This is a genomic window from Arthrobacter sp. PL16 (genome assembly GCF_035985055.1).
GTDB lineage: Bacteria > Actinomycetota > Actinomycetes > Actinomycetales > Micrococcaceae > Arthrobacter_D > Arthrobacter_D cheniae.
On the sequence record NZ_JAXCIC010000004.1, the window covers coordinates 57672 to 115342 of the forward strand.

Sequence of the window (57671 nt, forward strand, 5' to 3'; positions counted from 1 at the left end):
CCTGATGACAGTGATCCCGGCAGTCGTGACCCTGATGCCGGTACCATCCCTCCCTGACCGGGTGTGCAGGTCCGCGGAACCGTCGCGGCACCTAGGATGGAGCGGGTGACCCCGTTGAACCTCGACCTGCTGCGCCGTCGTCCCGATATCGAGGCACCGGAACTGGTCGCCGTCGACGCAGCCGACCGGCTCCTCCTCGGTCTCGCCGCCGACAGACTCCGATCGCCGGGCATCGTCGCGACGATCAATGACTCCTACGGCGCCCTCACCCTCGGAGCTGCGGATGTGACGGGCGGCAGCGGTATCCGCGCGTTCCAGGACGGTATCGTGCACGAACGGGCTCTCGCACTCAACGCCGAGGACCAGGGCCTGCGGGATGCGTACCGATCCCTCCCCCTGACTCCGGCCCTGCTCGACGACGTCTCGACCGTGCTGCTGCGACTGCCGCGCTCGCTCGATGAACTCGATGAGCTCGCATGGACCATCGCCGCCCACGCCCGACCGGACGTCCAGGTGCTGGCCGCGGGGCGGATCAAGCACATGTCCGTCTCCATGAATGCGATCCTCGGACGGTACTTCGGCTCGGTCACCGCGAGCCTCGCCCGGCAGAAGTCGCGTGTCCTCATCGCGGCCGGGCCCCGCCCGGTCCCTCCCACCACGTTTCCACGGCGGGCCACCTACGACGTCGGCCTCGACCGGCCACTGGAGCTGCGCGCCTTCGGTGCCACCTTCGGTGGTGCGTCGCTCGACCCCGGGACGCGCCTCCTGCTCCCCCACCTGCGCGGAATCGGCCGAGCACTCCCCCCGGCGGCAGCCGCTTCCACGACGCGCGATCGGCCCGGAGCGATCATCGACCTCGGCAGCGGGAACGGTGCCATCTCGTCCTACCTCGCGCTGTGCACTCCCGGTCTCAGCATCCTTGCGACGGACCAGTCTGCGTCGGCTGCCGCATCGACGACGGCGACCGCCCTAGCGAACGGCGTCGCCGGCCGCATCGAGGTCACCCGGGATGACGCCCTGTCGGCCGTCCCGGACGCATCCGCCCGCGTGATCGTCCTCAATCCACCCTTCCATATCGGCAGTACGGTGCACGCGGGTATCGCCCACCGGCTCTTCGACGCGTGCGCCCGCGTCCTCTCGCCGGGTGGTGAGCTGTGGACCGTCTGGAACAGCCACCTCCGCTACCGGCCCGTGCTCGAACGCGTCATCGGTCCTACGCGCCAGCTGGAACGCTCTCCGCGGTTCACCGTGACGGTCTCGACCAGGCGGTAGGAGACAGGCCTACGCACACAGATGAAGAAGGCCCCCGTCCAGTGGACGGGGGCCTTCTTCGGTTCAGCTATGAGGTAGCTTACGCTCCGGTCAGCTTCTCACGGAGAGCCGCGAGCGCCTCGTCCGAGGCGAGCGTGCCCGATCCGGTGTCGGCGACGACGGGCTCCGAGGAGTAGCTCGTCGAGTTCGACTCCACAGGCTCGTTCGCTGCAGCGGCGTCATCGGACGCGTGCTGCACAACCTGCTTCTTGTGCGATTCCCAGCGTGACTGGGCCTCGGCGTACTGAGCTTCCCAGGCAGCGCGCTGGGTCTCGTAGCCTTCGAGCCATTCGTTGGACTCGGGGTCGAAGCCCTCCGGGTACTTGTAGTTGCCCTCTTCGTCGTACTCGGCAGCCATACCGTACAGCGCCGGGTCGAACTCGGTGCTGTCGGCGTCGACACCCTCGTTGGCCTGCTTGAGGCTGAGGGAGATCCGGCGGCGTTCGAGGTCGATGTCGATGACCTTGACGAAGAGCTCGTCGCCCACGGAGACGACCTGCTCGGCCAGTTCGACGTGGCGGACCGCGAGCTCGGAGATGTGCACGAGGCCTTCGATGCCGTCTTCGACGCGAACGAACGCGCCGAACGGAACGAGCTTCGTGACCTTACCCGGGACAACCTGGCCCAGGGCGTGCGTGCGTGCGAAGGTCTGCCATGGATCTTCCTGGGTGGCCTTCAGCGACAGCGAGACGCGCTCGCGATCGAGATCGACCTCGAGGACCTCCACGGTGACTTCCTGACCGACCTCGACGACCTCGGACGGGTGGTCGATGTGCTTCCAGGACAGCTCGGAGACGTGGACGAGGCCGTCGACGCCGCCGAGGTCCACGAATGCACCGAAGTTGACGATCGAGGAGACGACGCCCGGACGGACCTGGCCCTTCTCGAGCTTGTTGAGGAACGTCGAGCGGACCTCGGACTGGGTCTGCTCGAGCCACGCACGACGCGACAGCACGACGTTGTTGCGGTTCTTGTCGAGCTCGATGATCTTCGCTTCGATCTGCTGGCCGATGTACGGAGCCAGGTCGCGAACACGACGCATCTCGACGAGGGACGCGGGCAGGAAGCCGCGCAGGCCGATGTCCAGGATGAGGCCACCCTTGACGACCTCGATGACGGTACCGGTGACGACGCCGTCTTCTTCCTTGACCTTCTCGATGTCGCCCCAGGCGCGCTCGTACTGAGCACGCTTCTTGGACAGGATCAGTCGGCCTTCTTTGTCTTCCTTGGTGAGAACCAGAGCCTCGACCTGATCGCCCACGGAGACGACGTCTCCGGGATCGACGTCGTGCTTGATGGACAGCTCACGGGAAGGAATGACACCCTCGGTCTTGTAACCGATGTCGAGCAGGACCTCGTCGCGGTCGACCTTGACGACCGTACCCTCGACGAGATCTCCGTCGTTGAAGTACTTGATGGTTGCGTCGATCGCTGCGAGAAAGTCCTCAGCGGTGCCGATGTCGTTGATGGCGACGACGGGGGCACCTTGCTTCTCGGTGGTGGTGATGGTCATGTAGTTGGGACTCCGTTGTGGATGATGACGTGCTCCGGTCATGGGAGACACCGCGGTTCCAGCCGGGCTGGAGCGGGTTCCGATGTCCGGATGTGGACGAAATGGAATGAACCTCGGAAGATTCAGGAGTGGTGGTGCTCCCGGGAGGACGTCGGCTGTTGCCGGAACCCGCCAGGGCGCACCACGCGCCTGTCTAGTCTATCCGCGGCCCCCAACACCGTCAAAGCAGATGTCCCTGCCGGCGGCGCAGCCGGGAGCGTCGTCGTCGGAACTAGAAGTGGGTGATGCAGTAGGGCTCCTGCGCGAGTCCGAACAGTGCATCCAGCAGCGCCACCGCGTCGTCGGTGTGGGCGGTGAGACCGCCGGCAGCCGCGAGGGTGGAGGCCTGCACGCCGCCGAGGTACAGCGAGCCGAGGGCATTGACGGTGAGTGTGACATCGGCAGTCTGCGCGCCCTCGAGCTGCTCGACCACCGCGACCCCGTCCGCGACAACCAGGGAGAAGGACCCGTTCGCCAGCCCGAGATCGTCCAGGACCTCGAGGACGATCTTCCCACTGCCCCGGTACGACCGCTGCCCCAGCGCGGCAGGCACGTCGAGCATGCGGACCCAGAGGACGTCGTCCGTGCCCTTGACACCGTAACAGCGCCGGTCCCGCAGGGCCCATGGAAGGGCATCGTCCCGACGGGCCTCGTCCCAGGTGACCACCTGCACCAGGTCGAGGGAACCGAGATAGCGCCACAGCTCGAGGTAGGCCGAGGGGGTACTCGCTACTAGGTCCACGACCTTCACGGTATAGGGCGTGGTCTCCCAGCCCGCGAATCGGTAGGTCACGTATCCCGCAGGCGTGCCGGCTGCGTCGTAGTGCACGGCCAGGCGGACGGCCCTGTCCTCGACCGGGCGCTCCCGGCCCCACTCGCCCGAGGCCCGGCGCGCATAGGCGTACTGCCGCCCCACGGATCCGAAGGTCGAGGCGTCGAAAGCGCTGAAGACCTGCTCCGCAAGGCGCACCGCATGCTCCCGCGCCACGAGCGTCGTCGTGCCGGTCGCGCGGGCGGTCACCTCGAAGCGTTCCCGGACATCCACCTCGATCGAGTGCGTGAGCGTGGCGCAGCCGAACCCGAATCGGCCGTAGATCGTGGCCTCCGATGCCGTCAGGATGGCGACGGAAAGCCCCCGTTCCCGGGCCTCGCGCAGGTCCCTCGTCATCATCGACCGCAGGATTCCCTGGCGCCGGTGGCTGGCTCGGACGGTCACCGCGGTGATCTGGTGCGCGTCGATGAGCGCCGCGCCGACGTTCAGGGTGTGCACCATCGTGCCGTAGGTGGCAACCGGGAAATCTGCATCGAGGGCTTCGGCCGGCTGGGCGGTGTCGTGGACGCCCCACAGCACGCGCTCGTCCGCCCGGTAGGCCTGCAGGTAGAGCGGGATGTCCTCCGGGTCGAAGGTACCTTCGTGGAAACCGATCCCCTCGGCGTTCAGCCACTTGGCAAAGCGCCCGTCGGCCGATGGGTCCTCGTCCGGGCCGAGCGTGAAGATGCGGGTTTGCAGGTCTGGTGTCGTCGTCTCACTCACCCGCACCACCCTAGCCGGGCTTCCCTCCGGAAGCCCTAGTGCGCGGCCTCGTGCCAGCTGGCCCCCGTGCCCACGGAGACGTCGAGTGGAACGGAGAGGTCCGCCGCGCTGCCCATCTGCTCGCGGACGAGCGCCTCGACCTCCTCGGACTCACCCTCGGCTATCTCGAGGACGAGTTCGTCATGGACCTGCAGCAGCATCCGCGAGGAGAGCCCCCGGCGGGTCAACGCCTCGTCGACTCCGAGCATGGCCTTCTTGATGATGTCCGCCGCCGAGCCCTGGATGGGAGCATTCAACGCCGCACGCTCCGCCATCTCGCGGAGCTGCCGATTGTCGCTCGAGAGATCCGGCAGGTAACGTCGTCGCCCCTCGATGGTGGAGGTGAAGCCGTCCTTGCGGGCCTGCTCCACGATGCCGCGCAGGTAGTCCCGCACCGCTCCGAAGCGCTCGAAGTAATCACGCATCAGGGTGCGTGCCTCATCCACGGAGATGTTGAGCTGCTTCGAGAGCCCGAACGAGCTGAGCCCGTAGACGAGTCCGTAGGACATGGCCTTCACCTTGGACCGCATCGCGTTGGTGACCTCCTCGGGAGCCACCCCGAAGATGTGCGATCCCACGAACCGGTGGAGGTCCTCACCCTCCTGGAAGGCGGAGATGAGCCCTTCGTCACCGGACAGGTGCGCCATGATGCGCATCTCGATCTGGGAGTAGTCGGCCGTCATCAGGCTCTCGTACTTCTCGCCGTTCCGGCCCTGCCCGACGACGAACACCTCCCGGATACGGCGTCCCTCGTCCGAGCGCACCGGGATGTTCTGCAGGTTCGGATTCGTCGAGGAGAGGCGGCCCGTCGCGGCGACCGTCTGCAGGTAGGTCGTGTGGACACGGCCGTCGTCGCCCACCGCCTTCCGCAGGCCCTCCACCGTCTGACGGAGCTTGGTGGCGTCGCGGTAGGCGAGGAGCTGCTCGAGGAAGGGGTGACCGGTCTTCGTGATCAGATCGGTCAGGGCGTCGGCATCCGTGGAGTAGCCGGTCTTGATCTTCTTGGTCTTCGGTAGTTCGAGTTCGTCGAAGAGGACGATCTGCAGTTGCTTGGGCGAACCGAGGTTGATCTCCTTGCCGATGATCCGGTAGGCCTCGGACCCGGCCGCGCTGATGGTCTTCGAGAAATCATCGAGGAGTCGATCCAGCCCGTCGACCGAGACAGCCACCCCGGTGAGTTCCATGCGGGCGAGCACTTCGGCCAACGGCAGTTCGAGCCCGCCGAGCAGCTGGTTCGCGCCCCGCTCCACGAGCTGACCGGCAAAGTGCTCACTCAGGCGCAGAGCCGCATAGGCCGCCACGACGGCGGGAGAGGCGACGTCGTTGCCGCCGAGGTCGAGAGCCTGCTGCCCGGACGAATCGTTCGCGGACGCGGTGATGGACAGGCGAAGGTGGTACTGGGCGAGGTCCGCCAGGTCGTAGCTGCGGCGGTCGGGCTGGATGAGGTACCCGGATATCGCGGTGTCGTCCACCTCTCCCGCGAGCACGAACCCCCGGGCGGCCAACAGCTTGAACACGGTCTTGAAGTCGTGGACGATCTTCGGCGCATCCGTCGCGGACAGCCAGTCACCGAGGACCTTCTCCGCAGCTGCATCGAGCGGTTCGAGCGGGATGAATGCCGCATGCAGGCCGGTCACGACGGCGATCCCGACGACGTCGATGGCTCCCGCGGTCGTCTCGGTCGCCAGTGCCACCGAGGCCTGCGCCTGGTTCGTGGTCCTGAACCATCGGGTGAGCCCGTCGGCGTCCTCGAGGAGCACGTGGGCAGGTGCGCTCTGCTCGTCCCCCTCCTCCTCGGACTCCTCCTCGCCGAAGAGGTCGAACAGGCGCTTGCGCAGGGTATTGAATTGCAGGGAATCGAAGAGGTCTTCGACGGCCGAGCGATCCGGGTGCTGCGACACCATCGCGTCGAGGTCGACGGGGAGCTCGAGGTCGGTGAGGAGCCGGTTCAGGCGGCGGTTCCGCTTCACGTCCTCGATGTTCGCGCGAAGGGAGTCGCCGACCTTGCCGCCGATCTTGTCGAGGTTCTCGAGGATGCCCTCGAGTCCGCCGTACAGCCTGATCCACTTTGCCGCCGTCTTCGGACCGACGCCCGGCACGCCGGGCAGGTTGTCGGCGCTCTCCCCCACCAACGCGGCCAGGTCGGAGTACTGGTGCGGGGGAACGAAGTACTTCTCCTCGATGGCCTGAGCGTCCATCTGCGGGATGTTGGTCACGCCCTGCTTGGGATACAGCACGGTGACGCGATCATTGACGAGCTGAAAGGCGTCGCGATCACCACTGACGACTTGCACGTCCCAGTCCGCGGCGGCGGCCTGGGTCGCCAGCGTGGCCAGGATGTCATCGGCCTCGTACCCGTCCATCGAGATGGTCGGGATGCGCATGGCCTCCATGACCTTGATGATGAGGTCCACCTGCCCGTGGAACTCCTCGGGCGTCTTCGAGCGCCCGCCCTTGTACTCGGTGTACTCCTCCGAGCGGAAGGTGGGGGTGTCGAGGTCGAAGGCCACCACCACGTGGCTCGGCGTCTGGTCCTTGATGAGGTTGATGAGCATGGCCGTGAAGCCGTACACCGCGTTGGTGTGCTGTCCGGTGTCCGTCGAGAAGTTCTCGGGCGGAAGCGCGTAGAAGGCACGGAAGGCCATGGAGTGGCCGTCGATGACGAGGAGCCTGTTGCGCGAGCCGTCAGCGCGCCTCACCGGCGCGGCCGGTGACGTCCCCGCCGCCGCGGCCGCCTCGGCCGACACGGCCGGTGACCCGTCCGGCTCACCGTCGACAGGAGGGGCCATGGTCAGGGTGGCAGCAGGTTTGGTTGTTTCACTCACAGGTGCCAGCCTAGTTGCCATGACAGACAAGCGCACCCGATCCGACGCCGCCCAGGGACCCTCGGAGGAGCGGTTGGCCGAGCTGGTCGCCGCGGGCGTACCGGTGGAGATGCATGGCTGGCTGGGCCGGTACGGCGTGGGCGCCCTGACCGCGAAGATGGGGATCGTCTTCCAGGAGATGAGTGCGGAGCGCATGGTGGCGACGATGCCGGTCGAGGGCAATCAGCAGGTCGCAGGGATCCTGCATGGCGGCGCGCACGTGGTCCTGGCGGAGACCCTCGGCTCGTTCGCAGCCGGTCTTCATGCTGGTCCGGGCAGGCAGGCCGTCGGTATCGAGGTGGGAGCCACACACCACCGCAGCGTCGATACCGGGATCGTGACGGGCACGGCGACGGCGATCCACCTCGGGCGGACCCTCACCACACACGAGGTCGTGATGACGGATGAGCAGGGGCGACGGCTCTCGACGGCGCGCATCACGAACATGATCCGCGACGCCCGCAGCTGATGCGGCGCCACGGTGTCCTGTCCGGCTAAGGACCTACGGCCGGATATTGCAAGCTGGACCCGGCACAGTCTTGCCGTTGCCGCCGCTTCGTCCACCTCCCTACCGTTGAGTTGGGAGGGCGCAGTGCCGTCCCATCACCCCGCATGCAGGACGGAGCCCACCATGGCCGACAAGAAACTCAAGTCCATCGCAGCCCTCCTTGCAGCCAGCACGATCTTCCTCGGCGGCTGCGACCTCGGCAACAAGGACAGCGACAATACCGGCACCGACACCGGGAACTACGACGACAACAACGGCATCGACACCGACCTCGGGGACGATGCGCGCGGGAAGGACAACTAGTGGCGGCACGCCTCAGGGCTATCGGGCGCGCTGCGCTGTACGGCGTTGCAGCAGGCCTCGTCGGAACGGCGGCCATGACGGCGGGTGAACTCGTCGAGCAGCGCATGACGGGCCGCCAGGACTCGCACATCCCCGCGCGTACGCTGCGGATCCTGGCCGGCAGGCCTACCAGCGATTCCGACGACTACCCGGTGTGGAACCACGCGATGCACTGGCTCACCGGCGCCGCCCTCGGCGCCCTCCGGGGTGTCTGGTCCGTGACGGGCATCCGCGGACCCTCGGCAACAACCGCCCACGCAGTCGTGCGCCTGGCGTTCGACCAGACGCTGGAGAACGCGACGGGAGCGGGCGCAGCACCATCCCTGTGGCCGGCGGGCGAGAAAGCCATCGACTATCTTCACAAGGGTGTCTTCGCCGTCGTCACCGGGCTGGCGTCGGATGCGATGAACAGGCCGGTCCTCGTGAGCCAGGCGGGCGCCCGCTCCCACTAGGGCCCGTCCGCCGTCGCCATACCTTCCTGTATGTGGCGGCGTAACTCGGCGGGCCGGAAAGGCTTGCGGAGGTAACGATCCGCGCCCGCTTCGAAGCCCCGCCTCTCGTCCGACGGATCGGTTCGTGCCGTGAGCATGACGATGAAGGTCTTCGAGAACCGTCGGATGCGCTGGGCCACCTCGAAACCGTCGATATCCGGGAGGCCGACGTCGAGCGTGACGACGTCCGGCATGAGGCGACGGACCATTTCCACCCCGGCCAGTCCGGCCGGCGCGGTGTGAACGCGGAAACCCGAGCCGGTCAGCACGGTGTGCAGCAGATCTCTGACGTCGTCGTCGTCCTCGATGACTACCGCGGTGCGGGCGCGCTCGGAACTCGGCATGCGGCAAGTTTACTCGGCGGGTCGCCGTGACGGGGGCGTCGGTCACGACTCCGGCCGTACCGTCGCCTCCACCGGTTCGCCGCCACCTGCAGGTTGCACCAGGACCGTCGTGACGGTGTCGGGAAGCTCGGGGAACGTACCGATCATGAGGAGCTCGCTCGTATCTCCGGGCACGGCTCCCCCGCTGTACTTCTCCACCAGCCCGACGACGTCCGGATTGGACTCCCCGCCGTTCGCCGCCGCCCCCCACTCCTCGATCACGGCCGTGGCAGGACGGAATTCCAGGTCCTGGCCCCCCGGGGTGGAAACGGTCACGGCCTCCAGGTCGAGGGGCAGGCCGCCCTCCGGGTTCTGCACCGTCACCAGTGCATAGGTCACGGCGTCCTCCCCCAGTTCCGAGCGAAGGCCCTCGACGTCCTCCGGCGCCTCGGCCGGCAGCACGACCTCGCCTTTTGCCTGGTCGATCAGGAAGGCGAATGTGCCGCTGCCGGCGTCCACGAGCCCCTCGACGGAAGGGGCGTCCGACGGCGCCGCAGCCTGCTCCGTCGCAGTCTGTGCCGGGTTCGGGGTCGGCCCTGCCGGCTCCGGTCCAGTGGCGGGATTACCACCGCACCCGGTGACGAGCAGCAGCAGGAGGGTCGATGACAACACGGTCTTCTTCATGGTTCTCCCAGGGGCCGGGTGCGGACCGGCACGACGTCAGGCCCGGCTCAGCCGGGGCACGGAAGAGTACCTTCCTGTTGTACCAGCGCCGCGAGCCGGTGCGGGCGGCGACGCCGGACGGGCCGAACCGTTGACAGCGCGGATCAGTCGCGGGTACGTGCGCGGCTCGGCTGCACCCGCATGGGCTCGCCGGGCATCTTCGGGAAATCCGGAGGGAACGGCAGCTCGCCGAGCCCACGCTCGACGTCGCGGTCCCACCAGGCGAGCAGGACATCGATCCGTCCTGGCTCCGCGTGCATGTGTTCCCAGGGATCGCCGACCGTCTGCAGGCGCTCGGGCACGGTCGCGACGGTGAACGACGCCGGATCCACATCGGTCAGTTCCGTCCAGGTGACCGGGCAGGACACGGGAGCGTGCGGCAGGGCCCTCGGACTGTAGGCGCCCGCCATCGTGCGGTCGCGGTTCGCCTGGTTGTAGTCCACGAAGATGCGCTCGCCGCGCTCCTCCTTCCACCACGCCGTCGTCACGCGATCCGGCATACGGCGCTCGAGTTCCCTCGAGGCAGCGATGACGGCACGACGCACGTCGAGGAACTCGTGCATCGGTTCGATGGGTGCGAAGACGTGGAGCCCCCGGTTGCCGGAGGTCTTCACGAAGCAGGTGAGGCCCGCTTCGCCGAGGACGGTCCGCAGTTCGAGAGCAGCAGCGACGACGTCGTCGAAGCTCGTGCCGGGTTGCGGATCGAGGTCGATCCGGAATTCGTCCGGGAGGTCCGATGCCTCGGCGCGGGATGCCCAGGGATGGAAGACGACGGTGTTCATCTGCGCCGCCCAGATGACGGACGCGGGTTCGTCGAGCACCAGTTGTGGGTGCGCCCGTCCGCTCGGGTAGGTGACCGTCACACTGCGCACGTAGTCGGGGGCACCCTTCGGCGGGTTCTTGCTGAAGAAGAAATCGCCGTCCACGTCGCCGCCGAATCGCTGCAGGGAAACGGGGCGGCTGCCGTTCGCTCGAAGGAATGCCGGTGCGACGTCGATGAGGTACCGGGCGAGATCGAGCTTGGTCAGACCTGCCTGAGGCCAGAGCACCCGGGACGGACTCGACAGGCGGACGTGCCGAACGCCTTCCGGTCCGTCGACATCGAGGATCATCGCTTCGCTGGCCATGGCCCCAATGTACCTGCGGGAACACCTGCCCGGGAGTGCTCGTCCGGCCCGACGAGGCTCAACTGCCAGTCTGGTGCCCGAAGTATCTGATGTGTCGTGTCCTCAGGTCGAGACCGCCTTGCGCACTTGCCTATCCGGGTTTGATTCTCCGGTACGAGTGCTGCGATAGAACCTGCCTGAGTTCTGGTTCACCAATCACGACGCCTACATCGCCGACGGCCTCAACGGCCAAGTCATTTGGGTGTTCTTGCTACTCTGTTGTTTTTGCATGCGGGTTAAGACATCAGCCCGGATCGAGCACGTCGAACGGCCTTACCATGACTTCCACCACAGAACCCGCTGTATCCCTGTCCGGCGTTGTCTCGAGCATCGAATACTTTGTCGACTGCCCCACCGGCACCGTCGAACACTACTTCGCCGACGGCGTCGTCCACTGGTCCGATGAGCTGTACCGGATTCACGGCTACGAACGCGGCGACGTCGTCCCCACCCTCGAGCTCGGCATGTCCCACATCGAACCCGCCGACCGGGACGCCGTCCAGGCCTTCTGGACCAGCGTGACAACAAGGGGTGGGCCCTCATCGATCTACGCATCCATCCGCGACCTCAACGGACGTGTGCACAAAGTCCTCCTGAGCGCCGATCTCATCGTTCAGGACACCGAGCCCACCGGGGTATGGGGGTTGGTCGTTGACCTCACCCAGTCCATCCACGCGGACCGCCACCAGCTAGCCAACGAAGCCGTCGCCGCATCCGCACTCAGCCGGGCCGTCATCGAACAAGCCAAGGGCATCCTCATGGGGCGCGCAGGCCTCAGCGCCACCGAAGCCTTCGACCGGATCAGCTCCTACAGCCAGCGAACCAACCGCAAAGTCGTCGTCATCTCGCAGGAAATCATCGACCGCGCCCTGACGCTCACCCATCAGGACCAACACCAACCCCGCACCGAAGCACTCCTGGACCTCTTCAGAGCGCTCTGACCCCACCTTCCCTGAAAGCAACCAGCGCCAGGGCATAGCCGACGTCCAAGACACCGGTGTGCGGTGCTGGGACGTCCACCACCGCACGACCACCGTGTGCAGAAGGTAAAGTTGGTCACACTAAGTGTCTTCCTGGGGCTATTCCGGTTCTCCAGTGGTGTTTCCAAGAGCACGGACATGAATCGTTTCCCGGTCACAGGCCTAAGCAGGCATCACCATGACCCAGCACACGCAACAACACAGCACCTGGCTAGCAGCGCGCGCAGCAGACCTTTCTGTCAACGACCTCTGGGCCCACTACTACAGTGTCGGAGGCACCCTCGAGACCTTCGAGCTCGACGCCTACCTCCACGGTATGTACCCACTTCCGCTCGGTGACCGGAACATGATCGCCCTAGCCCTCAACGAACTCATCGACGACCTACCCCGGCGCCCCAAAGCCGAATTCGTCGACACCCCACTCGTCTAATAGCGGCGCCCCGAGCAGCCCAAACCACCGCACGACCAGCCTCGCGGGCGGGGCCGGTCGGTCATCAGGACCGGGTGGACTCCGGGGCAGCGGTGCGCGTTCTCATCACCCGATGGCGGGTGAGTCCCGAGTCCTCTCAACAGCCTGAAGGACTTCAGCCGACCGTCCCCGTTCTAGCGTTATGACAACGGAGGCGCTGTCTCACTTAGTCATCTCATGGATGGCATTCTGTTCCCCATCTGGGGTGCCCAATGAGCTCACAGGCACTCACAGGTGTGACCTAAACCAGAATCAGTGGCAGGCTCTTGAACCTTCTAATGACTACTCCGCCTTGTTCCTACCAGAAGGGATTCCTGGCTGCCCGCCATCCTGCCCTGCGTCGGTAAAGCAGGGCAGACGGTAGCGGGTGATTGTGCCCGTGCAGGAATAGGGATAGAACGGAGGGCATGACTATTTCGACATTGACCCTCGCGGATGCCCGCACCATCATCGATGCAGCCGAGGCCAAGGCCTCGGAGGTCGGGCAGCCCATGAACATCGCCGTCGTCGACGTCGGCGGCAACGTGATCTCCCACGCCCGGATGGACGGCGCCTGGCTCGGCGGTATCGACATCTCCATCAACAAAGCCTTCACCGCCCGAGCCTTCGACATCGAAACCAAGGAGTTGGGCGAGAACTCCCAGCCCGGCCAGCAGTACTACGGCATCGTCGCCAGCAACCGCAACCGGATCATGATCTTCGCCGGCGGTATCCCCATCACCCGTGGCGGCGAAGTGGTCGGCGCCCTCGGTGTCAGCGGCGGCACCGGAGAACAGGACCAGTCCGTCGCCGAGGCAGGCGTCAACGCTCTCTGACATCACCTACCCTCCCGCTTGGTTGACACAGCCAGCGGTGAGTTGAGTAGTGTTTGCGCGATTGTGGCGGTATTGGTTCCGCTTACGACCGCGCTGACTCAATGAACTAGCAAATTGAAGTATGACCAATGGAGGTCGAAATGCCTGTAACACCACGTGTTGCTCCGCCCTTTGATGTGGAACTCGGAACAGCCCTCACAGTTCTGAAGGATGTGATGCCATCGACCATCACAGCGAACCGGATTCCCACTATGCGTATAGGTCTTCCAGTGCCGACGATCACGTCGCTTCTGAACGGACGCGCGATCAAGCACGAGCAGAAATCGATTCCCGTCCAGGATGGGGAGATGGTCGTGTCGATCTTCACCAGGTACGGGCACGTGGCGGAAGGACCGGGTATCTTTCATGTGCACGGCGGCGGCATGATTTTTGGTGATCGATTCACCGGCGCGGACGAATACCTGGACTGGGTAGAGCGTTTCGACGCGGTCGTTGTCTCGATCGAGTATCGCCTTGCCCCCGAATTTCCTGATCCCACTCCCGTCAACGACTGTTATGCGGGTTTGGTCTGGATGTCCGAACATGCTGAGGAGCTTGGGTTCGACCGCGATCGGTTGGTGGTTGCTGGTGCAAACGCTGGTGGTGGACTCGCCGCAGGCATCAGTTTGAAAGCGCGGGACGAAAGCGGCCCGGTCATAGCAGGTTCATTGCTCATCAATCCGATGATCGATGATCGCAATGAAACGTCATCAAGCCACCAGATATCCGGGATGGGAGTTTGGGACAGGGGAAGCAACGACACAGGATGGGATGCTCTGCTCGGTGATCGGCGCACGACTGATGGCGTTTCGATCTATGCGGCTCCCTCGCGAGCGACCGACCTTTCCGGCCTGCCGCCAACCTTCATCGACTGTGGGTCAGCGGAAGTTTTTCGGGACGAGGACGTCGCCTACGCAACGAGGATCTGGGAGCACGGCGGGATCGCGGAACTGCATGTATGGCCAGGCGGGTTTCATGGATTCGCCACGTTGGCGCCCAAAGCGCAACTGTCCGCACAAGCGCGAGAGGCTCGCGTGAAGTGGCTGCGTCGAATCCTCGGTGGCTGAAAGCCATGACGTTCCGTCACCTCAAGGGTAAGGATGCATAAGGCGTTTTAAGGCACTGATGCGGCTGAGATGCAGCAACTGCTGGGTCGGCCCGCCACACTCGATCATGTGGCGGGCCGACCTTGGACGTCATCACCTATTTCGACGTGCTCATTGATGAGCACGCGTCGAGGGACCGAGGGTTTCCAGGTCGGTCATAGGCTCACTCCCTCACGTTCGCGCCGACAGGTGGTCAACCGGAGGACCCGGGAGCAGTGCCGCCGCGGGCGTCGGCACTGCTCCCGGCCGGTCATCCATGTGTGCGCGGACGGGAGCCTGCCAGAGCTGGATGGCGTGCCCCTCCGGATCCTGAAGGTCCGCGAACACCCCGTTCGGATAACTCACCGGGTCACGCCTGACAGGTATGCCTGCATCCTCGAGCTGAGTGACCATCGCGGCGAGGTCCCGCACCCGAAACGTCACAGCCCACGCCGTTCCGGCCGGAAAATGCTCTGATCCAACAGGCAGTGCAGCGAACACCGTAGCCCCAGCCTCCTGTCTCCACGACGAAACGCCGTAGGACCCGGGCGGAGCATCAACGCCCAGATGATCGCTGTACCACCGAGTCAGAGCATCCGGATCCCTGGCTTGGAAGAACATGCCACCGGCACCCGTCACGCGCTCCATCCCCTGACGATAGCCGTGACCGTAACGACGTCAAGAGCGTCCCACCCCTTCCGCTTCCGAACCAGCAGGATGAGACATCTCAATTCGAAGTTTTTTCAATGTCGCCCGGGCGCGATGACTCCTTGGCAGCGCGTCGGGCGCGTTGGCGACTGAGCAACATGCGGGAGAGATAGAGCGGGGTCGGCGGTGTCCAGCCGAGTTGCTCAGCCATGGCGAGGTCGTCGCGGTTGGCCCAGTGCTCGGCTATCTTGCCCTCACGCATGCGGAACCAGTGCGTCTGGGTGACCGCGAATCGTTTGCCTCGTGCTGGGAACACGACTTTGATGTTTGCGTCATTGTCGTAAGTCACGAACGGCCCTGTCTGGTGGCCAGACATCGTGGTGCGCAGAACAACCGGGTCGCTATCTCGGACAACATTGTGTATGTCCCAGGCGAGCTCGGAGAACGCGCTACGCATCCAGCATGCGGTGGCGTAGAAGGCTTTGGGACCGGTACCTCTTGCCTCGGGCGGCTCGTCAACCGCGGCGCGGTTGGTGGCGTCGACTGTACAGCGCGCCTTCGGTCAGGGTGCCCGAACCCATTGCGTGCATCGACGCGATGGCAGTGTCGGTATCACTCATGGGGCCTTGAAAGCTCGGGCTGGCGCCCTCGGTAGCATGGGCTACCTCTCCTCATAGAGGCCGCTGGGGCCCTCATTGTCGCGCGCCGTCAAGCAGAGAGACGCCTGCTATAGCAAGGGTCGCTCAGCGCGATTCTCTAGCGGCCATTCCTTTACGCCGTGACGTGACGTGAGGTCCACCATTCGGTCTTCAGCCGTACCCGGCCCCTGGCTTGGTTGGAAGTTTACAAGGGCCCCGATCCGACCTCAGTGACCGTACGGTTCCATAGTGATCGACAGTGCGACCGCGGCGAGCATGACGTAGAAACGGCCAAGCACCGCCACCGGGGATAACGCGTCTCGCAGGTACCTGATCCCACCGACAAGGCCGACAACCGCCACCGCAATCAGGGCCGACCAGCGACAGGACGGTACCTCGGCGCAAGAGCACGCCCAACGGGTCCTACGACGGCGGAGCAAAGAACTCGAGGGCATTCCCGTCGGGGTCCTTGAAAGACAGTCCGGATCCATACCCCGCGTCGACGATGCCGCCATGAGCAATGCCCAGTTCGTCGAGTCGGGACTGCCAAGCCTGCAGTTCTTCACGATTGGCACACCCGAAACCGACGTGGTCCAACCCCACTCGTGTCGCGTCGAAACGGTCATCGGAGTCAGTCTCCGGATGCGCGTGTAGACCGAGGAGTGCCCCTCCTGCCAGAGGATAAACCGTATGCCAGAAGCCTCCCGCATCTTCGTCGAGCACCGGGGAAACGCCCAGCAGGAGCTCATACCACGCCGCACTGGAAGCAAGATCACTCACCGTCAGAGCAACGTGCGCAATTGAAGGAAAAGCCACAGTAATAGTCCTCAAGATAGACGCGGGACTCTCGTCGGCCCCTCAACGCAGCCAGCCTGCCCTCACAAGTCCGCTCTGTCAACAACGAAGGGTTGCGGCGGGCCGCAACGTATTAGTCGAAGGGGAACCTACCGGGAAAAAGCTCCACCCGCTGGTGAGCTCGCCTCCGACGGAGTGCTGCAGCGGTGTTACGAGCGGTACCGAGCGCATCGACACTCACCGGATCACATGACACGTTGCCACAGTGGAGTCAGGTCGTCGGTGCGCCAGCCGGTGAATTAGTGACCCCTCACGGATCGTGGAGAACTTCGCGCGCTCCATCGAGGACGTCATGTCTTCGGCAGGACCGAGCAGACGCGTGCGGCTTCGGACTCAAAGGTCCGTTACGACCTCATGGGCGTTAGGGCTGGGAGCAGGCGTCCGAGCTTGAGCCGGGGATTCAGTTCTTCCGGCGGCGCTATTGCCGTGGCTGGGCGATGAGAATCCGATATTCGGGATTGTCGGCGAGGAACGAGAAGGCCATCGGACACTGCGGGACCAGGTTCAGGCGCCGCTTGTGAATGTTGAGCACCGCGTGGCGCATGAGGATTGCGTCGACGCCCTGGTCCCGGAATCCTGGTTGCTCCGCACCGTCGAGGAGGACGACCTGACCGCCGTCCATCGTGTACTTCAGAAACGCGGCGAGGCTGCCGTCGATGAATAATTCGAACCGGCAGTACAGGGCGTTGTTGCGGAATGCCTCCCGGGGCCGGTTTCGGGTCTGCGTCGCTGTGCCGCGTTCGGTGGCCTGGCGTGCCCGGTACTCAAGTTCTTCTACGAGCATCTCGTAGCGGTCCGCGGCACCGTAGGGCGGGTAGCTGGTATCCATGAGCCTGTAAGCCTGGTTCGCCATGACCCGCAACTGCCTGGTCGACAGTGCTTCGAGGTCATCTGCGGAAAGTGCCTCATCGAGCGCCGCGCTGTCCGGCTCCTGCGTTTGGGCTGCGTCGCCAGCGGCCAGGGAAAGAGCGTCCTGAGGCAGGGTGTCCTGAGGCAGGGCGTCAGAAACGTCGGGCACCAAGGCGGGAAGTGGGGCAGTCTGGGTTGGGTGCAAAGGGTTCATCATTGTCACTCCTGTGCTTGTCCGAACCATGGCCTTTGGCTGGACCCCGGTGTCTGCTGAATAGTACCGAGGGAGCGTTGGAATACAAACTCAGCGTGCTTACGGTTCAGACCCAGATCTCCATCTGTACCTGCGCGGCGAGCCGCCGGAGGACCTGCAGGTCGTCTTCGGTGAAGGCACGGGGCTGGTCGTCCATGAGGCAGATCGTACCGATACGCCACCCGCCGGCCGTGCACACAGGATGCCCGGCATAGAAGCGGATCTGAGGACCTCCGGTCACGAGCGGATGGTGACGCCATTTCGGATGCGTGCTGGCGTCATTGATGACGAGGGTGCGGTCGAACTCGATTGTGACCGCGCAGAGGGAAAGATCCCGGGGCATGTCCTCGCCCAGGGGTCCGGTGACGGACTTGATGACCTGAGCGTCATCGGTGATCAGGGCGATGGAGGACGAGCTGACCCCGAAGTGGTCCCGTGCAAGCCGGGTGAGCCTGTCGAAGCGCTCCTCCGCCCCGGTCTCGAGCAACCCCGACTCGTGCAACGCCTGGAGGCGTCGGAACTCGGCCTCTTCCAGATCAGGGCTTTCGGCTACTGCAGCAGCTTCGAGCAAGGCAGGGGCACCAGTGCCGATTGAGGCGCTTGCGGTGTCGTCACCGACGGACGGGGCCGTGAAATCGAATTCGTCGGGAGAAATAACCAGAGTGCGCAGATAGTCGCCGTACCCGGAGGAGGATGTCGCGTCGCGGTCGCTGTAGTGAGCCCCATCAACCATCGAACCGGTGCCGTCCAGCAATTCGTTGATGGCGTGCGCGAGCAGGTCGCGGTCCGGCACGGAAAGTATCACGACACCAGCGAGGTATCCCTTCACCTCGAGCTCGTCGGCGTCGCCTCCCAGTGCGAAGTACGACTGGAGGACGTCGTCAGGCCGCAGGTCCGCTGCCCGCACGGTCTGGATCGCGCTCCATTGCTGCACATACTCGCTCAGCACTCCTGTACCTCCGAAGATTCTTCCGGACACTTCGCTCACGACCGCGCCTCAGGCCATCGTTCTCGTACCATATTCAGTTTTCAGACCCTCTGCGTCGTCCGCGATAATGCGTGAGCATGGGCTAGACACCCGGCCTCGAATAGCTGTACTACTCGTCGCCGGCAGACTCCTCGACTCGTTGGAGGGCATAGCAGGAGAACCAACCAGCAGTACGCGAAGTCGTCAGGATCAGTGAGACCATGGCGGTCGCGGCGTCCGTAACGCTGGTTCGGGTCTTCTCAATGCAGGCCAGGCTGTCCCCTCGCTCGAAGAAGGCCAGGACGAGATCTCGCGCTGGGTCCCTCGAAGCCGGCTCAAATGATGCGTGGCACCCGTTAGGCCCCGCGACAGAGCTGGCGGGGGTCGATCCGACCATGGCCAGAGCCATTCGCTCCAACGGGTTCGACAGCATCCAGGGCCCATTCAACAACGCGGACCTGATTCATTCCGTGCCAATCTGTCTAGCCGGGCCTGGTGATCCCAGGGACTCAGCGCGTAGTGCTGACGATGAAGAGAATAAGCAGTGCGGTCATGCCGAGGGTGACGCCGGAGCTGCGGTGGGCACCACTCTCCAATCCGGAGCGGTGGGCACCATCCGGCTGTGCTTGGTCTAGTCACGTAGTGCCGGACGCGATTAGTATGTGTGTCCTCCGGCCGCCTGAACCGGATGAGGGACGAGGAGGTGGAGTCATGAAGGTCAGTGTCGTTGCGCTGTGCGCTGCCACCCCTAGGAACCCCGTCTCCCCTTCTTCCGCACCTTAATGCGCCGGGGGAGGCCTCCCCCGGAGGAACCACGTTGAACACTCTTGAGCAGTACGGTTTCACCGACCGCATCGGCGGTCTCTTCTCCTTCCACTTCCCCGCTCCGACCGTCGCGGAACCAGCCCGAATCATCCGCGCGGACCGAGGCCGCGTACTCGCCGCGTCCCGGCGGGGCATCGTCCACATCGACGGCGGTATCTCTCTCGTCACCGGTGACTGGGCTGCGATCAAACCCGCCGGCTCAGTGCTCGGATGCCTGCCTCGATCGTCCCTGCTTCAGCGCAAGCGGGCGTACGACCCGCTGTCCGAGGCACAGATCCTCGGTGCCAACATCGACCTGCTGGGCGTCGTCGTTCCCCTCGACCGGCCGCTGTCGGCCAACCGGCTCGAACGGACCCTCGTCGCGGCATGGGACTCGGGAGCCATTCCACTCGTCATCCTGACGAAGGCCGATCTCAGTACCCGGTTCGACGACGTGGTCGCCGAGACCGTGCACCGTGCCCGTGGCGTCGAGGTGTACACGACGTCGGCCGAGGACCTCGATGGCCTCGAGAACCTACGCGGGAGGATCGGCGCCGCGCAGACCCTGGCCCTGCTCGGCCCCTCCGGTGCCGGCAAGTCGAGCCTCATCAACGCCCTCGTGGGCGATAGCCGACAGCACACCGGCAAGGTTCGGGCCGGGGACGGAAAGGGAAGACATACGACGACGGCCCGCGAGCTCGTGCCGCTCGGCGACGGTTCCGTGGTGATGGATACCCCGGGGCTGCGCGGCTTCGCCCTCTGGGACGCCGAGACTGGCCTGTCCGAGGTCTTCGGAGACATCGAGGAGCTGTTCGACGAGTGCCGCTTCCGCGACTGCGCGCATGACCCTGAGCCGGGGTGCGCGGTACAGGCCGCTGTCGAGTCCGGCAGGTTGGAGGAGCGGCGCTGGCTGAGCTACCGGAAGATGGAGCGGGAGCTTGTGAGCCTGCACCGGCGGCGGGAGGTTGCCGATCAACGGCACCACACACGATCGTTCCAGCGGGTGGCGCGGGATGCGGTGATGGCGAAGGATCACAGGAACCGCTTCGGAAAAGGACGTTGAGACCATCGAGCCCGCATGGAGCTACCGGCCTCTGGCATCTCGGCAGGATCGGATGCCGCCGAGACCCCATGAGGCCGATCGTCCAACGGTGTCGTGCCAGGACGTCGCGCAGTAAAAGAGCCCGGTCCCGCATCACGGTGTTCCAGTTCACGCCCGCGAGGGGAAGGGTGATTTCGCTGAAGACGACGTCGATCGTCGCATCGATGCGTAGATACATACTCGGATCTACTGACAAACCACTGGTAATCGTGAGGTCCATCGTCCTGAAATGTTGAAGTCCGTGTGTGCATACTTGAAGGACCCTAACGATGTCCCGGCTTCGTGTCGCGGACTCGGCCGGATACACCGACGAGCCTCGTGCACGGGAGTGGGAGTTTCTCCGGGAGTCAAGCAGCCGGCCACCGGAGAAAGACCACCCGCCACGTCAACCTGACTCAACTAGTGGGACTGTCTCCGTAACGGTGTGTATTTGATCCTGCGACGACGGTACTGACCGAGGTCGGTCCGGTCGAGATCAAGGTTCCAACAGACTGGATGGTTCCTTCGAGCCGGTGATCATTCCGAAGCGGATGTGGCGCCTGGACGGAATCGATCAGATCGTGCTCCCGCTCTCTGCCCGCAATTGCCTACGGGTGACATCGCTACGCATTCCACCGAGGTGAGGTCCGGGACGGGCACGTGCGGAACTCCCGCTACCACTTGTTGGTCATGGACTGCCGTATTTCGATGGAGGAGTAACCGCGTGAAGTATCCGGTGCAGACTCATGGCGATCGACGAGGCGGCGCCGAACGGTCGCTCTCGGGTAGCTGCCTCGAAGGCACTCAACTCCAATACCCGTAACGCTTGTCGTGCTCCCACGAGCGTCTGGTCGTCATTCTCCTCGACGGTCCATAACTCCAGGACGTCCCCTACCGCGGAGAAAGCGTCCTGCAGCGGTCTTTTGAGTCCGGGTGGAATAGGTTCCTCATCCGTCGTCCCTTCCACCGCATCCTCAAGCATGTTGGTGATGTTCAGCGTGTGAAATGCAACAGTCTCCAGCGCCCCAACGTGCTCGTAGTCCTTCGCGAGATCCCTGGGGTGGAACCGACGACGGACGTTCCCTTTCCGACTCTCCTCGGCATACTGGACGGCTTCCCGAGCCCCCTGCATGGTGTGGAAAAGTTCCTCTCTACGCTCGACCCACCGTGGATCGCCTGCAACCCAGTTCTCCTCCAATGCCTGACCGATGTCCTGCAATTGCTGTGCTGCGGTCCGACGCAGTGCACTCATTTGCCCCAGCGCATTGTCAGTGTTCAAGGGCGGAGCGATAAGGGTACTGACTCCAAGACCGACGAGAACTCCGACGATCATCTGAACGAAGTATCCGAAGGAAAAACTCAGATCATTGTTCCCAAGGATCAAGACGAACAACCCCGCCGAGGCAATCCCCGAACCGCCGCCAGCCGTTCGGGGTAGCAAACCTGCTAACAGCACGCCCATCCCGACGACGAAAGATATGGTGAATGAACCCGGGTTCCCCACCCACATAGCCGCGTAGGCCAGCACAATACCGATTGCCAGACCGGTCATTGTCTGCAGGCCCAGCTTCACGGTCCCCACGACGGTCGGGTACATCGCTAAAAGGGCACCCAACGGTGCGTAGTACGGATACTCCGCAGCAACACCGGGTATCAGGAGCGCTAACGCCCACGCAATACCGGCGGCCAGCGCGGCCTTCGCGGCAAGTATCACTTGCGCATCGAGCAGCGCCCGCACGACCACCGTCCGACTAGCCGTGTACCAAGGTCGCCTGGCCGATTCGGGGCGGGGGGAACCGGAGATCTGGACCATACAAGATTGTCCCACTCCCCAGTGCTCGAACGCGGGCCCGGGATCACGTCGCCCCTGTCGGCACGCCCTGTCGCTCCTACCCCTGGTGGCATGCAGCCCGGCAGCATCGGGCTCAAGCGCCCTCTGCGCTCGAACCTGAGCCGGTCTTTCCTTGCCCACGTTCTCTGTCCGGTAGTCGACAGAACAACCAGTCGCTCGTCCGGACGGAGTACAGGGTTCCCTCGACGTTCGGACGGCTATCGCGATACGGCGTCAGGCCGTCGCGTTGCCTCGGCCGGTTCTGCTTTCGGCTCCACCAGAGTCGGCTCCGAGTGCCCGTATGTTCGAACTGTAGGGCCATTCCATGGAATGACTTGAAGATGCACCAGCGGATGGACTGGCAACCCTAGGAAAAGCCGTCATCGTCCGTAACAAACGGCAACCCATCGGGTACACCTAGTTCGTCGAAGATCGCCAGGACGCTGGACATCCGGAGGACTTCACCGTCGGGCAGTGCAACGTCACTCGACTTCACAGGCCGCGTACGCAGCCCAGCTCGAATCGGAAGACTCCCGCCCGATCCAATGGGTGCCCGAAGTGGGACTCGAACCCACACACCTCTCGATACTGCATTTTGAGTGCAGCGCGTCTGCCAATTCCGCCATTCGGGCCCTACCCGCTCCGGCCGGGTGAGGGGATGACTCACTTCACCGCCGGTGCGCGAATCCACTCTACATGCCGCTAGGCTGTTTCCGGGAACGGGAGCATACCCTTCGCGAACCCATCGGAACGCCGTCATCATCAAGGAGCAACAGTGTCTGAATCCACCGAATCAACGCCCGCCGGACCCGCTCGCCGGGTCATCGTGGCCGAGGACGAGACGCTCATCCGGCTCGACATCATCGAGATCCTGCGTGGTGAGGGCTACGACGTCGTGGCGGAGGCGGACAACGGTGAGAAGGCTGTCGCACTTGCCATGGAGCACAAGCCGGACCTGGTCCTCATGGACGTCAAGATGCCCGTCATGGACGGCATCACCGCCGCGGAGCAGATCGTGAAGGCGCGTATCGCCCCGGTCGTCCTGCTCACCGCGTTCAGCCAGAAGGAGCTCATCGAGCGCGCACGTGACGCCGGTGCCATGGCGTATGTCGTCAAGCCCTTCACCCCCGCAGACCTCATACCGGCCATCGAGATCGCCATGTCCCGCCATGAGGAGATCAAGGCACTCGAGGCCGAGGTGTCCGACCTCCAGGAGCAATTCGCTACCCGCAAGCTCGTGGAGCGCGCGAAGAGCCTGCTGACCACCAAGATGGGCCTTACCGAACCGGAGGCCTTCCGGTGGATCCAGAAGACGTCCATGGACCGCCGCCTCAGCATGCGCGAGGTTGCCGAGACGATCATCAACCAAGTCAACTGACCTCAGCCGTCCTCAGCGGCGCGCGTTCACCAAACACACGAAGACCCCCACCCGATCAGGGTGGGGGTCTTCGTGTCTGTCCAAGCGGTCAGGCTACTTCTTCTTGAGCGGCCAGGGACCGACGTCCTCCTTGACGTAGGACGTGTGGTCGTCCGGCAACTGCCCCGCGTCCGTGATGTCGCCGACGCGGTGCACTTTGATGGAGTTGGTGGAACCTGCCTGTCCTGGAGGGGAACCGGCGGCGATGACCACGAGGTCGCCGACCTCGACGAGGCCCTGCTCGAAGAGCACGCGGTCCACCTGGGCGGTCATCTGGTCCGTGTGCTCCACGAACTCGACGAGCTTCGGCTGGATGCCCCAGATGAGCGACATGGCGTTGAGCGTCGACTGCACGGGGGTGAAGGCGAAGACCGGCTTCTTCGGGCGGAGGCGTGACAGGCGGCGGGCGGAGTCGCCGGACTGGGTGAAGGTACAGATGTACTTGGCGTCGAGCTGGTCGGAGATCTCGACGGCGGCACGCGTGATGGCACCGCCGCGGGTCCTCGGCTTGCTGCCCAGCGGCGGGACGCGCTCGAGGCCGTGGCGCTCGGTGGACTCGATGATGTCGGCCATCGTGCGCACCGTCTCGATCGGATACTTGCCCACGCTCGTCTCGCCGGAGAGCATGACGGCATCCGCGCCGTCGAGCACGGCGTTGGCGCAGTCCGAAGCTTCGGCGCGCGTAGGCCGGGGGTTGTCGATCATGGACTCGAGGACCTGCGTGGCGACGATGACGGGCTTGGCCCACCGACGTGCCAGTTCGACGGCGCGCTTCTGCACGATGGGGACGTCCTGCAGAGGCATCTCGACGCCGAGGTCCCCGCGAGCCACCATGATGGCGTCGAACGCGTCGATGATCTCCTCGAGGGCGTCGACGGCCTGCGGCTTCTCAATCTTGGCGATGACGGGGACCCTACGGCCCTCCTCGTCCATGATCTCGTGGACGCGCTTGACGTCGCCGGCGTCGCGGACGAAGGACAGCGCGACCATGTCGACCCCGATCTGGATGGCCCAGCGGAGGTCGTCCTCGTCCTTCTCGCTGAGGGCGGGGACGTTGACGGCGACGCCGGGCAGGTTGATGCCCTTGTTGTTGGAGACCATGCCGCCGACGACGACCTCCGTGGTGACCTTCACATCGTCGACCGCGGTGGCACGCAGTCCGACCTTGCCGTCGTCGATGAGGAGCATGTCGCCGACACGGACGTCCTGCGGCAGGCCCTTGAACGTGGTCGATGCGATGTCCTGCGTACCCTCGATGTCCTCGATCGTGATGGTGAAGACATCACCCGGTGCCAGGGCGTGCGGACCGTCGGCGAATCTGCCGAGCCGGATCTTGGGGCCCTGCAGGTCGGCGAAGATGCCGACGGGCTTGCCGAGCTCCTTGGACGCACGGCGGACGTTCTCGTATGTGGTGCTGTGCACGGTGTAGTCGCCGTGGCTCATGTTCATCCGGGCTACGTCGACGCCTGCCTCGAGCACTGCGAGGGTGTTCTCATAGCTGGCGATTGCGGGGCCGAATGTTGCAACAATTTTTGCGCGTCTCATAGATTTAGCCTAGTCGTGTTGGGGCGTGGAGATGGTGTGAGGGCCGGTCAGAGGACGGCGATGGAACGGTCTGTCGGAGCCACCGGCGCGGGGAGCTTGGTCGAACCCATGAGCCATTTGTCGACCGCCGCCGCGCATGCGCGACCCTCTGCAATCGCCCAGACGATGAGCGACTGACCGCGACCCGCATCACCCGCCGAGAAGACTCCCGGAGTCTTGGTCATGTAGTAGCCGTCGCGGGCGACGTTGCCCCTGTCGTCGAAAGCGGCCTCGACCTGCTCGGTGATGCCGGCCGGCTCCGCTCCGGTGAAACCGAGCGAGAGGAAGACGAGATCCGCGGGGATCTCGCGCTCGGTGCCGGGCTTCGGGACACGGCGGCCGTTGACGAACTCCGTCTCCGCGACCTTGATGCCCCGGAGCACGCCGTTATCACCGACGAACTCGACGGTGGACGCCAGGTAGCGGCGCTCCCCGCCCTCCTCGTGCGCGCTGGCGATGTCGAACAGGGTGGGGAAGGTCGGCCACGGCTGGTCCGGCCGGCGCTCCATGGAGGGCTGCTGGCCGATGGCGAGCGTGGTGACGGACGCGGCCTTCTGGCGGTGTGCGGTGCCGAGGCAGTCTGCACCGGTGTCCCCACCACCGAGAATGACGACATGCTTGCCCTCGGCGTGGATCTGGTTCTCGATGGCTTCACCGGCCACCACGCGGTTTGCCTGCACGAGGTAGTCCATGGCGAAGTGCACGCCGGCAAGCTCGCGGCCGGGGATGGGGAGATCCCGGGGAACGGTGGCCCCGGTAGCGACGACGACGGCGTCGTAGCGACGCTTCAGCTGTCCCCAGCTGATGTCCTTGCCGACGTCGACGCCTGTGCGGAAGCGCGTGCCCTCCGCCGTCATCTGCTCGATGCGGCGCTCGACGTGGATCTTCTCCATCTTGAAGTCGGGGATGCCGTACCGCAGCAGGCCGCCGATGCGGTCGTCGCGCTCGTAGACGGCGACCGTGTGGCCGGCGCGGGTGAGTTGCTGGGCCACCGCGAGACCTGCCGGTCCGGAACCGACGACGGCTATGGTGCGATCGGTCAGGCGCTCGGGCGGGTGCGGCTCCACCCAGCCCTCGCCGAAGGCCTGGTCCGCGATGGACACCTCGACCTGCTTGATGGTCACGGGTGGCTGGTTGATCCCGAGCACGCAGGACGATTCGCACGGCGCCGGGCACAGCCGCCCCGTGAACTCCGGGAAGTTGTTCGTCGCGTGGAGCCGGTCGATCGCCTCGCGGCCCTTGTCCCGGAACATGAGGTCGTTCCACTCCGGAATGAGGTTGCCGAGGGGACACCCCTGGTGGCAGAACGGGATGCCGCAGTCCATGCAGCGGCCCGCCTGCGCCTTCAGAACGCCCTTTTCCTGCGCCTCGTACACTTCCTTCCAGTCCATGATGCGCACGGGAACCGGGCGTCTGGGCTGCGTCTGGCGCTCGCGCACCTTCATGAATCCGCGTGGGTCAGCCACCGGTTACCTCCAGGATCTTGGTCCACGCCTCTTCACCGTCGGGATCGAGTCCCTGTTCGACGGCGGTGGCGCGGGCGTCCAGGACCGCGGCGTAATCCCGCGGCAGGACCTTCGTGAAACGCTCGACGGTGTCCTCGAAGGACTCGAGCAGGCTTTCTGCGAGGTTGGACTCGGTCTCCTCGACGTGCTGGATCAGCAGCCGCCGCACGATCTCGATGTCCTCGGCATCGAGCCCGACGAGCAGGAGCTCGCCGTTCTCGAGGCTCTGCTTGTTGACGCGGGCGCGGTCGAGATCCAGCACGAAGGCCGTGCCACCAGACATGCCGGCGCCGAAGTTCCGGCCCGTGCGGCCGAGGATCAGGGCCTGGCCGCCCGTCATGTACTCACAGCCGTGATCGCCGATCCCCTCCGCTACCGCCGTAGCGCCGGAATTCCGGACGAGGAACCGCTCCCCCACCTGGCCGCGCAGGAACATCTCGCCACTGGTGGCCCCGTAGCCGATGACGTTGCCCGCGATGACATTGTGATCGGCGCGGAAGAGGTTGGCACGGTCCGGCCGCACCGTGATGCGTCCACCGGAGAGTCCCTTGCCCACGTAGTCGTTCGAGTCGCCGAGCAGGCGCAGGGTGATCCCCGCCGGAAGGAAGGCGCCGAGCGACTGTCCGGCCTGGCCGGTGAGGGTCACGTCGATGGTGTTCGTGGCCAGCGTGTCGAGCCCGAAGGTCCGTGTGACCTCATGTCCGAGCATGGTGCCGACCGAGCGGTCGGTGTTCACGATGTCGACCGAGATCCGGACCGGCGAGCGGTACTGCAGCGCGTCGGCGCTCATCTCGATGAGCTTGTTGTCGAAGTGCTGGTCCAGCTCGTGGTTCTGCTTCAGCATGTTGCGCATCGGCTCACCCGAGTCGAACTCGTTGCCGCGCAGGATCGGATCCAGGTCGAGGCCGTCGGCCTTCCAGTGCTCGATCGCTTTGCGGGCGTCGAGCAGTTCGCTGTGGCCGATGGCCTCCTCGAGCGTCCGGAACCCTAGCTCCGCCAGGATCTCGCGAACCTCCTCGGCGATGAACTCGAAGAAGTTGATGACGAACTCCGGCTTGCCCGTGAAGCGGCTGCGCAACTCGGGGTTCTGCGTCGCAACGCCCACGGGGCAGGTGTCGAGGTGGCAGACCCGCATCATGATGCAACCTGACACCACCAGCGGCGCCGTAGCGAAGCCGAATTCCTCGCCGCCGAGCAGCGCGGCGATGACGACGTCGCGCCCGGTCTTGAGCTGGCCGTCCACCTGGACAACCACGCGGTCGCGCAGGCCGTTGAGCATGAGCGTCTGCTGTGTCTCGGCGAGGCCGAGCTCCCACGGGATCCCGGCGTGCTTGAGCGAGTTCAGTGGGCTGGCACCGGTTCCGCCGTCGTGACCGGACACCAGCACGACATCGGCCTTCGCCTTCGTGACGCCGGCGGCCACTGTGCCGATGCCTACCTCGGACACCAGCTTCACGTGGACACGTGCACTCGGGTTCGACCGTTTGAGGTCGTAGATGAGCTGCGCGAGGTCCTCGATGGAGTAGATGTCGTGATGCGGAGGCGGCGAGATCAGGGCGACGCCGGGTGTGGAGTGGCGGGTGCGGGCGATCCACGGATAGACCTTCTGGCTCATGAGCTGGCCGCCCTCGCCGGGCTTGGCCCCCTGGGCCATCTTGATCTGGATGTCGTCCGCGTTGGTGAGGTACAGGCTCGTGACGCCGAAACGCCCGGAGGCCACCTGCTTGATGGCGGAGCGGCGCTCGGGATCCAGCAGGCGCTCGACGTCCTCACCGCCCTCGCCCGTGTTCGACTTCGCGCCGAGCCGGTTCATCGCGATGGCGAGCGTCTCGTGCGCTTCCTTCGAGATGGACCCGTAGCTCATGGCGCCGGTGGAGAAGCGCTTGACGATGGACGAGACGGGTTCCACCTCGTCGATGCTGATGGGCTCGCGGGCGTCGTCGCGGAGCCGGAGCAGCCCGCGAAGGGTCATGAGCTCACGCGACTGGTCGTCCACGCCCTTCGTGTACGCCTTGAAGATGTCGTAGCGGCGCTCGCGGGTGGCGTGCTGCAGCCGGAACACGGTCTCCGGGTTGAAGAGGTGCGGAGGGCCTTCGCGGCGCCACTGGTACTCGCCGCCGTTATCGAGCCCACGGTGCGGATCCTCGATGCCGTCCTGCGGGTACGCGGTGTCGTGGCGGGCTGCCGTCTCTGCCGCGACGACGTCGAGACCGACGCCGCCGAGCTGGGTCTGGGTACCGTGGAAGTATTCGTCCACGAGCTCCTGGGACAGTCCGAGTGCTTCGAAGGTCTGCGCTCCGCAGTAGGAGCTGACCGTCGAGATGCCCATCTTGGACATGATCTTCAGGACGCCCTTGCCGAGGCCCTTGATGAGGTTGGTGACGGCGGCTTCGGAGGTCACACCGGTAATATCGCCGTTTCGCACCAGTTCCTCGCAGCTCTCCATGGCGAGGTACGGGTTGACGGCGGACGCGCCGTAGCCGATGAGCACGGCCACGTGGTGCACCTCGCGCACGTCGCCGGCCTCGACGACGAGGGACGTCTTGGTGCGGTTGGCGCTCTTGAGGAGGTGGTGGTGCACGGCGCTCGTCAGCAGGAGCGACGGGATGGGAGCCCACTGCGCGTTCGAGTCGCGATCGGACAGGACCACGTACTCGACACCCCGGTTGAGGGCGCTGGAGACCTGCTCGCAGATTTCCGCGAGGCGCGCCCTGAGGGCCGCCTCGCCGCCGTCGTGCCGATACAGTCCGCGGACGCGCACCGTCAGGCGGTCGCCGTCCTCGGTCTCGAGGTTGGCGATCTTCGCCAGCTCGTCGTTGGTGATGACCGGGAACTTCAGGGCGATCTGCTTGGAGCGCACCTGTCCCATGGACAGCAGGTTGCCGTCGGGACCGATGGTGACGCCCATCGACGTGACGAGCTCCTCGCGGATGGAATCCAGCGGGGGGTTGGTCACCTGCGCGAAGGACTGCACGAAGTAGTCGAAGAGCAGCCGCGGGCGCTTGGACAGAACGGCGATCGGGGTATCCGAGCCCATGGCGCCGAGCGGCTCGGCACCGTTCTTGGCCATCGGGCCGAGCAGGATGCGCAGCTCCTCCTGCGTGTAGCCGAAGGTGCGCTGGCGGCGGTTGATGGAGGCCTTGGTGTGGATCACGTGCTCGCGCTCCGGCAGGTCCTCGAGCTGGATCAGGTTCTCCTTGACCCACTCCCCCCACGGATTGGCGGCGGCGATCTCCGCCTTGATCTCCTGGTCCTCGATGAGCCGGCCTTCCTCGGTGTCGACGAGGAACATCTTGCCGGGCGAGACGCGACCCTTGCGGACCACGCGGGAGGGCTCGACGTCGACCACGCCCACCTCGGAGGCGAGGATGACGAGGCCGTCCTCCGTGACCCAGTAGCGCGCGGGACGCAGGCCGTTGCGGTCGAGGACGGCGCCGACGAGTCGGCCGTCCGTGAAGGACACTGCGGCGGGACCGTCCCAGGGCTCCATGAGCATGGAGTGGTACTGGTAGAAGGCCCGGCGGGCGGGATCCATGGTGGCGTGGTTCTCCCACGCCTCCGGGATCATCATCATGATCGAATGCGTGATGGGGCGACCGGACAGCGTCAGCAGTTCTGCCACCTCGTCGAAGGACGCCGAGTCCGAGGCGCCCGGGGTGCAGATCGGGTACAGCTCCTCGGGTGCGTCCCCCAGCAACGGGTTGGACAGCTGCGACTGGCGTGCACGCATCCAATTGCGGTTGCCCTTGACCGTGTTGATCTCCCCGTTGTGGGCGATGGTGCGGAACGGCTGGGCCAGGGGCCAGGACGGGAAGGTGTTCGTGGAGAAGCGCGAGTGGACGATGCCGAGGCGTGTCTTGAAGCGCGCGTCCGAGAGGTCCGGGTAGAACGGCTCGAGCTGCGCCGTGGTCAGCATGCCCTTGTAGACGATGGTCTTCGAGGACAGCGACGGGAAATACACCCCGTACTTGTTCTGAGCCCGCTTCCGGACCCGGAAGGCCTTCGCGTCGAGGTCGGACGATTTGCCGTCCGTCGGCGCCAGGAAGAGCTGGACGAAGTGGGGCATGCAGGCCCGCGCCATGGCGCCGACGAGGTCGGCGACGACCGGAACCACGCGCCAGCCGAGCACGTCCAGGCCCTCGGATTCGGCGATGGACTCGAGGCCGGCACGCGCCGTCTCCTCCTCCTTCGCCTCGGCAGGGAGGAATGCCGTACCGACGACGTATGAACCGGCTGCGGGCAACGGGAAGTCGACGACGGCCCGGAAGAATTCGTCAGGGACCTGCGTCAGCAGGCCGGCGCCGTCGCCGGTGCCCTCGTCCGCTCCGACGGCACCGCGGTGCTCGAGGTTTCGGAGGGCGGTCAGTGCCGCGTCGACGATGTCGTGACCCGGCTCACCGCGAAGGGTCGCGATGACGGCGAGGCCGCAGGCATCCTTCTCGTTCTCCGGGTTGTACAGTCCGGTCGCTTCCGGGACGGAGGCGAAGCGTTTGAAGGGCGACACGACGGCGTTCTCCGCGGTCGTCGTCCCCGGTTCTGTCTGTAGCGGCTTTCCTGGCGTCAAAGCAGTCATAGAAAGATTCCTTCCCCCATGATGGAGCGTCGGGAGGGGACAGCCTTGGCCCCGGGGGCACCGCTCTCTGGGAACGGGCACCGTTTGTCGGTCTCATGCACACTGCCTGCGCCGGCGCTGCCCGGCGCTCTTGGCGGGCAATCACTCTGGTCGTCCTGCGCGCCGGTCGGAGCGGTGTCGGTGCGGGCAGGAAGGTGATCCGGCCGTTGCACCTGGAGTCCACAACTGTGTGGTGTTGCGTCCTTTAGGGGCGGTGGCCCGGGGACTGCTGTCGGGGACCGAATCCCGCGGCTCCGCTCTCGCGGGGTCCATCGAACAAAGATCGTTCCTCAGGAGCCGTTTGTTTCGGAAAGATTACCACGATCGTTCCGCCCGCCCGGCTCCGTGTCCGCCACATGGCTACCCGTGGCCGAAGCGTTATGGGAACGCTGTCGCGACCCGGCCTCGGTGAGCTCGTCGGCCGCGGTTGCACCCCGCGTCGTGGTTCCTGTCCCGTCCGAGCCCGTGTCCGAGGCGGCGCTACCCGGCGCATTCTCCGAAGCCTTCGTCGTGCTGGGTGCGCTCGTATCAGCTGCACCGGAGCCGGCCCTGCCGTCCCCATCGATCCCCGTATCGCCGTCGTGCCCGGCGACAGCCGCCGGGTCCGAGCCCTCGACGGCATCCTTCGGCTCCCGACCCGGGAGGTACACGGACGGTGCGTCCACGGGACGGCGCTTCACGGCGAGGAAGACGAGAACAGCCAGCGACACCAGGAAGACCGCGATACTGGTCCAGACATTCAGTCTCTGCGTGATCCCGAAGAGCGTCACCATTTCGGCGTCGTCGATGCGGAGCGTCTCGATCCAGACGCGTCCGAGCGTGTAATACGCCGCGTAGAGCCAGAACATCCGCCCGCCGCGCAGGCGGAACTTCCGAGCGAGCAGCAGCAGGATCACGACCCCGGCGAGGTTCCACAGGAGTTCGTAGAGGAAGGTCGGGTGGAACAGGGTGCCGGGTGCCTCGTTCGCCGGGAAGTTCACGTTGTCGGCGTCGATCTCGAGGCCCCACGGCAGCATGGTCGGCGCACCGAAGAGCTCCTGGTTGAACCAGTTGCCGAGACGGCCGACGGCCTGCGCGAGCAGCACGCCGGGAGCAGCGGCGTCGGCGAAAGCGGAGAGCTTCACGCCCGCCCGCCGCGCACCGATCCAGGCCCCGACGGCACCGAGGGCGATGGCCCCCCAGATGCCGAGGCCACCCTGCCAGATCTGGGGGATGCGGGCGAGGTCGCCCTGCGGGCCGAAGTAGGCGTCCGGGGAGGAGATGACGTGGTAGAGCCGCCCGCCGATGATGCCGAAGGGAACGGCCCAGATCGCGATGTCCCACACCGCGTCCGCGTGGCCCCCGAAGGAGACGAACCGCTTCTGTGTGAGGAGCAGCGCCAGGATGATGCCGGCCAGGATGCAGAGGGCATAGGCGTGGATGGTGACCGGGCCGAGGCTGAAGCTCGCCCACTCGGCGGGTGGGCTCGGGATCGAGGCCGCGAGGCTGCCGCCGATCACGCCGCCCCTCCTGCGGATACCTTGGCCGTGCCGGTGCTGAGTTCACGGGTGAGTTCGGCGACCGCTTCGACTCCGCCGTCGCGCAGGGCGGCGACCAGGGCGGTCCCGACGATCACGCCGTCGGCGTACGCTCCGATCTCGCGCACCTGGGCGGACGAGGATACGCCGAGGCCGACACAGACGCGCTCGGCGCCGGCGCGGTGGGCGGCGTCGACGACGGCCTGCGCAGCTGCACCGACGGATGTCCTGGCACCGGTGACGCCCATGACGGACACTGCGTACACGAAGCCCCTGCTCGCATCGACGGTGGCCTGCATGCGCTGCGGTGAGGTGGACGGGGCGACGAGGAAGACGCGGTCGAGACCGAGCTCCTCGGACACCTCGAGCCATTCTGCAGCCTCGTCGGGAATGAGGTCGGGGGTGATCAGACCGGCTCCGCCGGCCGCGGCGAGGCGCTCGGAGAACGTTCGCACGCCCATTCGCATGACGGGGTTCCAGTAGGTCATCACGAGGACCGCAGCATCCGTTGCACGGGTGATGCCCTCGACGACGTCGAAGATGCGGGGCACGGTGAAGCCGTTGGCGAGGGCCTCGACCGTAGCCTCCTGGATGACGTGGCCGTCCATCACCGGATCCGAGTAGGGGATGCCGATCTCGATGAGGTCCACGCCGTTCTCCGCCATGGCGATGCCGGCGTCGATGGTGGTCTGGACGTCAGGGAAGCCTGCCGGCAGGTAGCCGATGAGCGCTGCGCGACCCTCGGCCCGGGCCTTCTCGATGGCGGCAGCGGCCTTGGACCCTGCGGCACCTGCTCCTGGAGACTGTCGATCGGTCGAATGCGTCGTCATAGCTGCTCACCCTCCTGGGCGATTTCCTGCTCGGCGCTGTCGTCCGGAAGCAGGTCGAAGTAGCCCGCGGCGGTCGCCACGTCCTTGTCGCCGCGCCCGGACAGGTTGACGACGATGATCTTGTCCGACGCCTGCTCCCCCGGGGCGAGGTCGGCTGCGAGGCGCCGGCCGACCTTCATGGCTCCCGCGAGGGCGTGTGCGGTCTCGATGGCGGGGATGATCCCCTCGGTCCGGCTGAGGATCTTGAAGGCCTCCATGGCCTCTGCATCCGTGATGGGCTCGTACTTCGCCCGTCCGATGTCCGCGAGGTAGGCGTGCTCCGGTCCGACGCCGGGGTAGTCCAGGCCGGCGGAGATGGAGTGCGACTCCATAGTCTGTCCGTCCTCGTCCTGCATGAGGTAGGACCGGGCACCGTGCAGAACGCCGGGTCGACCGAGCGTGATGGTGGCCGCGTGACGACCGGTCTCGACTCCCTCGCCGCCGGCTTCGAAGCCGTACAGGGCGACATCGCGGTCGTCCAGGAAGCCATGGAACATACCGATCGCGTTCGACCCGCCGCCGACGCAGGCACAGACCGCGTCGGGGAGCTTGCCCGTCTGCTCGAGGATCTGCTCGCGGGCCTCTTCACCGATGACCTCGTGGAAGTAGCGCACCATCGACGGGAACGGGTGCGCTCCGGCCGCAGTGCCGAGGAGGTAGTGCGTGGTCTCGACGTTGGCGACCCAGTCCCGCAGGGCGTCGTTGATGGCGTCCTTCAGCGTCTGCGAACCGTTGGTGACCGGGATGACCGTGGCGCCGAGCAGCTGCATGCGCGCGACGTTGAGGGCCTGGCGGCGCGTGTCCTCCGCACCCATGTAGACGACGCACTCGAGTCCGAGGAGGGCCGCCGCCGTCGCGCTGGCGACGCCATGCTGCCCGGCACCCGTCTCGGCGATGACGCGGGTCTTGCCCATGCGCTTGGCGATCAGCGCCTGACCCAGCACGTTGTTGATCTTGTGGGACCCCGTGTGGTTCAGGTCCTCGCGCTTGAGGAAGACGCGGACGCCGCCGCAGTGCTCGGCGAAGCGCTGGGCCTCGGTGAGGAGGGACGGCCGGCCGGCATAGTTCCTGTTCAGCTCGGCGACCTGCGCCGTGAACTCGGGATCCGCCTTGGCCTTCTCGAACGTGTCCTGCAATTCGTCCAGCGCTGCGATCAGGGATTCCGGCATCCATCGCCCACCGTATGCGCCGAAGTAGGGACCCGGGGCGTGGCGCAGGGTCTGGTCGTGGCTGAGGAAGGCCTCTGCCGTTCCGGCGTCGATGGCGTCGGCTGCTCCTGCGTCCGCGCCCTGGAGGCCCGAGTCCTGGTGCATATCAGTCATGACTTCAGCGTTCCTGTCCTGTTGGTCCTGGCCCGGGCGGGCGTGCCGTCCGGGTTCCTGGCGGTCCGGGGTCGACCGGTCCGTGTCCTGCTTCTGGTGCTTCTGGTGCCGACCAGGTGGGTCGGTGCCGGTCTCGAGGCTTCGGCCGTGGGGCCGACGTCGCGGCGCGTCAGCTGCGCGCCGACATGCCCGACTCCTGCCAGGCCGTGCGGCCCGCGCGCCTGAACTCGTCGATCGTCGCTGCGGGGTCGCTGTGGCGGACGAGGGCCTCGCCGACGAGGACGGCGTGCGCGCCGCTTCCCGCGTAGTCCGCGACGTCGGCCGCGTCACGCACGCCCGATTCGGCGATGATGACCGTACCTGCGGGGATCAGGTGGGCAAGGCCGGCGAAGACATCGCGATCGATGTCGAGGGTCTTCAGGTTCCGCACGTTGACGCCGATGATGGAGGCCTCGGCTGCTACCGCGCGCCGCACTTCCTCCTCCGTGTGGGTCTCGACGATCGCCTTCATCCCGAGCTCGTGGGTCAGGGCGAGGAAGGAGGCCAGGTCCGCGTCGGAGAGTGCTGCGACGATCAGCAGGACGACGTCGGCGCCGTGCGCACGGGCTTCCCAGATCTGGTACTCGTCCACCGTGAAGTCCTTGCGGAGCACGGGCAGGGCCACCGCCGCACGGACGGCGTCGAGATCGGAGAGCGATCCGCCGAAGCGCCGCTCCTCGGTCAGGACGGAGATGACCGCAGCGCCCCCGCGTTCATAGGCGGCGGCGAGGGCCGCGGGATCGGCGATATCGGCCAGCGCCCCCTTCGAGGGACTGCTCCTCTTCACCTCGGCGATGACGGCGAGGTCACCACCCCGACCTCCGCCGAGGGCCGCGAAGGCATCCTTCGGGGTAGGTGCGCTGGAGGCGGCCGTCCGGACCTTCTCGAGGGGCAGTGCACGTCGACGCTCCGCGAGGTCCTCGCGGACGCCCTCGATGATGTCGTCGAGGACGGTCACCTAGTGGCCGTTGTTCTTGAGCTTGGAGCCGCCGACGCCGTAGCCGATCTTCCGGAGGACGAACCCGACAGCCAGCCCGACGAACATCACGGCGATCCCGATCCAGAAGAGCAGGGTACCGAAGTCGTGATTACCCTCGGTGCTGGCGAAGACGTAGGCGAAGGAGGCGACGGCGGCACCGGCCAGCATGATCAGGACGCAGGTCCACGCCGCGGGGCTGTTGCCGTGCCCGATTGTCTCGTCACCCATCTGGGCGTGGGTCGCGGGCGTGTTGCGGGTCGCGGAGGCGCGGGTCTCGGATGCCATGGGAAATCTCCTTCGAATGGGTCTTGTTCCATTCTGCCATTGATGGGGCGGCCCGACTGAATGGTTCAGCGCGTCGGGTCGTTGCCGCGTGAGAGCTCGTCCCAGCTGTCGATCTCGTCGGCGTGCGCGCTCGTCCGGTTCCTGCCGGAGCCCGACGGCGGCGTCGACGTGGCGCCGGTGTCCGTGTCGGCCGTTCCGGTCGGCTCTGCGGCGGCGTCGGTATCCTCGTCGGCTCCTGTCGGCACGACACCGGGAGCGACATCACCGGTAGAGGGCGACGGAGCACCGGGCTGCGGATCACCGGCGACGGCGGGCACCGCTCGGGACGCTCCGGCGTCGTACCGCCGGTTCACGCCCCAGGTTCGGCCGGCGAGGACGACCCAGGCGGCAGCAAGGACGAGCAGCACTCCGGCGACCACGGCGAGCCACGGGAGGGCGCTGGCAGTCGCGTCCGCGCCGGCGAGGCCGCTCACGCCGATCGCCTCACCAATGGCGGGTTCGGCGGCACCGGCGGGATCGAGCGCGACCGAGGCGCTGGACAGGGCGATGCCCACCCCCGACAGAACGAGGATGAACGCGATGATCCACCGGGCCACGCGTCCGGCGATCGAGACTGCGAGGGCGGCAGCGAGTGCGACCAGCGCGAAGGCCGTCACCGGAGTGGACGCATCGCTCCCCGCGATCGTGAGGTCGGGTGTCTGGACGGCCTCCTGCGGCAGGCGCACGGTGAGCCAGGTCTGCGTCGTCGTTCCGAACGCGATGAGCGCCAGGATGACGATGCCCATCACGACGACGCCGCGACGCGTTGACCGGCCCCGCACGGGGTGCTCTGCGGGGCTCATGGGGCGTCCACCGTGACGGGCCGGAGTGCAGCGGCCGTCAGCGCCGCCCGAAGGGGGGCCGCCGCCTTGTTGACGGTCTCGAGGGCCTCGGTCTCGAGGACCGAGTCCGCGACGATACCTCCGCCGGACTGCACGTAGGCCTTGCCGTCACGGAGCAGCGCGGACCGGATGGCGATCGCCATGTCCATGTCTCCCGCGAAGTCGAGGTAGCCCACCACACCGCCGTAGATGCCGCGGCGGTGCGGTTCCACCTCGTCGATGATACGCAGCGCCCGGGGTTTCGGTGCACCGGACAGCGTGCCGGCAGGGAACGTAGCGGCAAGGACGTCATAGGCGCTCTTCGAGGCGGCGAGACGTCCGACGACGGTGGAGACGAGGTGCATGATGTGGCTGAACTTCTCCACCTCCATGAACTGGGTGACGTCGACGCTTCCCGGGACACAGACCTTGGAGAGGTCGTTCCGGGCGAGGTCGACGAGCATGAGGTGCTCCGCCTTCTCCTTGGTATCCGCCCGGAGCTCGACGGCGAGGTCCCGGTCCTCCTCGGTCGTCCTGCCGCGGGGTCGGGACCCCGCGATCGGGTGCGTGATGACCTCGTCACCCGTGACGGTCACGAGGGCTTCGGGTGAGCTGCCGACGATCGAGTAGCCGCGTCCGTCGGCGTCCTCGAGGCTGAACAGGTACATGTAGGGGCTCGGGTTCGTGGTCCGCAGGATGCGGTAGACGTCGAGGGCGGAGGCGTCACACTCGATCTCGAAGCGGCGGCTGATGACCACCTGGAAGACGTCGCCGTCGACGATCGCCCGCTTGCCGCGCTCGATCGCCCTCAGGTAGTCCGGTTCGAACCAGGACTCACGGACCCGGTCCATCGACTCGTCCGCCGTCGGTGCGCCGTCCGCCATGACCGACACGGCCAGTTCAGCCGGTGCCACGAGCTTCGCGAGCATCGCCCTGACGCGGGCGACGGCGTCGTGCCATGCCTCGTCGACCCGCTCGTCGGTGCCGTCGAAATTGATGGCGTTGGCCACGAGCGTGAGCGAGCCCTCCGAGTTGTCGTGGATCGCCAGATCCGAGACGAGGCACATCGCGAGTTCGGGAAGCTGGAGATCGTCCTCGGGTGGACTCGTGAGCCGCTCCCAGTGCCTCACCGCTTCCCAGCCCACGAATCCGACCATGCCGGAGGTGAAGGGCGGCAGTTCCGCGAATCTCTCGGTGCGCAGCGCCTCGACGGTGAGGCGCAGCGCCTCCACGGGGTTACCGGTGAGGGGGACGCCGGCGGGAGGCTCACCGAGCCAGTGCGCCTCGCCGTTGCGCGTGGTCAGGGTGGCCCGCGAGCGGGAGCCGATGAAGGAGTAGCGGGACCAGACGCCGCCGACGGCCGCGGACTCCATCAGGAACGTCCCGGGCTGGCCGGCCGCGAGCTTGCGGTAGATCCCGATCGGAGTATGGGCGTCGGCGAGGACTTTCAGGTGCACGGGCACCACGCGGCGGGCCTTGGCCAGCTCACGGAAGTCCTCGAGGGTGGGGCTGATGGTGCCGAGCTGCTGCATGGGGTCAGAGTCCTTCTGCGTCGGAACGGCCGGCTGTCACGGCGGGCAGGGCGCGTCCGTCGAAGCACGTCCGTGTGCCCGTATGGCAGGCCGGGCCTTCCTGGTCAACGGTGACGAGCAGGGCATCGCCGTCGCAGTCGAGGGCCACGGCCCTGACCCACTGCCGGTGGCCGGAGGTATCGCCCTTGCGCCAGTACTCCGAGCGCGACCGGGAGTAGAACGTGACGCGTCCGGTGCTGAGGGTGCGTCGCAGGGCTTCCTCGTCCATCCAGCCGAGCATGAGCACCTCGAGGGTGTCGTACTGCTGCACGACGGCGGCCACGAGACCGGCGTCGTCCTTCTTGAGGGCCGCGGCGATGTCCGGGTCGAGGGCGGCGTGCGGAGCTGCCCGACCCTCGCCTGCCGCCGCAAGAGGGCTGTCCGCGGCGGCGCTCGCAGGGCTGTCCGCAGCTGGGGCCGCGGCTGTGTGGGGGGAGGACGTGGTGGAAGGCATCACCCTGATTCTAGTGGCGTCCCCCGGTAGCGCGGCGCGCCTGCCTCCGCCCGGGCGCGACATGCTACTTTCAGCTGTGATGCACTACGTAACCCCGTCCCGCGAGGTCCTGGCCGAGACGCTCCTGGCAGCCGGCCCTGACGCCCCCACCCTGTGTGAGGGGTGGCAGAGCCGCGACCTCGCCGCGCATCTCTACCTACGGGAGCACAAGCCGGCCCTCGGCCTCGGCATGGTGTTCAAGAAGTTCGCGCCGGTGACCGAACGGGCGACGAAGGAGACCGGGGAACGCGCAGCCTCGCCCGCTGGATACGAAGCCCTGGTCAACCGGTTCCTGGCGGGACCTCCCGCACTCTCCCCGATGCGTGTCAACTCCATCGACAAGAGCGCCAACCTCATCGAGTACTTCGTCCACACGGAGGACGTACGACGGGCGACGACGCGCTGGGCCCCCCGTGCGCTCGACGAGGACTACGCGAACGCCCTATGGAAGGAACTGGTCAAGCGCGCGGCGATCCTCTACCGCGGGGTGGATCTCGGCATCGTGCTCGTCCGGCCGGACGGGCCGAGGCATGTCGCCAAGCGGGCGCTGGTCTCCGTCGCCATCGTCGGTGATCCCGGCGAACTGCTCATGCACGCCCATGGCCGACGCCGGCAGGCCCTGGTGACCTTCGAGGGCCAGCCGGACGCCGTCGCCCTGCTCGAGAGCGCCGACGTCGGACTCTGAGGCCCGGTCCTCGTATCAGCGGACGGGGAAACCGGCCTCGCGGATCGCGGCCTTCACCTGGGCGATCGCGTCCACCGGTCCGAAGTGGAACACGGACGCCGCCAGTACGGCATCCGCTCCGGCCTCGACCGCGGGAGGGAAGTGCTCCGGCTTGCCGGCACCTCCCGAGGCGATCAGCGGCACTCCCACAGCAGCTCGCACGGCGCGGATGAGCTCGAGGTCGAACCCCTCCTTCGTGCCGTCCGCGTCGATGGAATTCAGCAGGATCTCCCCGACGCCGCGGTCGGCGGCCTCCCTCGCCCACGCGACGGCGTCGATCCCCGTCCCCTTGCGGCCGCCATAGGTGGTCACCTCGAAACCCGACGGCGTGCTGGCGTCCCGCGTGCGGCGCGCATCGAGGGACAGCACGAGCACCTGGGCGCCGAAGTGCCGCGTGATCTCGTCGATGACCGATGGGCGCGCTACGGCCGCCGTGTTGATCGAGGCCTTGTCCGCACCGAAGCGCAGGAGGCGGTCGACGTCGGAGATCTCGCGGACTCCACCGCCCACGGTCAGCGGGATGAAGACCTCCTCCGCCGTGCGCGAGACGACGTCGAAGGTGGTCTCGCGGTTGCCGGACGACGCCGTGACGTCGAGGAACGTGAGCTCGTCGGCACCTGCGCGGTCGTAGCGGTGCGCGAGCTCCACCGGGTCACCGGCGTCGCGCAGATCCTCGAAGTTGACTCCCTTGACCACGCGGCCGGCGTCGACGTCGAGGCAGGGGATGACGCGGACTGCGACGGTCATGCCTACCCTCCCCTAGATCCGGCAGGCGTGGATGGTGCTGACGAGGATGGCGCGTGCGCCGAGCTCGTACAGCTCGTCCATGATGCGGTTGGTCTGGTTGCGCTTGACCATCGACCGGACGGCGACCCAGTCGGAATCGCGCAGCGGTGACACGGTCGGGGATTCGAGCCCGGGCGTCAGGGCTGCAGCGGCGTCGATGAGGTCCTTGCGGACGTCGTAGTCCATCATCACGTACTGGCGTGCTACCAGGACTCCCTGCAGGCGGCGCAGCAGGACGTCGAGGCCGGCGGGCGCCTCCACGCCGGCGCGTCCGATCAGGACGGCCTCGCTCTGCAGGATGGGCTCGCCGAAGATCTCCATGCCGGCTGCACGCAGCGTGTTGCCGGTCTCGACGACGTCGGCGATCGCATCCGCGACCCCGAGGCGCACCGAGGACTCGACGGCGCCGTCGAGCCTGACCACGGCGGCCGTGATGCCGCGCTCGGACAGGTAGTCGTTCAGCAGACCCTCGTAGCTCGTGGCGAGGCGCTTGCCCTCGAGCTGCTCCAGGGTCGAGAAGTCACCGACGGGCCCGGCGAAGCGGAAGGTGGAGGCGCCGAAGCCGAGCTGCATGAGTTCCGCGGCTTTCACCTGCGCGTCGAGGAAGAGGTCACGGCCGGTAATGCCGACGTCGAGCGTTCCCGACCCGACGTACACGGCGATGTCGCGGGGACGCAGGAAGAAGAACTCGATCTCGTTCTCCGGATCGACGAGGACGAGTTCGCGGGGGTCACGGCGCTGGCGGTAGCCGGCCTCGCCGAGCATGGACGAGGCGGCCTCGGAGAGGGCGCCCTTGTTCGGGACTGCGACACGGAGCATGGAAGGGAGACTTTCGCTGGAGGAGGGTTGGAACGGGCAGGGGCCGCGGGCGGGAACGCCGGCGCGGCTACAGATGCCTGTAGACGTCCTCCAGCGTGAGTCCCTTGGCAATCATGAGCACCTGCAGGTGATAGAGCAGCTGCGAGATCTCCTCGGCGGCCTCCTCCGTGGACTCGTACTCAGCCGCCATCCAGACCTCCGCGGCCTCCTCGACGACTTTCTTGCCGATGCCGTGCACTCCTGAGTCGAGCTCCGCGACGGTCCGCGAACCCGCTGGGCGCTCGGCAGCCTTGGCGCTGAGTTCCTCGAAGAGGGAATCAAAGGTTTTCACACTCCCTAGGCTATCGGCTCGTGGAGTCGTCCCGGCACGCACGGAGACCCCTGTGGCGTCCGGCTCGGTGCTCACTGCTGCCACGACCGGAGGACGGACGCCGTGGCCAGCGCCGCCGACACGGCCTCGTGCCCCTTGTCCTCCGAGGACCCGGGCAGGCCGGCACGGTCGAGTCCCTGCTGCTCGGTGTCGCAGGTCAGCACGCCGAAACCGACGGGGACACCCGTGCGGACACTCACGTCGGTGAGGCCCGATGTCGCCGCCTGGCAGACGTACTCGAAGTGCGGCGTACCCCCGCGGATGACGACGCCGAGGGCCGCGACGGCGTCGAACCGCGGTGCCACGCGCGCGGCGGCGACGGGGAGTTCGAAGCTGCCGGGGACCCGGATCTCGGTCACCTCGGCGCCGGCTTCCGCTGCCGCGCGCCGGGCGCCGTCCAGCAGGCCGTCCATGATCTGCGTGTGCCAGCTCGCGGCGATGATCGCAAGGCGGAGGGGCGCGCCTGCCTCGGTGGTGAGTCCGCTGATGTCGATGGTGGGTGCTCCGTGGCCGCTCATGGTTCTCCTTCTGAAGATGCTGCTGGGTGGTGGGAAGTGCTCATCGCCGGTCTCAGGCCTCCAGCCGGTCCTGCTGGTCGGTGGCAGCGGATTCCGCGTCACGGGCCCGCAGGAAGACGACAAGGTCCTCGATGGAGACGAGGGGAATCCGGTGGTCGTCGGCGAAGCGCCGGAGTGCGGGCAGGCGCATCATGTCGCCGTCGTCGTGCACAAGTTCCGCGATCACGGCCGCGGGCCGCTTGCCCGCCAGGACGCTGAGTTCGACACCGGCCTCGGTGTGGCCGGGGCGCTGGCGGACCCCGCCGGGGGCAGCACGCAGCGGGAAGACATGACCGGGCCGTGTGAGGTCCGCGGGCACGCTCGAGGCATCAGCCAGGACGCGGGCCGTCCGCGCACGGTCCGCGGCGCTGATACCCGTGCTGACGCCTACGGCTGCGTCGCAGGACACCGTGTAGGCCGTGCCTTTCGAGTCCTCGTTCACCGCGGTCATGGGCGGGAGGAGGAGCCGGTCGGCGTCGACGGACTGCAGCGGCACGCACAGCACGCCGGAGGACCAGCGCACGGTCCAGCCGACGAGTTCCCTCGTCGCGTCCTCGGCGGCGAAGACGATGTCCCCCTCGTTCTCGCGGTCCTCGTCATCCACGACGACGACCGCGCGCCCCGCGGCGATGGCCGACACCGCGTCGGCGATGGGGTCGAGGCGGATTGGCCCGGCGGGAACGCGCGGGGTGGCACCCGGGATCTCGGTCACTGCGCTCCTCCGGTGACTCCGACGACTCCGGTGTCTCCGGTGGCGTCCTGGCGTCGTGCATCCGCGGCGGCGAAGCCGAGGAGGCGCTCGGCGTATTTCGCGAGGACGTCCATCTCGAGGTTGACCGGATCGCCGAGGGCTTTCGCGCCGAGTCCGGTCTCCTTCAGCGTCGTCGGGATGAGGCCTACCTCGAACCACTGATCCTTCTCCTCAGGGGCGCTAACCGCGGTAACCGTCAGCGAGACGCCGTCGATCGCGACGGAACCCTTCTCCGCGGCATAGCGGCCGAGCTTCGCCGGCAGGCCGAAGCGGAGGCGGTGCCACGCGCCGAGGTCCTCGCGCTCGAGCAGCACGCCGATCCCGTCCACGTGCCCCTGGACGACGTGTCCGTCGAGGCGCCCGCCGGCTGGGACGCACCGCTCGAGGTTGACGGGCGCGCCGGCCTGCAGGGCGCCCGTGGTGGTGCGGCGGAGCGTCTCGCCCATGACGTCGACGCCGACGCGCCCGCCGTCGAGCGTGACCGCCGTCAGGCAGACGCCATTGACGGCGATCGATGCTCCGGGGGCGAGGTCCCTGCCCGTCTCCGGCGCCTCGAAGACGAGGAGGGCACTTTCGCCGTCGGGCGTGACGTCGAGTGAGACCACGCTGCCCTGCTCGGACACGATTCCTGTGAACACGGGTACTTCCTTCGGGTGGGGCTTGCTCCCGGTGGGGGCGGGAGCGCGATGGGTGGGTGGACGGTCAGGTCCGGGCTGCGCTCGGAGGACGCAGGTGCAGGCGCACGTCCGCGCCGAACTGCCGGACGCCGGGACCGCCGGCGTCGTCGAGCATCCAGCGGGCGGCGTCGGCAAGGGATCCGACACCGAGGTCGGGGTAGGCGGGGGCACCGTCGCCGAGCATGAGGGGGGCCACGTAGCTGAAGAGCTCATCGACGACGCCGGCTCGGAGGAAAGCCGAGGCGATACGCGGTCCGCCCTCGACCAGGAGGTGGCGCACTCCCCTGCCGTACAGCTCGTCGAGCGCCTCGCCCACCTCGTGTGTGGGCAGGTGGAGAAAGCCCTCACCCCGGACCGCGGCGTCGTCGGGCACCGGCGTTCTGCCCATGACCGCCCGCAGGCCCGGTGCCGCTGTAACCCCGGCGCCGTCGGCATCCCGCGCGGTGAGGCGCGGATCGTCGGCCCGGACAGTACCGCTGCCGACCAGGACCGCGTCGGCGAGGCCGCGGAGCCGGTGCCCGTCGGCTCGGGCCTCCGGTCCGGTGATCCACTGGCTGGTGCCGTCCACCGCCGCGACTCGCCCGTCGAGGGATTGGGCGGACTTCAGTGTGATGAAGGGACGGCCGGCGGCGAGGGCCGTGCTCCAGCGCTCGTTGAGTTCGAGTGACGCGGCCGCCTCCAGCCCGCCGACGCAGTCGATACCAGCGGCGCGTAACCGCTGCGCACCGCCGGCTGCGGCACCGTTGACGTCGTCGGCCGCGTGGACCACGCGGGCCATTCCAGCCTCGATCAGGGCTTCGCTGCACGGGCCGGTGCGTCCGGTGTGGTTGCAGGGCTCCAGCGTCACGACCATGGTGGCACCGCGGGGGTCGTTCCCGCGCTCACGGGCATCGGCGAGGGCGGCGGGTTCGGCGTGCGGCGTTCCCGCGCCCCGATGGTAGCCCTCACCGAGGACTCTCCCATCGACCCCGAGGACGACGGCGCCGACGAGTGGATTCGCGCCCCGGACGCCCCGAGCTGCGAGAAGGAGGGCGCGCTGCATGGCCGCGGACTCCGCGGGGGTGGCTTCGGTCGTGGTGCTCATCGGAGGGTGGGATCCGGCAGGAGTGTCTCGATGCTCGGCTTGGCCGATCGCTGCGCCCGTGCCCAGACGAAGAAACCCACCAGCGTGAATGCGCCGTAGAACACGTACATGAAGGCGCTGGCGTAGTAGCCGGCGCTGAAGAGCAGGGGAACGCCGACGATGTCGACGGCGACCCAGACGAGCCAGAACTCGACCCAGCCCTTGGCCATACCGTAGGTGGCCAGCAGGGATCCGACGAAGGTCCAGGCATCCGCCCAGACGGGCTCGTAGGACCCCAGGACGCGGAAGAGCGGAGTGAGGGCGAAGGTACCCACGACCAGGAAGGCCACCATGCCGAAGCGGGCCCTGGTACCGGCCCACTGCGGTGTCACGGCCTGGCCGCCGCGGTGGCGGCTCGCCTGCCACTGGCGCCAGCCGTACACCGAGACGGCGATGAACATCACCTGGCGGGCGGCCTGCCCGAGCAGGTTGGCCGCACTCGCGGCACCGAAGACGGAACCGAGGAAGACCGTCAGGAGCAGGAGGTTGCCGACGATGCCGACCGGCCAGGCCCAGACGCGACGACGCATGCCGCCGAGGGCGCTGAGGAGGCCGAAGACGTTGCCCACTACTTCACGGAGCAGGAGGGAACCGTTGCCTACGGGAATGCGGGCCTCGAAGAGCCACTGCAGAAAGTCCATGCCTATCCTTCGCCGATACGACGGCTCCGGGCAAGGGCAGCAGGGTGGTACTGCCGTGGACGTACCACGGCGGGGCCGATGCCCGTCAGGCGGGCAGCGGTCATCCTGCTGTTCGTGCTTCTCCCATCCAGACTTTAACTGTCGGTCCCGGAATTCCACCGGCTCAACCGCCGTCGTCCCGCGGGTGCGGAACAAATGCGGGTCGCGGACTATCACCGCCGGTTCGGACTTACACCGACCCCGGAGCACGTACTCCGACGAGTATTTCACAGCGGCCCCCTGCTCGACGTCGGAGCGTCACAATTCGTCCGACAGCGATCAGGCCTGCACCACCGACGCGGAAAGGACGGGACACCCGTGGGTGTCCCGTCCTTTCGTCGATCGTCAGAGCCCTCGTCGGGAGACGGGTCAGGCTTCGGCCTTCGGCTTGAAGTCGACGCCTGCTTCCTTGCGCTGCTGGGCCGTGATCGGTGCCGGCGCCGCCGTGAGCGGGTCGTAGCCGCCGCCGGACTTCGGGAACGCGATGACGTCGCGAATGGAGTCCGTGCCCGCTAGGAGCGACACCACACGGTCCCATCCGAGCGCGATGCCGCCGTGCGGTGGTGCGCCGTACTTGAAGCCCTCGAGCAGGAACCCGAACTTCTCCTGGGCTTCCTCGGCGCCGAGGCCCATGACTGCGAACACGCGCTCCTGCACGTCCCTCTGATGGATGCGGATGGAACCGCCACCGAGTTCGTTGCCGTTGCAGACGATGTCGTACGCGTAGGCGAGCGCGTTCTCGGGGTCCGTGTCGAAGGTGTCGAGGAACTCGGGCTTCGGGGAGGTGAAGGCGTGGTGGACGGCAGTCCAGGCGCCACCGCCGACAGCGACGTCACCCGCCGCGACCGCAGCGGACGCGGGCTCGAACATGGGAGCATCGACGACCCACACGAAGGCCCAGTCACCATCCTTGATGAGTCCCGTGCGCCGGCCGATCTCGACACGGGCGGCGCCGAGGATGGCACGCGACGACGTCCTGTCACCTGCCGCGAAGAAGATGCAGTCGCCCGGGGCTGCACCGACAGCCGACGCCAGGCCGTTCCGCTCGGTATCCGTCAGGTTCTTCGCGACGGGGCCGCGGAGGCTGCCGTCGTCGTCGATCAGGACGTAGGCGAGACCCTTCGCGCCACGCTGCTTGGCCCACTCCTGCCAGGCATCGAGCTGGCGGCGGGGCTGCGACGCGCCGCCGGGCATGACGACGGCGCCGACGTAGGGCGCCTTGAACACGCCGAAGCCGGTGTCCTTGAAGAACCCGGTGAGTTCGGTCAGCTCGAGCCCGAAACGAAGGTCGGGCTTGTCGGACCCGTACTTCGCCATGGCGTCCGCGTAGGTCATCCGACGGATCGGCAGGGGGATCTCGACGTCGATCAGCTTCCACAGCGCGCTGACAAGCTGCTCGCCGAGCGCGATGATGTCGTCCTCCTCGACGAAGCTCGCCTCGATGTCGAGCTGCGTGAACTCGGGCTGGCGGTCGGCACGGAAGTCCTCGTCGCGGTAACAGCGGGCCAGCTGGTAGTACTTCTCGAACCCGCCGACCTGCAGGAGCTGCTTGAACAGCTGCGGTGACTGCGGCAGCGCATACCAGGAGCCGGGAGCCAGGCGTGCCGGGACCAGGAAGTCACGGGCGCCCTCGGGCGTGGAGCGGGTCAGCGTGGGGGTCTCGATCTCGACGAAGCCGTCCTGGTGCAGCAGCTCCCGGGCAATACGGCTGGCCTCCGAACGCAGCCGCAGGTTCGCCTGGGGACCCGGCCGGCGGAGGTCGAGGTAGCGATGGCGTAGCCGCGCTTCCTCACCGACCTCCACGTGCTCGTCGATCTGGAAGGGCAGGGGATCCGACGTGTTGAGGATGGTCACGGTGTCCGCGATGACCTCGACCGAACCCGTGGGCAGGGCCGGGTTCTCGTTGCCCTCGGGTCGCTGCTGGACCGTGCCGATGATCTGCAGGACGTATTCGTTACGAAGGCCGGCAAACACGTCCTCCTCGCGCACGACGACCTGGGCGAAGCCCGAGGCGTCCCGAAGGTCGAGGAAAGCCACCCCGCCGTGATCGCGGCGGCGGGCTACCCAGCCCGCCAGGGTGACCGATTGTCCTACGTGCTCGGGCCGAAGGGAGCCGAGTTCATGCGTGCGGAGCACAGCATTCCTTCCCACAGATGTGTCAGATGAGTCGCAGGCGAGCGGCGCCTGCCTAGAGTTGGTCCAAACCCGGCCAACTTTACCGGTCCCCGTCCGGCCACCCCGACAGCCGGGACACCCGGGACAGCCGGCAGAGGTAGCCGTCGGCCCTGCTCCTCCTGCTCGTCCGTCCCCGTGCTTCCCGATCCCGAGGAGAACCATGTCCCATCAGCCCCGACTCCGCCGAGCGATGGGACGGGTGGACGCCACCATGGTCGGCGTCGGCGCGATGATCGGAGCGGGCGCCTTCGTGGTCTTCGCACCGGCCGCAGCAGCCGCCGGACACCTCCTGCCGCTGGCGGTCGTGATCGCAGGGTTCGTCGCCTATTGCAATGCCTCCGCGACTGCCTCGCTGGCTATCCGTTACCCCTCGAGCGGCGGTACCTACGTCTACGGCCGCGAGCAGTTGGGCCATTGGCCGGGATTCCTCGCCGGCTGGGGCTTCATCACGGGAAAGCTGGCGTCCTGCGCCGCGATGGCGCTGACGTTCGGCCTCTACGCCGCCCCCGGTGCCGAGAAAGCAGCCGCGGTGGCCGCCGTTGCGGGCCTCACCATCGTCAACCTGTTCGGCGTCACCCGGACTGCTCTGGCGACCCGGGTGATCGTCTCGCTGGTGGTGCCCGTCCTCGCCTTCGTGATCGTCGTCGCGTTCTCCGCACCCGCGGACCAGGGCGAGGCCGTCGCGGCTCAGGTCGGCGCCGGCGGCGTCTTCCAGGCCGCGGGCCTGATGTTCTTCGCCTTCGCCGGCTACGCCCGCATCGCGACCATGGGCGAGGAGGTCCGCGATCCACGCCGCACCATCCCGGTCGCCGTCTTCGGCGCCCTCGGCTTCACGCTGCTGCTGTACGTGCTGCTGGCCCTCTCGCTCCTCCACGCTCTCGGGCCCGCCGGACTCGCCGGGAGTACGGCACCCCTGCGGGATGCCATCGACGCGGCGGTCCCCGGAGAGGGCTCCACCGGTCGCGGCGGAGCAGTCGTCACCATCGCCGCCGCGCTCGCCTGTCTCGGCGCACTGCTCGCGCTCATCGCGGGGGTGGGCCGGACGAGCCTCGCCATGGCCCGCGGGCGCGACCTCCCGCGAGTGCTGACCCGCATCTCCACCCGCTACTCCGTGCCCTGGGTCGCGGATCTCGCAACAGCCGTCGTCGTCGCCGTCCTCCTGCTCACCACGGATGTCCTGACCGTCGTGGGCTTCTCGAGCTTCGGCGTGCTGCTCTACTACGCCATCGCCAACATCGCGGCCTTCACGCTCGCCGAGCGGCAGTGGTACGCACCGCGCTGGCTCAACGCTGTCGGCGCCGTCGCCTGCCTCGTCCTCGCCTTCACCCTGCCGGCGACGTCGGTGCTCACCATGACGGCCGTGCTCGCCGTCGGACTGATCGCGCGCGCGATCGTGCTCGCGGGGCGCAGGAGACGGGCCTGAACAGGATGACGGGCCCCGCAGTCCTACCCGGTCGTCCCCCTCCGGCAACGGGGCGACGACGCGGCGGCTCCAGCCGTCCGCGCGCCGCGTCAGGCGGTGGTCACGACCGGGTGCAGATCCTCGGCCGGAGGGCTCCACGACGCAGGATCGGCCGCCTCCTGGTCACCGGACCGGATGTCCTTCACCTCGTGCGAGCCGTCCTGCGCGGTGAACCACACGAAGGGGATGCCGCGGCGGTCCGCGAACTTGATCTGCTTGCCGAACTTCTCGGCGCTCGCCGCGACCTCCGCCGGGATACCACGGCCCCGCAGCGCAGAGGCGACGTCCTGCGCCTGCGACCACGACTCGTCGTCGGCGAGCGTCACGAGGACCGCGGTGGGGACGGAGCGGGACACAGTGGCGAATCCCTGGCTGAGGATGCGCGAGACGATACGCGTGACGCCGATGGACAGACCGACGCCCGGAAACGTGCGGTTGCCCTTGCGTGCCAGGGCGTCGTACCGGCCGCCGGAACAGATGGAGCCGAGGCCCTCGTGCCCGTTGAGCACGGTCTCGTAGACGGTGCCCGTGTAGTAGTCGAGTCCCCGGGCGATGCTGAGGTCCGCGACCACGCGGCCCGGAGCCCGGCGGGCGGCCTCGCCCACCACCTGGCGGAGTTCCTCAAGGCCCTCCTCGAGCAGGTCGTTGGTGACGCCGAGAGCCCGGACACGCTCGACGAAGGAGGTGTCGGGCGTGCGGATCCCCGCGAGGTCGAGCGCGAGACGGACCTGGTGATCGTCGGCGCCGACCTCGTCACGCAGGAGCAGTCCCACCTTCTCCGCGCCGATCTTCTCCAGCTTGTCGATGCTGCGGAGGACCGCCGCGGTGTCCTCGAGGCCGATCCCCCGGTAGAAACCCTCGGCCAGCTTGCGGTTGTTGACGCGAAGGGTGAAGTCCGGAATCGGGAGGGCGCCCAGTGCCTCGACGACGGCGAGTGCGAGTTCGACGTCGTACCTGAAGGGCAGGACGCCGTCGCCCACGACGTCGATGTCGGCCTGCGTGAACTCGCGCGCACGGCCCTCCTGCGGGCGCTCACCGCGCCAGCATTTCTGGATCTGGAACCGGCGGAAGGGGAAAGCCAGGTATCCCGCGTTCTCGACGACGTACCGCGCGAAGGGCACGGTGAGGTCGTAGTGGAGCGCGAGGCCACTCTCGGAGGCCGATGCCTCGTCGGCCTGCAGCCGCGAGACGGCGTACACCTCCTTGTCGATCTCGCCCTTGCGGAGGAGGTGATCCACGGTCTCGACTGCACGCGTCTCGATGCTGGAGAAGCCGTGCAACTCGAACGTGCGCTGCAGCACCCCGAGGACGTGCAACTCGATCAGGCGCTCTTCCGGGAGCCACTCCGGAAAGCCGGACAGTGATGCCTTACGGGCCATGGTGTAGTTCTCCTCCTGCACGGGTTTCCGGTCGTCGCTCCCCCGTGGGTCAGCGGTCCGGTTCTGCGGCCTCAATCCTAGGTGCCCTGTATCGCTCGGGGGAAAAGGGGCAGGCTCGGGACGCAGGTCGCACTGCGTCCCGCTGCAATCCCGCGCCGCAAAGGGGATGAAAGGCAATGGGTAAAGTAGCCTCAGGGGCAGGTTTCGCGTTGTTCCGGCAATCGGCGGGGTGCTGAAGAGGGTTGTCCATCAGGCTTCTCCACCGCGACCCGACCAGCCGGACCGATAGACTCCTAAGCCCTGCATGAAATGGCCCCGGCGTTGCTCATGGCCATCCGACGAGCGAAAGACTTCTAGCGGTGACAGAGAGTCAGCAATCCGACGAAACGACCATCGGCCACGACACGCAGCTTGATGCTGGTGCAGGCGATGGCACCCCCACCGAGACGTCCGCAGCCACCGGCTCCGACGACGTGAACGGCACCTCCGCGGATACGGTCGCCGATCCGGCGTCTGCTCCGGCAGCCGACTCCGCAGGTGAAGCCGATGTGACGGCAGCGGACGCCGCAGGAACCCCGGAAGCGGAAGCCTCGGCGTCCGACGTCGTCGAGCCAGCCACGGCCGACGCCGGCCCTGGGTCGGCGGACGATGCGTCCGGTGACGTCACTGATGACGTCGCCGATGCGGCGCCCGATGCAGCAGGCGACACAGCGGCCGACACCGCTTCTGCGGATGCGGCCGACCCGGCAACCGACACCGCGACCGACACCGCCCTCGGTGACGCGGCAGGTGCTCCCGAGGAGCCGTCCGTGCCCCTCGCCGCACAGCCCGCTCCGCTGAGTCCCGCGTCTCCGCGCCTGGATGCGCCCAAGCCGCCACTTCCCACGGCCATGGCTCCGCGACCGTTGAAGAAGCCGACGCAGCCCGTCGCAGCACCGCCCGCGTACAGCACTTCGCTCGAGGAAGCCGGCAGGTTCGCGCGAGTCGAGGACGACGGCCACGTCTTCCTAATCGTCGACGGCGCCGAGCACCCCGTCGGCCAGTACCCCGACGCGACGCGTGACGAGGCCCTCGGCTACTTCGTGCGCAAGTACGACGACGTCGTCAGCCAGGTGGCGCTGCTCGAGCAGCGCGTCGTGGCCAAGGCGCCGTCGTCGGACATGACCAAGACGGCCAAACACCTACGGGCCCAGGTCGGCGAACGCAAGATGGTCGGCGATGTCCTCGCCCTGGAAGCTCGGATAGATGCGCTCCTCGAGGCGATCAGCGGCATCGAGAAGGCCGAACGCGCCGTGCAGGACGAGCTGAAGGCGAAGGAGCTCGCTGCCCGCGAAGCCATCGTCGCCGAGGCCGAGGAGCTCGCGGGGCGCGACCCCTCCACCGTGCAGTGGAAGGCCAGCAGCACCCGGATGAATGAGCTGTTCGAGCTGTGGAAGGCAGCCCAGAAGAACGGGCCCCGCCTCGGTCGTGGGACGGAGGATGCCCTGTGGAAGCGCTTCCGGTCCGCCCGAACCATCTTCGACCGCCACCGCCGCGCCTACTTCTCGCAGCTCGACAATGACAACGCCGAGGCCAAGCAGTCCAAGGAATCGCTGATCAAGCGCGCCGAGCAGCTCTCCGAGTCGACCGACTGGGGCCAGACTGCAGCTGAGTACCGGCGCCTGATGGACGAGTGGAAGGCGTCCAAGCGTGCAAGCCGCAAGGACGACGATGCACTGTGGGCCCGGTTCAGGGCTGCGCAGGACCGCTTCTTCGAGGCACGTAAAGCCGCGAACGAGGCGGTCGACGACGAATACGCAGAAAACCTCGTGGCCAAGGAAGCCCTGCTCAAGGAAGCCAAGGCGATCCTGCCGATCAGGGACCTGGCCGCCGCGAAGAAGGCGCTCCAGTCCGTCCGTGACCGCTGGGACGAGGCAGGCAAGGTCCCCCGCGCCGACATGGGCCGGATCGACGCCGGACTCCGTCAGGTCGAAGACGCCATCAAGGCCGCCGACGACGAGAACTGGACGAAGACCAACCCCGAGACGAAGGCGCGGACCAACAGCGCCCTGAGCCAGCTCGAGGCGACGATCGCCCAGCTCAAGGAGGACCTCGCCGACGCGGAGCGTGCGGGCAATGCCAAGAAGATCGCCACCGCGAAGGAGGCCCTGGCCGCCCGCGAGCAGTGGCTCCAGATGCTGCAGAAATCGGCGCAGGACTTCTCCTAGCACCCCGCATTCGGCATCCGGCATCCGGCATCCGGCTGATGCAATAGCACCGCCGGCCCTCCGGCACCGTTGTCCACAACGGTGCCGGAGGGCTTTTGCATACCGCGCATACTCGCGATGCTGGAGGAATGTGTCCCCTCGATAGCGCCGCCGTCGCAGCACCACCCGAACGGCACCTCGGTGCGGGCGCGCACCCGGTCACGTCCACGGGTGGTGCGCTCTTCCACGCCGGGGACATCTTCACCTCGGCGGAGTTGCAGGCCATGCGCCTCGACGGTCTGGTGCGCCTCGTCATCGGTGACTCCTACCTTCGCAGCGACTTCCGGGAGGATGCGGCAACGAGGTCGCAGGCGGCGGCACGCAGCGTCCCGCACTCCCTGCGTCCCCGAGTAGCCCTGGGACGCTCGTGCGCTGCCTGGATCTACGGGTGCGCGCCTCCCCCGGCCCTGATCAGCCTCGTGACCGATCATCGGCGCCGGACGACTGCACTGCCGCCCTTCACCCGCGCGGTCATGCACCAGGTCGCACTGGGGCCGTTCGACGTCAATCTGGTGGGCGGGGTGTCGGTGACGACGCCGCTTCGGACTGCCCTCGACATCGCCGTGCATGGCGAGGACCGTGACGCCGCACTCATCCTGCGAGCCATCGGCAGGTCGGCGGAGCTCGACTGCCCGCTACGCCTCGTGGAGGCCGCCCTCGTCAACACGTCCCGGGTGCCGGGGAAGACCCGCGCCCTGACCCGGCTTCGCGAGGCCCAGAAGGACACTGCCGGTGAGTAAGGACCCCGGGAGGGCGGAGGGTCCGCGTCCAGTGCCGTGCGGCAGAGAGGTCAGGGGCGCCGCTGGGAACCCGTGGTCCGGTATACGTCGAAGACGCCGTCGATGCGCCGCACAGCGCTCAGGATGTGGTTCAGGTACTTGGGGTCGCCCATCTCGAAGGCGAAGCGGGACACCGCCACGCGATCGGAGGACGTATTCACGTTCGCCGCGAGGATGTTCACGTGGTTCTCAGCGAGCAGGCTCGTGACGTCCGAGAGCAGGCTCTTCCGGTCGAGTGCCTCGACCTGAATCTCCACCAGGAACACACTCGACTGCGTCGGCGCCCATTCCACAGGGACTATCCGGTCCGGCTGGTCTCGCAGCTCCTCGACGTTCCGGCAGTCGCTCCTGTGCACCGAGACGCCGGAGCCACGGGTGACGAATCCGATGATGGGATCCGGCGGGACCGGCGTGCAGCACCGGGCCAGCTTGACCCATACGTCCCCGACGCCGCGTACCGTGACACCGGAGTCGGAGAATTTGGGACGCCGGGGCTGCGTGGCGACCGCCGTCTCCGCGATCTTGTCCTCGGCGCCCTCGTGGCCGCCCATCAGCGCCACGAGATGCTCGATCACGTTCTGGGCCGAGGTGTGCCCGTCGCCGACGGCGGCATACAGGGCCGTGATGTCCTGATGGCGCAGTTCCTCTGCCACCGACATCATCGCGCTGTGCGTCATCATGCGCTGCAGCGGCAGGTTCTGCTTGCGCATTGCCCGCGTCAGCAGTTCCTTGCCCTTGTCCACCGCCTCCTCACGGCGTTCCTTCGTGAACCACTGACGGATCTTGTTGCGGGCGCGGGGACTCTTGACGAACCCTTGCCAGTCCTGGCTCGGGCCGGCGCCCTCGGCCTTGGAAGTGAAGATCTCCACCCAGTCGCCATGGCTGAGTTCGCTGTTGAGGGGGACGAGCTTCCCGTTGACGCGGGCACCGATGGTGCGGTGCCCCACCTCGGTATGGACTGCGTAGGCGTAGTCCACCGGCGTGGATCCGGCGGGCAGCGCCATGACCTCACCCTTCGGCGTGAAGACGAACACCTCGCGGGCATTGATCTCGAACCGGAGGGAGTCCAGGAACTCGTTCGGATCCGACGTCTCCTGCTGCCAGTCGACGAGGCTCCGGAGCCAGCCCATGTCGCCGTTCTCGGATGTGTCGAGTTGCCTGCCGCCGTTCTTGTACTTCCAGTGCGCGGCGACGCCGTACTCGGCGCGGCGATGCATGTCATGCGTCCGGATCTGGATCTCGACGGGCTTGCCGCCGGGACCGATCACGGTGGTGTGCAGCGACTGGTACATGTTGAACTTCGGCATCGCGATGTAGTCCTTGAACCGCCCCGGGAGGGGGTTCCACCGCGAGTGCAGCGAACCGAGGGTCGCGTAGCAGTCACGCACGCTATCCACGAGGACGCGCACGCCCATCAGGTCATGGATGTCGTCGAAGTCCTTACCCCGCACGATCATCTTCTGGTAGATGGAGTAGTAGTGCTTGGGGCGTCCCGTGATGGTCGCCTTGATCTTCACTGCGCGGAGGTCTTCCTCGATCTGGTTGCGCACGAGGCCGAGATGCTTCTCCCGCTCCGGGGTCCGGTCCCCCACCATGCGCACGATCTCCTCGTACACCTTGGGGTGCAGTGCTGCGAAGGACAGGTCCTCCAGCTCCCATTTGATGGTGTTCATGCCGAGGCGATGGGCGAGCGGCGCGAAGATCTCGAGGGTCTCGCGCGCTTTCTTCGCAGAGGACGCCGGGGAGACGAAGCGCCAGGTGCGGGCGTTGTGCAGGCGGTCGGCGAGCTTGATGACGAGGACGCGGATGTCCTTGGCCATGGCGACGACCATCTTGCGAACCGTCTCGGCCTGGGCGGCGTCACCGAACGACACCTTGTCGAGCTTCGTCACGCCGTCGACCAGCATGGCGACCTCGGGGCCGAAGTCACGCTTGAGCTCATCGAGAGTGTAGGAGGTGTCTTCCACCGTGTCGTGCAGCAGCGCTGCGGCGAGCGTGGTGCCGGTCATCCCCAGCTCGGCGAGGATCGTGGCGACGGCCACGGGATGCGTGATGTACGGATCGCCGCTCTTGCGCGTCTGGCCCTCGTGGCTCCGCTCCGCCACGAGGTAGGCACGCTGGATGAGGTCGAGGTCTTCCTTCGGGTTGTTCGCCCGGACCGTGCGCAGGAGAGGCTCCAGGACCGGGGAGTAGCCGGACGAACCCCGACCCGTGAGCCGTGCTATTCGCGCCCGTGTTCGGCCTCGCCTGCCCGGGGCCACCTGATCCGCACTCGTCGCGGAAGGGGCTGACGTCGGAGAGGTCGGCTGGACGAGTCCGCGTGAGGGGACAGGACGCGGAGCCTCGGTGGCGGCCGGGCGTGATGCCTCATGAGCTGCGAGTCCCGGGGCATCTCCGGGCCGCACAACGGGATTCACCGCTTCAGCCATTCACAGCCCCTCAATCTCGATCTCGGATCCTTAAAGGACTCAAGATGCCACAGGTAACGCGACAACTCCAAGTCTAGCTGGGCTCGTTACCTCATCAGCCGCAGGTTCCCCGCGGGGAACCTGCGGCTGAAGCGAGGTGAAGCGAAGCCGGCGTGCACTCATCGGCCCGTGGTTCAGGCCGCTGCCGCTTCCACGGAACGCCTGTTCCTGACCTTCTTCTCCTGCTTCTTAATCTCGGGTTCATTGAGCCGCAACGCCGCGTAGAGCGGAGCCGCGATGAAGATGGTGCCGAGCGTGCCCAGGATGATGCCGATGAACAAAGCGAGGGACAGATCCTGAAGCGTCCCCGCACCGAGGAGGAAGGACCCGATGAAGAGGATCGAGGCGACCGGCAGGATCGCCACGACCGAGGTGTTGATGGACCGGACGAGGGTCTGGTTCACGGCCAGGTTGACCTGCTCGGCGAAGGTGCGCTTGGTCGACTTCGTCACGTCCGCCGTGTTCTCCCGGATCTTGTCGAACACCACCACGGTGTCGTACAGGGCGTAGCTCAGGATGGTCAGGAAACCGATGATCGCCGACGGGGTGACCTCGAAGTCGCTCAGCGAATACAGCCCTGCGGTGACGACCATGACCACGACCAGTGCGGCCATCGCGGCGAGTGCCATCTTCCAGGTGCGGAAGTAGATGGCCATCAGGACCGCCGCGAGGATCACGAAGACCCCGAAGCCGATCAGCGCCTGACGGCTGACGTCCTCGCCCCAGGTCGGCCCGACGAAGCTCGACGTCACCTGGTCCTGTCCGACGCCGTACCCGGTGACGAGGTTGTCGCGCACGCTGAGGGTCTGATCGTCCGAGAGCCGCTCCGTCTGGATGCGCATGGTGTCTGCGGCGATGTTGGTGACGCGGGGGACGGCCTCGGGTACGACGTCGGTCACCGCCTTCTCGCCGACGGCGACGTCCGTGTTCTCGGTCGCCGAGACGGTGAATTCGGATCCACCGCGGAAGTCGATCCCGAGGTTGAAGCCACCCTTCACCACCGGGATCAGGATCGAGATCAGCATGGCGACGCCGGCGATCAGGAACCAGAGGTTGCGCTTGGCGACGAAGGGGTAGGAGCGCTTGCCCGAGTACAGCTCGTTGCCGAAAGTGGCGAAGCTTGTGCGGCTCATTCGTTGATCTCTTTCTTGGAAGAACCGGTGCGTTCGACGACGGAGGATCCTGTACGCCCGGCGAGTGCCTTCTGCTGCTCGGCGCGGCGGCGCTCGGCGATGGTGAGGCGTCGATCAGCCTCGGCCGTTGCACCCTTGTTCTTGGTGCGGGCGGCGACGACAGGCTTGTCGCCCGGCTCGCGAACCCGACCGGCCCCGCGATAGAGCGGGATGCCACCGAGCCGTCGGGGGTCCAGACCGGACCACGGGTGCCCTTCGCCGAAGAACTTCGTCTTCGCCAGCAGCCGAAGGACCGGGTGCGTGAAGAGGAAGACCACGATGA

The 57671-nt window shown here is 66.9% G+C and carries 50 protein-coding genes, 1 tRNA gene, 2 pseudogenes and 1 riboswitch (2 of these 54 cut by a window edge); of the genes and pseudogenes, 16 read left to right on the forward strand and 37 right to left on the reverse strand.

Annotated elements, in window-relative coordinates:
• Both RCH21_RS09730 and RCH21_RS09735 read left to right on the forward strand, forming a co-directional pair.
• On the forward strand, positions 1-57 hold the end of the coding sequence (locus tag RCH21_RS09730) for a hypothetical protein (RefSeq protein WP_326964206.1). 351 nt of this gene lie to the left of the window's left edge; only the last 57 of its 408 coding nucleotides appear in the window; the start codon falls outside the window, past its left edge; it ends in the stop codon at positions 55-57.
• Positions 58-96: 39 nt separating this feature from the next.
• Positions 97-1272, forward strand: a complete 1176-nt coding sequence (locus RCH21_RS09735) for a class I SAM-dependent methyltransferase (RefSeq protein WP_326964207.1) — start codon at positions 97-99, stop codon at positions 1270-1272.
• Between the two features lie 79 nt (positions 1273-1351).
• On the opposite strand, the gene rpsA is transcribed toward RCH21_RS09735, so the two are convergent.
• The 3 genes from rpsA to polA form a co-directional block, all read right to left on the reverse strand.
• On the reverse strand, positions 1352-2824 hold the full coding sequence (rpsA, locus tag RCH21_RS09740) for a 30S ribosomal protein S1 (RefSeq protein WP_120149020.1): 1473 nt from the start codon (positions 2822-2824) through the stop codon (positions 1352-1354).
• A gap of 271 nt (positions 2825-3095) precedes the next feature.
• On the reverse strand, positions 3096-4397 hold the full coding sequence (locus tag RCH21_RS09745; protein ID WP_326964208.1) for a GNAT family N-acetyltransferase: 1302 nt from the start codon (positions 4395-4397) through the stop codon (positions 3096-3098).
• A 35-nt stretch (positions 4398-4432) separates the two neighbouring features.
• Positions 4433-7081: a DNA polymerase I gene (gene polA, locus RCH21_RS09750; RefSeq protein WP_326964418.1), complete on the reverse strand. Its 2649-nt coding sequence runs from the start codon at positions 7079-7081 to the stop codon at positions 4433-4435.
• A 199-nt stretch (positions 7082-7280) separates the two neighbouring features.
• Here polA and RCH21_RS09755 point away from each other — a divergent pair, with 199 nt between their 5' ends.
• From RCH21_RS09755 to RCH21_RS09765, 3 genes are all read left to right on the forward strand, one after another.
• Complete coding sequence (locus RCH21_RS09755; protein WP_120149023.1) at positions 7281-7769, forward strand: hotdog fold thioesterase; 489 nt, start codon at positions 7281-7283, stop codon at positions 7767-7769.
• Positions 7770-7931: 162 nt separating this feature from the next.
• A complete protein-coding gene (locus RCH21_RS09760) occupies positions 7932-8111 on the forward strand; it encodes a hypothetical protein (RefSeq protein ID WP_120149024.1) in 180 nt (59 codons plus the stop codon).
• Complete coding sequence (locus tag RCH21_RS09765) at positions 8111-8602, forward strand: hypothetical protein (protein WP_326964209.1); 492 nt, start codon at positions 8111-8113, stop codon at positions 8600-8602. The genes RCH21_RS09760 and RCH21_RS09765 overlap by 1 nt, the downstream gene beginning before the upstream one ends.
• Here RCH21_RS09765 and RCH21_RS09770 read toward each other — a convergent pair.
• The 3 genes from RCH21_RS09770 to ligD all read right to left on the reverse strand — a co-directional run bounded on the left by RCH21_RS09770 (position 8599) and on the right by ligD (position 10814).
• A complete protein-coding gene (locus RCH21_RS09770; protein WP_326964210.1) occupies positions 8599-8985 on the reverse strand; it encodes a response regulator transcription factor in 387 nt (128 codons plus the stop codon). The genes RCH21_RS09765 and RCH21_RS09770 overlap by 4 nt on opposite strands.
• Positions 8986-9027: 42 nt before the next feature.
• The gene (locus RCH21_RS09775) at positions 9028-9648 is read right to left on the reverse strand and encodes a hypothetical protein (protein WP_326964211.1); all 621 of its coding nucleotides are present in this window, start codon (positions 9646-9648) and stop codon (positions 9028-9030) included.
• Between the two features lie 143 nt (positions 9649-9791).
• Positions 9792-10814, reverse strand: coding sequence for a non-homologous end-joining DNA ligase (ligD, locus tag RCH21_RS09780; protein ID WP_326964212.1), 1023 nt, complete (start codon positions 10812-10814; stop codon positions 9792-9794).
• A gap of 317 nt (positions 10815-11131) precedes the next feature.
• Between ligD and RCH21_RS09785 the strand changes: the two genes are divergently transcribed.
• The 4 genes from RCH21_RS09785 to RCH21_RS09800 all read left to right on the forward strand — a co-directional run bounded on the left by RCH21_RS09785 (position 11132) and on the right by RCH21_RS09800 (position 14223).
• On the forward strand, positions 11132-11794 hold the full coding sequence (locus RCH21_RS09785) for a PAS and ANTAR domain-containing protein (RefSeq protein WP_326964213.1): 663 nt from the start codon (positions 11132-11134) through the stop codon (positions 11792-11794).
• A gap of 217 nt (positions 11795-12011) precedes the next feature.
• The gene (locus RCH21_RS09790; protein WP_326964214.1) at positions 12012-12263 is read left to right on the forward strand and encodes a hypothetical protein; all 252 of its coding nucleotides are present in this window, start codon (positions 12012-12014) and stop codon (positions 12261-12263) included.
• A 446-nt stretch (positions 12264-12709) separates the two neighbouring features.
• Positions 12710-13117: a GlcG/HbpS family heme-binding protein gene (locus RCH21_RS09795; protein WP_326964215.1), complete on the forward strand. Its 408-nt coding sequence runs from the start codon at positions 12710-12712 to the stop codon at positions 13115-13117.
• A gap of 128 nt (positions 13118-13245) precedes the next feature.
• Entirely contained in the window at positions 13246-14223 is a 978-nt protein-coding gene (locus RCH21_RS09800; protein ID WP_326964216.1) for an alpha/beta hydrolase, read from the forward strand.
• 210 nt (positions 14224-14433) lie between these two features.
• Here the strand turns inward: RCH21_RS09800 and RCH21_RS09805 are convergent, their stop codons facing one another.
• From RCH21_RS09805 to RCH21_RS09825, 5 genes and pseudogenes are all read right to left on the reverse strand, one after another.
• Entirely contained in the window at positions 14434-14889 is a 456-nt protein-coding gene (locus tag RCH21_RS09805) for a VOC family protein (RefSeq protein WP_326964217.1), read from the reverse strand.
• Between the two features lie 79 nt (positions 14890-14968).
• Positions 14969-15400, reverse strand: a pseudogene (locus tag RCH21_RS09810) (ester cyclase); the annotation flags it as partial.
• Between the two features lie 550 nt (positions 15401-15950).
• Entirely contained in the window at positions 15951-16343 is a 393-nt protein-coding gene (locus tag RCH21_RS09815; RefSeq protein WP_326964218.1) for a VOC family protein, read from the reverse strand.
• A 457-nt stretch (positions 16344-16800) separates the two neighbouring features.
• Positions 16801-17448 carry a GNAT family N-acetyltransferase gene (locus tag RCH21_RS09820; protein WP_326964219.1) on the reverse strand — a complete coding sequence of 216 codons (648 nt, stop codon included), beginning with the start codon at positions 17446-17448 and terminating at the stop codon, positions 16801-16803.
• Positions 17449-17551: 103 nt separating this feature from the next.
• The gene (locus tag RCH21_RS09825) at positions 17552-18472 is read right to left on the reverse strand and encodes a GAF domain-containing protein (protein WP_326964220.1); all 921 of its coding nucleotides are present in this window, start codon (positions 18470-18472) and stop codon (positions 17552-17554) included.
• A gap of 796 nt (positions 18473-19268) precedes the next feature.
• Between RCH21_RS09825 and rsgA the strand changes: the two genes are divergently transcribed.
• Together rsgA and RCH21_RS17180 are read left to right on the forward strand one after the other, a co-directional pair.
• The gene (rsgA, locus tag RCH21_RS09830; RefSeq protein WP_326964221.1) at positions 19269-20318 is read left to right on the forward strand and encodes a ribosome small subunit-dependent GTPase A; all 1050 of its coding nucleotides are present in this window, start codon (positions 19269-19271) and stop codon (positions 20316-20318) included.
• 483 nt (positions 20319-20801) lie between these two features.
• A pseudogene (locus RCH21_RS17180) lies at positions 20802-20979 on the forward strand (transposase); the annotation flags it as partial.
• A gap of 45 nt (positions 20980-21024) precedes the next feature.
• Here the strand turns inward: RCH21_RS17180 and RCH21_RS09835 are convergent.
• Together RCH21_RS09835 and RCH21_RS09840 are read right to left on the reverse strand one after the other, a co-directional pair.
• Positions 21025-22074: an FUSC family protein gene (locus tag RCH21_RS09835; RefSeq protein WP_326964222.1), complete on the reverse strand. Its 1050-nt coding sequence runs from the start codon at positions 22072-22074 to the stop codon at positions 21025-21027.
• Positions 22075-22717: 643 nt separating this feature from the next.
• A tRNA-Leu gene (locus tag RCH21_RS09840) sits at positions 22718-22799 on the reverse strand.
• 143 nt (positions 22800-22942) lie between these two features.
• Between RCH21_RS09840 and RCH21_RS09845 the strand changes: the two genes are divergently transcribed.
• Positions 22943-23545 (forward strand): ANTAR domain-containing response regulator, encoded by a 603-nt coding sequence (locus tag RCH21_RS09845; RefSeq protein WP_120149038.1) that lies wholly within the window; start codon positions 22943-22945, stop codon positions 23543-23545.
• Positions 23546-23638: 93 nt separating this feature from the next.
• On the opposite strand, the gene pyk is transcribed toward RCH21_RS09845, so the two are convergent.
• The 11 genes from pyk to hisI all read right to left on the reverse strand — a co-directional run bounded on the left by pyk (position 23639) and on the right by hisI (position 39181).
• Positions 23639-25129, reverse strand: a complete 1491-nt coding sequence (gene pyk, locus RCH21_RS09850) for a pyruvate kinase (RefSeq protein WP_326964223.1) — start codon at positions 25127-25129, stop codon at positions 23639-23641.
• 47 nt (positions 25130-25176) lie between these two features.
• Entirely contained in the window at positions 25177-26634 is a 1458-nt protein-coding gene (locus RCH21_RS09855; protein ID WP_326964224.1) for a glutamate synthase subunit beta, read from the reverse strand.
• Entirely contained in the window at positions 26627-31246 is a 4620-nt protein-coding gene (gltB, locus tag RCH21_RS09860; RefSeq protein WP_326964225.1) for a glutamate synthase large subunit, read from the reverse strand. Before gltB ends, RCH21_RS09855 begins: the two co-directional genes overlap by 8 nt.
• A 329-nt stretch (positions 31247-31575) precedes the next feature.
• Complete coding sequence (lgt, locus tag RCH21_RS09865; RefSeq protein WP_326964226.1) at positions 31576-32784, reverse strand: prolipoprotein diacylglyceryl transferase; 1209 nt, start codon at positions 32782-32784, stop codon at positions 31576-31578.
• Positions 32781-33632 (reverse strand): tryptophan synthase subunit alpha, encoded by an 852-nt coding sequence (gene trpA, locus RCH21_RS09870; RefSeq protein ID WP_326964227.1) that lies wholly within the window; start codon positions 33630-33632, stop codon positions 32781-32783. Before trpA ends, lgt begins: the two co-directional genes overlap by 4 nt.
• Positions 33629-34984: a tryptophan synthase subunit beta gene (gene trpB, locus RCH21_RS09875; RefSeq protein WP_326964419.1), complete on the reverse strand. Its 1356-nt coding sequence runs from the start codon at positions 34982-34984 to the stop codon at positions 33629-33631. The genes trpA and trpB overlap by 4 nt, the downstream gene beginning before the upstream one ends.
• A gap of 178 nt (positions 34985-35162) precedes the next feature.
• Entirely contained in the window at positions 35163-35990 is an 828-nt protein-coding gene (gene trpC, locus RCH21_RS09880) for an indole-3-glycerol phosphate synthase TrpC (RefSeq protein WP_326964228.1), read from the reverse strand.
• Positions 35991-36239: an HGxxPAAW family protein gene (locus tag RCH21_RS09885; protein ID WP_235830708.1), complete on the reverse strand. Its 249-nt coding sequence runs from the start codon at positions 36237-36239 to the stop codon at positions 35991-35993.
• A gap of 122 nt (positions 36240-36361) precedes the next feature.
• Entirely contained in the window at positions 36362-37138 is a 777-nt protein-coding gene (locus RCH21_RS09890) for a Trp biosynthesis-associated membrane protein (protein ID WP_326964229.1), read from the reverse strand.
• A complete protein-coding gene (locus tag RCH21_RS09895; protein WP_326964230.1) occupies positions 37135-38688 on the reverse strand; it encodes an anthranilate synthase component I in 1554 nt (517 codons plus the stop codon). Before RCH21_RS09895 ends, RCH21_RS09890 begins: the two co-directional genes overlap by 4 nt.
• A gap of 4 nt (positions 38689-38692) precedes the next feature.
• Positions 38693-39181 (reverse strand): phosphoribosyl-AMP cyclohydrolase, encoded by a 489-nt coding sequence (hisI, locus tag RCH21_RS09900; protein WP_326964231.1) that lies wholly within the window; start codon positions 39179-39181, stop codon positions 38693-38695.
• Positions 39182-39260: 79 nt separating this feature from the next.
• Between hisI and RCH21_RS09905 the strand changes: the two genes are divergently transcribed.
• Positions 39261-39905 (forward strand): TIGR03085 family metal-binding protein, encoded by a 645-nt coding sequence (locus RCH21_RS09905; RefSeq protein ID WP_326964232.1) that lies wholly within the window; start codon positions 39261-39263, stop codon positions 39903-39905.
• Between the two features lie 15 nt (positions 39906-39920).
• Here the strand turns inward: RCH21_RS09905 and hisF are convergent, their stop codons facing one another.
• From hisF to aspS, 9 genes are all read right to left on the reverse strand, one after another.
• Complete coding sequence (hisF, locus tag RCH21_RS09910) at positions 39921-40691, reverse strand: imidazole glycerol phosphate synthase subunit HisF (protein WP_326964233.1); 771 nt, start codon at positions 40689-40691, stop codon at positions 39921-39923.
• A gap of 12 nt (positions 40692-40703) precedes the next feature.
• Positions 40704-41549, reverse strand: a complete 846-nt coding sequence (hisG, locus tag RCH21_RS09915; protein WP_120149050.1) for an ATP phosphoribosyltransferase — start codon at positions 41547-41549, stop codon at positions 40704-40706.
• A gap of 67 nt (positions 41550-41616) precedes the next feature.
• Entirely contained in the window at positions 41617-41880 is a 264-nt protein-coding gene (locus RCH21_RS09920) for a phosphoribosyl-ATP diphosphatase (RefSeq protein WP_120149051.1), read from the reverse strand.
• A gap of 71 nt (positions 41881-41951) precedes the next feature.
• Positions 41952-42437: a 6,7-dimethyl-8-ribityllumazine synthase gene (ribH, locus tag RCH21_RS09925; protein ID WP_326964234.1), complete on the reverse strand. Its 486-nt coding sequence runs from the start codon at positions 42435-42437 to the stop codon at positions 41952-41954.
• A 52-nt stretch (positions 42438-42489) separates the two neighbouring features.
• Complete coding sequence (gene ribB, locus RCH21_RS09930; protein WP_326964235.1) at positions 42490-43188, reverse strand: 3,4-dihydroxy-2-butanone-4-phosphate synthase; 699 nt, start codon at positions 43186-43188, stop codon at positions 42490-42492.
• The gene (locus RCH21_RS09935) at positions 43185-43865 is read right to left on the reverse strand and encodes a riboflavin synthase (protein WP_326964236.1); all 681 of its coding nucleotides are present in this window, start codon (positions 43863-43865) and stop codon (positions 43185-43187) included. The genes ribB and RCH21_RS09935 overlap by 4 nt, the downstream gene beginning before the upstream one ends.
• A gap of 64 nt (positions 43866-43929) precedes the next feature.
• The gene (gene ribD, locus RCH21_RS09940; protein WP_326964237.1) at positions 43930-44988 is read right to left on the reverse strand and encodes a bifunctional diaminohydroxyphosphoribosylaminopyrimidine deaminase/5-amino-6-(5-phosphoribosylamino)uracil reductase RibD; all 1059 of its coding nucleotides are present in this window, start codon (positions 44986-44988) and stop codon (positions 43930-43932) included.
• Positions 44985-45668, reverse strand: a complete 684-nt coding sequence (gene pnuC / locus RCH21_RS09945; protein ID WP_120149055.1) for a nicotinamide riboside transporter PnuC — start codon at positions 45666-45668, stop codon at positions 44985-44987. Before pnuC ends, ribD begins: the two co-directional genes overlap by 4 nt.
• Before the next feature lie 111 nt (positions 45669-45779).
• A riboswitch (FMN riboswitch) is annotated at positions 45780-45920 on the reverse strand.
• A gap of 156 nt (positions 45921-46076) precedes the next feature.
• Positions 46077-47843 carry an aspartate--tRNA ligase gene (aspS, locus tag RCH21_RS09950; RefSeq protein WP_120149056.1) on the reverse strand — a complete coding sequence of 589 codons (1767 nt, stop codon included), beginning with the start codon at positions 47841-47843 and terminating at the stop codon, positions 46077-46079.
• 199 nt (positions 47844-48042) lie between these two features.
• On the opposite strand from aspS, the gene RCH21_RS09955 reads away from it, so the two are divergent.
• On the forward strand, positions 48043-49305 hold the full coding sequence (locus RCH21_RS09955) for an APC family permease (RefSeq protein ID WP_326964238.1): 1263 nt from the start codon (positions 48043-48045) through the stop codon (positions 49303-49305).
• A gap of 89 nt (positions 49306-49394) precedes the next feature.
• Here the strand turns inward: RCH21_RS09955 and hisS are convergent, their stop codons facing one another.
• Positions 49395-50723 carry a histidine--tRNA ligase gene (gene hisS, locus RCH21_RS09960; RefSeq protein WP_326964239.1) on the reverse strand — a complete coding sequence of 443 codons (1329 nt, stop codon included), beginning with the start codon at positions 50721-50723 and terminating at the stop codon, positions 49395-49397.
• Between the two features lie 359 nt (positions 50724-51082).
• On the opposite strand from hisS, the gene RCH21_RS09965 reads away from it, so the two are divergent.
• The gene (locus tag RCH21_RS09965) at positions 51083-52930 is read left to right on the forward strand and encodes a DUF349 domain-containing protein (RefSeq protein ID WP_326964240.1); all 1848 of its coding nucleotides are present in this window, start codon (positions 51083-51085) and stop codon (positions 52928-52930) included.
• A gap of 128 nt (positions 52931-53058) precedes the next feature.
• Positions 53059-53709, forward strand: a complete 651-nt coding sequence (locus RCH21_RS09970; RefSeq protein WP_326964241.1) for a hypothetical protein — start codon at positions 53059-53061, stop codon at positions 53707-53709.
• A 50-nt stretch (positions 53710-53759) separates the two neighbouring features.
• Here RCH21_RS09970 and RCH21_RS09975 read toward each other — a convergent pair whose 3' ends face one another.
• From RCH21_RS09975 to secD, 3 genes are all read right to left on the reverse strand, one after another.
• Positions 53760-56177: a RelA/SpoT family protein gene (locus tag RCH21_RS09975; protein WP_326964242.1), complete on the reverse strand. Its 2418-nt coding sequence runs from the start codon at positions 56175-56177 to the stop codon at positions 53760-53762.
• A 173-nt stretch (positions 56178-56350) separates the two neighbouring features.
• Positions 56351-57349 (reverse strand): protein translocase subunit SecF, encoded by a 999-nt coding sequence (gene secF, locus RCH21_RS09980; protein ID WP_326964243.1) that lies wholly within the window; start codon positions 57347-57349, stop codon positions 56351-56353.
• Positions 57346-57671: the 3' end of a protein translocase subunit SecD gene (gene secD, locus RCH21_RS09985; protein ID WP_326964244.1), read on the reverse strand. It continues 1435 nt past the right edge of the window; the window shows 326 of its 1761 coding nt (coding positions 1436-1761); the start codon falls outside the window, past its right edge; the stop codon is at positions 57346-57348. Before secD ends, secF begins: the two co-directional genes overlap by 4 nt.

Bases quoted from the DNA above. Each gene is read 5' to 3' on its own strand.
- RCH21_RS09735 (WP_326964207.1), top strand. From the start codon at position 97: ATGGAGCGGGTGACCCCGTTGAACCTCGACCTGCTGCGCCGTCGTCCC.
- rpsA (WP_120149020.1), bottom strand. From the start codon at position 2,824: ATGACCATCACCACCACCGAGAAGCAAGGTGCCCCCGTCGTCGCCATC.
- polA (WP_326964418.1), bottom strand. From the start codon at position 7,081: ATGGCCTTCCGTGCCTTCTACGCGCTTCCGCCCGAGAACTTCTCGACG.
- RCH21_RS09755 (WP_120149023.1), top strand. From the start codon at position 7,281: ATGACAGACAAGCGCACCCGATCCGACGCCGCCCAGGGACCCTCGGAG.
- RCH21_RS09760 (WP_120149024.1), top strand. From the start codon at position 7,932: ATGGCCGACAAGAAACTCAAGTCCATCGCAGCCCTCCTTGCAGCCAGC.
- RCH21_RS09770 (WP_326964210.1), bottom strand. From the start codon at position 8,985: ATGCCGAGTTCCGAGCGCGCCCGCACCGCGGTAGTCATCGAGGACGAC.
- RCH21_RS09775 (WP_326964211.1), bottom strand. From the start codon at position 9,648: ATGAAGAAGACCGTGTTGTCATCGACCCTCCTGCTGCTGCTCGTCACC.
- ligD (WP_326964212.1), bottom strand. From the start codon at position 10,814: ATGGCCAGCGAAGCGATGATCCTCGATGTCGACGGACCGGAAGGCGTT.
- RCH21_RS09785 (WP_326964213.1), top strand. From the start codon at position 11,132: ATGACTTCCACCACAGAACCCGCTGTATCCCTGTCCGGCGTTGTCTCG.
- RCH21_RS09790 (WP_326964214.1), top strand. From the start codon at position 12,012: ATGACCCAGCACACGCAACAACACAGCACCTGGCTAGCAGCGCGCGCA.
- RCH21_RS09795 (WP_326964215.1), top strand. From the start codon at position 12,710: ATGACTATTTCGACATTGACCCTCGCGGATGCCCGCACCATCATCGAT.
- RCH21_RS09800 (WP_326964216.1), top strand. From the start codon at position 13,246: ATGGAGGTCGAAATGCCTGTAACACCACGTGTTGCTCCGCCCTTTGAT.
- RCH21_RS09805 (WP_326964217.1), bottom strand. From the start codon at position 14,889: ATGGAGCGCGTGACGGGTGCCGGTGGCATGTTCTTCCAAGCCAGGGAT.
- RCH21_RS09820 (WP_326964219.1), bottom strand. From the start codon at position 17,448: ATGATGAACCCTTTGCACCCAACCCAGACTGCCCCACTTCCCGCCTTG.
- pyk (WP_326964223.1), bottom strand. From the start codon at position 25,129: ATGAGACGCGCAAAAATTGTTGCAACATTCGGCCCCGCAATCGCCAGC.
- gltB (WP_326964225.1), bottom strand. From the start codon at position 31,246: ATGACTGCTTTGACGCCAGGAAAGCCGCTACAGACAGAACCGGGGACG.
- trpA (WP_326964227.1), bottom strand. From the start codon at position 33,632: ATGACGACGCATTCGACCGATCGACAGTCTCCAGGAGCAGGTGCCGCA.
- trpB (WP_326964419.1), bottom strand. From the start codon at position 34,984: ATGCACCAGGACTCGGGCCTCCAGGGCGCGGACGCAGGAGCAGCCGAC.
- RCH21_RS09885 (WP_235830708.1), bottom strand. From the start codon at position 36,239: ATGGGTGACGAGACAATCGGGCACGGCAACAGCCCCGCGGCGTGGACC.
- RCH21_RS09890 (WP_326964229.1), bottom strand. From the start codon at position 37,138: ATGAGCCCCGCAGAGCACCCCGTGCGGGGCCGGTCAACGCGTCGCGGC.
- RCH21_RS09895 (WP_326964230.1), bottom strand. From the start codon at position 38,688: ATGCAGCAGCTCGGCACCATCAGCCCCACCCTCGAGGACTTCCGTGAG.
- hisI (WP_326964231.1), bottom strand. From the start codon at position 39,181: ATGCCTTCCACCACGTCCTCCCCCCACACAGCCGCGGCCCCAGCTGCG.
- RCH21_RS09905 (WP_326964232.1), top strand. From the start codon at position 39,261: ATGCACTACGTAACCCCGTCCCGCGAGGTCCTGGCCGAGACGCTCCTG.
- hisF (WP_326964233.1), bottom strand. From the start codon at position 40,691: ATGACCGTCGCAGTCCGCGTCATCCCCTGCCTCGACGTCGACGCCGGC.
- hisG (WP_120149050.1), bottom strand. From the start codon at position 41,549: ATGCTCCGTGTCGCAGTCCCGAACAAGGGCGCCCTCTCCGAGGCCGCC.
- ribH (WP_326964234.1), bottom strand. From the start codon at position 42,437: ATGAGCGGCCACGGAGCACCCACCATCGACATCAGCGGACTCACCACC.
- ribD (WP_326964237.1), bottom strand. From the start codon at position 44,988: ATGAGCACCACGACCGAAGCCACCCCCGCGGAGTCCGCGGCCATGCAG.
- pnuC (WP_120149055.1), bottom strand. From the start codon at position 45,668: ATGGACTTTCTGCAGTGGCTCTTCGAGGCCCGCATTCCCGTAGGCAAC.
- RCH21_RS09955 (WP_326964238.1), top strand. From the start codon at position 48,043: ATGTCCCATCAGCCCCGACTCCGCCGAGCGATGGGACGGGTGGACGCC.
- hisS (WP_326964239.1), bottom strand. From the start codon at position 50,723: ATGGCCCGTAAGGCATCACTGTCCGGCTTTCCGGAGTGGCTCCCGGAA.
- RCH21_RS09970 (WP_326964241.1), top strand. From the start codon at position 53,059: ATGTGTCCCCTCGATAGCGCCGCCGTCGCAGCACCACCCGAACGGCAC.
- RCH21_RS09975 (WP_326964242.1), bottom strand. From the start codon at position 56,177: ATGGCTGAAGCGGTGAATCCCGTTGTGCGGCCCGGAGATGCCCCGGGA.
- secF (WP_326964243.1), bottom strand. From the start codon at position 57,349: ATGAGCCGCACAAGCTTCGCCACTTTCGGCAACGAGCTGTACTCGGGC.